Origin of the sequence: Citrobacter cronae (assembly GCF_016893685.1) — a bacterium.
Taxonomy (GTDB): domain Bacteria; phylum Pseudomonadota; class Gammaproteobacteria; order Enterobacterales; family Enterobacteriaceae; genus Citrobacter; species Citrobacter werkmanii.
Window position 1 is genome coordinate 458,288 of record NZ_CP069763.1, and the last position, 43,314, is coordinate 501,601.

General features: G+C 52.7%; 44 protein-coding genes. 18 read left to right on the forward strand and 26 right to left on the reverse strand.

Annotated elements, in window-relative coordinates; all coding sequences use genetic code 11:
• Window positions 1-18: 18 nt before the first annotated feature.
• From hybG to JSN25_RS01810, 10 genes are all read right to left on the reverse strand, one after another.
• Window positions 19-267, reverse strand: coding sequence for a hydrogenase maturation factor HybG (gene hybG / locus JSN25_RS01765; protein WP_003024459.1), 249 nt, complete (start codon window positions 265-267; stop codon window positions 19-21).
• Window positions 268-297: 30 nt separating this feature from the next.
• Window positions 298-639 (reverse strand): hydrogenase maturation nickel metallochaperone HypA, encoded by a 342-nt coding sequence (gene hypA / locus JSN25_RS01770; protein WP_003828349.1) that lies wholly within the window; start codon window positions 637-639, stop codon window positions 298-300.
• A complete protein-coding gene (gene hybE / locus JSN25_RS01775) occupies window positions 632-1,120 on the reverse strand; it encodes a hydrogenase-2 assembly chaperone (protein WP_038633834.1) in 489 nt (162 codons plus the stop codon). Before hybE ends, hypA begins: the two co-directional genes overlap by 8 nt.
• A complete protein-coding gene (locus tag JSN25_RS01780) occupies window positions 1,113-1,607 on the reverse strand; it encodes a HyaD/HybD family hydrogenase maturation endopeptidase (protein ID WP_032944999.1) in 495 nt (164 codons plus the stop codon). The genes hybE and JSN25_RS01780 overlap by 8 nt, the downstream gene beginning before the upstream one ends.
• Window positions 1,607-3,310, reverse strand: coding sequence for a hydrogenase 2 large subunit (hybC, locus tag JSN25_RS01785; protein ID WP_038633838.1), 1,704 nt, complete (start codon window positions 3,308-3,310; stop codon window positions 1,607-1,609). The genes JSN25_RS01780 and hybC overlap by 1 nt, the downstream gene beginning before the upstream one ends.
• On the reverse strand, window positions 3,307-4,485 hold the full coding sequence (gene hybB, locus JSN25_RS01790) for a Ni/Fe-hydrogenase cytochrome b subunit (protein WP_038633842.1): 1,179 nt from the start codon (window positions 4,483-4,485) through the stop codon (window positions 3,307-3,309). Before hybB ends, hybC begins: the two co-directional genes overlap by 4 nt.
• Window positions 4,475-5,461: a hydrogenase 2 operon protein HybA gene (gene hybA / locus JSN25_RS01795; protein ID WP_003828357.1), complete on the reverse strand. Its 987-nt coding sequence runs from the start codon at window positions 5,459-5,461 to the stop codon at window positions 4,475-4,477. Before hybA ends, hybB begins: the two co-directional genes overlap by 11 nt.
• A gap of 2 nt (window positions 5,462-5,463) precedes the next feature.
• The gene (gene hybO, locus JSN25_RS01800) at window positions 5,464-6,582 is read right to left on the reverse strand and encodes a hydrogenase 2 small subunit (protein ID WP_003024486.1); all 1,119 of its coding nucleotides are present in this window, start codon (window positions 6,580-6,582) and stop codon (window positions 5,464-5,466) included.
• A gap of 190 nt (window positions 6,583-6,772) precedes the next feature.
• Window positions 6,773-7,060: a DUF2623 family protein gene (locus tag JSN25_RS01805; protein WP_038633845.1), complete on the reverse strand. Its 288-nt coding sequence runs from the start codon at window positions 7,058-7,060 to the stop codon at window positions 6,773-6,775.
• 85 nt (window positions 7,061-7,145) lie between these two features.
• Window positions 7,146-8,786 (reverse strand): methyl-accepting chemotaxis protein, encoded by a 1,641-nt coding sequence (locus tag JSN25_RS01810; protein WP_137350685.1) that lies wholly within the window; start codon window positions 8,784-8,786, stop codon window positions 7,146-7,148.
• 482 nt (window positions 8,787-9,268) lie between these two features.
• Here JSN25_RS01810 and JSN25_RS01815 point away from each other — a divergent pair, with 482 nt between their 5' ends.
• Window positions 9,269-10,309, forward strand: coding sequence for an aldo/keto reductase (locus JSN25_RS01815; protein ID WP_042310975.1), 1,041 nt, complete (start codon window positions 9,269-9,271; stop codon window positions 10,307-10,309).
• Window positions 10,310-10,373: 64 nt separating this feature from the next.
• Here the strand turns inward: JSN25_RS01815 and JSN25_RS01820 are convergent, their stop codons facing one another.
• The gene (locus tag JSN25_RS01820) at window positions 10,374-10,877 is read right to left on the reverse strand and encodes an ESA_00282 family adhesion-associated protein (protein ID WP_038633854.1); all 504 of its coding nucleotides are present in this window, start codon (window positions 10,875-10,877) and stop codon (window positions 10,374-10,376) included.
• 104 nt (window positions 10,878-10,981) lie between these two features.
• Here JSN25_RS01820 and JSN25_RS01825 point away from each other — a divergent pair, with 104 nt between their 5' ends.
• A complete protein-coding gene (locus JSN25_RS01825; RefSeq protein ID WP_038633858.1) occupies window positions 10,982-11,386 on the forward strand; it encodes a hypothetical protein in 405 nt (134 codons plus the stop codon).
• 1 nt (window position 11,387) lies between these two features.
• On the forward strand, window positions 11,388-11,795 hold the full coding sequence (locus tag JSN25_RS01830) for a hypothetical protein (protein WP_038633861.1): 408 nt from the start codon (window positions 11,388-11,390) through the stop codon (window positions 11,793-11,795).
• Window positions 11,796-11,865: 70 nt separating this feature from the next.
• Here JSN25_RS01830 and exbD read toward each other — a convergent pair whose 3' ends face one another.
• Window positions 11,866-12,291 (reverse strand): TonB system transport protein ExbD, encoded by a 426-nt coding sequence (gene exbD, locus JSN25_RS01835; protein WP_038633864.1) that lies wholly within the window; start codon window positions 12,289-12,291, stop codon window positions 11,866-11,868.
• A gap of 6 nt (window positions 12,292-12,297) precedes the next feature.
• Window positions 12,298-13,032 (reverse strand): tol-pal system-associated acyl-CoA thioesterase, encoded by a 735-nt coding sequence (exbB, locus tag JSN25_RS01840; protein WP_061382446.1) that lies wholly within the window; start codon window positions 13,030-13,032, stop codon window positions 12,298-12,300.
• Between the two features lie 250 nt (window positions 13,033-13,282).
• Between exbB and metC the strand changes: the two genes are divergently transcribed.
• Window positions 13,283-14,470 (forward strand): cystathionine beta-lyase, encoded by a 1,188-nt coding sequence (gene metC, locus JSN25_RS01845; protein ID WP_038633870.1) that lies wholly within the window; start codon window positions 13,283-13,285, stop codon window positions 14,468-14,470.
• A gap of 131 nt (window positions 14,471-14,601) precedes the next feature.
• Window positions 14,602-15,261 (forward strand): DedA family general envelope maintenance protein YghB, encoded by a 660-nt coding sequence (gene yghB, locus JSN25_RS01850; protein WP_085048733.1) that lies wholly within the window; start codon window positions 14,602-14,604, stop codon window positions 15,259-15,261.
• A 90-nt stretch (window positions 15,262-15,351) separates the two neighbouring features.
• On the opposite strand, the gene JSN25_RS01855 is transcribed toward yghB, so the two are convergent.
• On the reverse strand, window positions 15,352-16,251 hold the full coding sequence (locus JSN25_RS01855; protein WP_199979405.1) for an AraC family transcriptional regulator: 900 nt from the start codon (window positions 16,249-16,251) through the stop codon (window positions 15,352-15,354).
• Between the two features lie 193 nt (window positions 16,252-16,444).
• Here JSN25_RS01855 and yqhD point away from each other — a divergent pair, with 193 nt between their 5' ends.
• The 4 genes from yqhD (at window position 16,445) to JSN25_RS01875 (ending at window position 20,681) form a co-directional block, all read left to right on the forward strand.
• Window positions 16,445-17,608 (forward strand): alcohol dehydrogenase, encoded by a 1,164-nt coding sequence (gene yqhD, locus JSN25_RS01860; RefSeq protein ID WP_038633876.1) that lies wholly within the window; start codon window positions 16,445-16,447, stop codon window positions 17,606-17,608.
• A gap of 103 nt (window positions 17,609-17,711) precedes the next feature.
• Complete coding sequence (dkgA, locus tag JSN25_RS01865) at window positions 17,712-18,539, forward strand: 2,5-didehydrogluconate reductase DkgA (protein WP_160955879.1); 828 nt, start codon at window positions 17,712-17,714, stop codon at window positions 18,537-18,539.
• A 188-nt stretch (window positions 18,540-18,727) separates the two neighbouring features.
• The gene (locus tag JSN25_RS01870; RefSeq protein WP_038633882.1) at window positions 18,728-20,182 is read left to right on the forward strand and encodes a DASS family sodium-coupled anion symporter; all 1,455 of its coding nucleotides are present in this window, start codon (window positions 18,728-18,730) and stop codon (window positions 20,180-20,182) included.
• Between the two features lie 43 nt (window positions 20,183-20,225).
• On the forward strand, window positions 20,226-20,681 hold the full coding sequence (locus tag JSN25_RS01875; RefSeq protein WP_042310999.1) for an HIT family protein: 456 nt from the start codon (window positions 20,226-20,228) through the stop codon (window positions 20,679-20,681).
• 55 nt (window positions 20,682-20,736) lie between these two features.
• Here JSN25_RS01875 and JSN25_RS01880 read toward each other — a convergent pair whose 3' ends face one another.
• The gene (locus JSN25_RS01880) at window positions 20,737-22,908 is read right to left on the reverse strand and encodes a YgiQ family radical SAM protein (protein WP_204525410.1); all 2,172 of its coding nucleotides are present in this window, start codon (window positions 22,906-22,908) and stop codon (window positions 20,737-20,739) included.
• Between the two features lie 198 nt (window positions 22,909-23,106).
• Here JSN25_RS01880 and JSN25_RS01885 point away from each other — a divergent pair, with 198 nt between their 5' ends.
• Window positions 23,107-24,582: a TrkH family potassium uptake protein gene (locus JSN25_RS01885; protein ID WP_087856818.1), complete on the forward strand. Its 1,476-nt coding sequence runs from the start codon at window positions 23,107-23,109 to the stop codon at window positions 24,580-24,582.
• A gap of 16 nt (window positions 24,583-24,598) precedes the next feature.
• Here the strand turns inward: JSN25_RS01885 and ftsP are convergent, their stop codons facing one another.
• From ftsP to JSN25_RS01905, 4 genes are all read right to left on the reverse strand, one after another.
• The gene (gene ftsP / locus JSN25_RS01890; protein WP_038633892.1) at window positions 24,599-26,011 is read right to left on the reverse strand and encodes a cell division protein FtsP; all 1,413 of its coding nucleotides are present in this window, start codon (window positions 26,009-26,011) and stop codon (window positions 24,599-24,601) included.
• Between the two features lie 71 nt (window positions 26,012-26,082).
• On the reverse strand, window positions 26,083-26,820 hold the full coding sequence (gene plsC, locus JSN25_RS01895) for a 1-acylglycerol-3-phosphate O-acyltransferase (RefSeq protein WP_038633894.1): 738 nt from the start codon (window positions 26,818-26,820) through the stop codon (window positions 26,083-26,085).
• Window positions 26,821-27,014: 194 nt separating this feature from the next.
• A complete protein-coding gene (parC, locus tag JSN25_RS01900; protein ID WP_087856819.1) occupies window positions 27,015-29,273 on the reverse strand; it encodes a DNA topoisomerase IV subunit A in 2,259 nt (752 codons plus the stop codon).
• A 118-nt stretch (window positions 29,274-29,391) separates the two neighbouring features.
• On the reverse strand, window positions 29,392-29,787 hold the full coding sequence (locus tag JSN25_RS01905) for a YgiW/YdeI family stress tolerance OB fold protein (protein WP_038633899.1): 396 nt from the start codon (window positions 29,785-29,787) through the stop codon (window positions 29,392-29,394).
• Window positions 29,788-29,938: 151 nt separating this feature from the next.
• On the opposite strand from JSN25_RS01905, the gene qseB reads away from it, so the two are divergent.
• The 4 genes from qseB to JSN25_RS01925 all read left to right on the forward strand — a co-directional run bounded on the left by qseB (window position 29,939) and on the right by JSN25_RS01925 (window position 32,980).
• Entirely contained in the window at window positions 29,939-30,598 is a 660-nt protein-coding gene (qseB, locus tag JSN25_RS01910) for a quorum sensing response regulator transcription factor QseB (protein WP_085048729.1), read from the forward strand.
• Entirely contained in the window at window positions 30,595-31,944 is a 1,350-nt protein-coding gene (gene qseC, locus JSN25_RS01915; protein ID WP_069324346.1) for a quorum sensing histidine kinase QseC, read from the forward strand. The genes qseB and qseC overlap by 4 nt, the downstream gene beginning before the upstream one ends.
• A gap of 109 nt (window positions 31,945-32,053) precedes the next feature.
• Window positions 32,054-32,635 carry an NAD(P)H-dependent oxidoreductase gene (locus JSN25_RS01920; RefSeq protein WP_204525411.1) on the forward strand — a complete coding sequence of 194 codons (582 nt, stop codon included), beginning with the start codon at window positions 32,054-32,056 and terminating at the stop codon, window positions 32,633-32,635.
• 30 nt (window positions 32,636-32,665) lie between these two features.
• Complete coding sequence (locus JSN25_RS01925; RefSeq protein ID WP_069324347.1) at window positions 32,666-32,980, forward strand: putative quinol monooxygenase; 315 nt, start codon at window positions 32,666-32,668, stop codon at window positions 32,978-32,980.
• Between the two features lie 99 nt (window positions 32,981-33,079).
• Here the strand turns inward: JSN25_RS01925 and parE are convergent, their stop codons facing one another.
• The 5 genes from parE to nudF are packed head-to-tail and all read right to left on the reverse strand — an operon-like array spanning window position 33,080 to window position 37,485.
• A complete protein-coding gene (gene parE / locus JSN25_RS01930; protein WP_005123094.1) occupies window positions 33,080-34,972 on the reverse strand; it encodes a DNA topoisomerase IV subunit B in 1,893 nt (630 codons plus the stop codon).
• Between the two features lie 28 nt (window positions 34,973-35,000).
• Window positions 35,001-35,582: an esterase YqiA gene (yqiA, locus tag JSN25_RS01935; protein WP_038633915.1), complete on the reverse strand. Its 582-nt coding sequence runs from the start codon at window positions 35,580-35,582 to the stop codon at window positions 35,001-35,003.
• Window positions 35,582-36,409, reverse strand: coding sequence for a 3',5'-cyclic-AMP phosphodiesterase (cpdA, locus tag JSN25_RS01940; RefSeq protein ID WP_069324348.1), 828 nt, complete (start codon window positions 36,407-36,409; stop codon window positions 35,582-35,584). The genes yqiA and cpdA overlap by 1 nt, the downstream gene beginning before the upstream one ends.
• 24 nt (window positions 36,410-36,433) lie before the next feature.
• Window positions 36,434-36,856: a DUF1249 family protein gene (locus tag JSN25_RS01945; protein WP_003024582.1), complete on the reverse strand. Its 423-nt coding sequence runs from the start codon at window positions 36,854-36,856 to the stop codon at window positions 36,434-36,436.
• A complete protein-coding gene (nudF, locus tag JSN25_RS01950; protein WP_038633920.1) occupies window positions 36,853-37,485 on the reverse strand; it encodes an ADP-ribose diphosphatase in 633 nt (210 codons plus the stop codon). The genes JSN25_RS01945 and nudF overlap by 4 nt, the downstream gene beginning before the upstream one ends.
• 199 nt (window positions 37,486-37,684) lie before the next feature.
• Here nudF and tolC point away from each other — a divergent pair, with 199 nt between their 5' ends.
• From tolC to JSN25_RS01965, 3 genes are all read left to right on the forward strand, one after another.
• On the forward strand, window positions 37,685-39,163 hold the full coding sequence (tolC, locus tag JSN25_RS01955) for an outer membrane channel protein TolC (protein WP_110496816.1): 1,479 nt from the start codon (window positions 37,685-37,687) through the stop codon (window positions 39,161-39,163).
• A 148-nt stretch (window positions 39,164-39,311) separates the two neighbouring features.
• Entirely contained in the window at window positions 39,312-39,989 is a 678-nt protein-coding gene (locus JSN25_RS01960) for a DUF1190 family protein (protein WP_006688037.1), read from the forward strand.
• A gap of 5 nt (window positions 39,990-39,994) precedes the next feature.
• Window positions 39,995-41,155, forward strand: a complete 1,161-nt coding sequence (locus tag JSN25_RS01965; protein WP_038642878.1) for a glutathionylspermidine synthase family protein — start codon at window positions 39,995-39,997, stop codon at window positions 41,153-41,155.
• 84 nt (window positions 41,156-41,239) lie between these two features.
• Here JSN25_RS01965 and ygiD read toward each other — a convergent pair whose 3' ends face one another.
• Window positions 41,240-42,028, reverse strand: coding sequence for a 4,5-DOPA-extradiol-dioxygenase (gene ygiD, locus JSN25_RS01970; RefSeq protein ID WP_199952320.1), 789 nt, complete (start codon window positions 42,026-42,028; stop codon window positions 41,240-41,242).
• A 147-nt stretch (window positions 42,029-42,175) separates the two neighbouring features.
• Here ygiD and zupT point away from each other — a divergent pair, with 147 nt between their 5' ends.
• Complete coding sequence (gene zupT / locus JSN25_RS01975; RefSeq protein ID WP_038633928.1) at window positions 42,176-42,949, forward strand: zinc transporter ZupT; 774 nt, start codon at window positions 42,176-42,178, stop codon at window positions 42,947-42,949.
• A gap of 66 nt (window positions 42,950-43,015) precedes the next feature.
• On the opposite strand, the gene JSN25_RS01980 is transcribed toward zupT, so the two are convergent.
• A complete protein-coding gene (locus JSN25_RS01980; protein ID WP_069324349.1) occupies window positions 43,016-43,192 on the reverse strand; it encodes a hypothetical protein in 177 nt (58 codons plus the stop codon).
• Window positions 43,193-43,314 lie beyond the last annotated feature (122 nt).

The following is a 43,314-nucleotide window of genomic DNA, read 5'->3' on the forward strand; positions in this document are numbered from 1 at the left end:
GCGCCATCCGGCATAAAATCACGCGCTGGTGACGTCGTACTCCATACGGCGAAGTGCGTCTAACGTGGCTTTAGCTTCATCTTCATCAATGATGCTCATGGCGAACCCTACGTGCACCAGCACCCATTGCCCGACCAGCTCAGCTGTATCACCTTCACAAATCAGGGCAATATTGACATCACGTTTGATGCCGCACACTTCAACCTGCGCAAGCTGGTGAATATCTTCACCAACGGCCAGAACCTGACCAGGGACTCCAATACACATATCTGACTCCGCCCCATAGCAACCTATGGGTTATTCGACTTCAATACTTTTCACTTTCAGTGAATCGCCAGCATCAACCCGCAGACGATCGCCCTGACATAGTGGACACTGCGCATCATGCTGGGTGATTTCCACAACCTGACTGCAATCCCAGCACCACGCCTGGGCTGGTTTGTAATCAATATGCAGCTCACAACCCTGCGCCAGCGTACCCTGACAGACGATGTCGAAACTGAAACGGACGGCACTCTCCTCAACGCAGGAGAGTGCGCCAATTTCCAGCCAAACGCCGGTTACGCGTTTGACACCGTGCTGCTCTGCCTGCTGTTGAACAATCTCAACCGCGCTCTGACAAAGGGACAGCTCATGCATTTTCGCAGTTCCGACGACCCAGCAGCAGCGCGCGGCGATTTAGCTGCGGCGCATTTGGATCGCTCACCGGCAGCGATAACAGCATGCGCGCGCAATCATCAGCCAGACGGACACCTTCTTGTGCCGACATGCTGTGCGAAAGCGGCGACATCAGCGAACAAGAGAGGTATTGCGATACGCCCTCCAGTTCACCCACGGTAAAGGTCATTTCGCCATACGGCAGACGCAACCCGATTTTTTCGCTGACTTTACGCACCGGCCAGATCTGGTCCGGTCCGGGGAAAATCAGTGCGCTGAGCATCCAGGGTGTGATAACACACCCCGTCCACTGACCTTCAAACAGCGTAAAATCAGAGACATACACCGGCATATTCGGATGCAGGAAGGAAAGATCGTGCATTGAACGCCGGGCAATCTCTTCAAACGCCGCCTGAATTTGCGTCTTCGGGGCCGTCTGAAAACCGACAAACTCCTCAGACATGAGCCGCCTCCCGAGGGATCGCTTCAACGCCTGATTCGCGAAGCGCGGCAAGAACCTGCTCAAGCGCAGGTTCAATCATGGCTTCAACCGTCGGCGTTAGCCCAATATGCGGTTCCAGCGATTCCGGAATAACACCGACTAACGTCAGCTTTTTCGGAAACTCGCCGGTGAAACGCAGGGCCGACAATACGTCGGCCAGGCCAAGCTGGTGCGGTGAGATTTTGTTCGTAAACAGCGCCGGAATCTCTTCATCCCGCAGGACCATCATCGTTCCCGGCGTGTTTTTCTTCGACACTATGGCGTCAGCAATGATCAGATGATCCCTGTTCGCCATATCGCCGAGAAGCTCCATCCCAGCCGTACCACCGTCCAGAACATCAACAAAGTCTGGCAGGATGTACCGTTGCTCTAACGCCTCAACGATACGCACCCCGATGGCTTCGTCGGTCAGCAAAATATTGCCGACCCCTAAGACTAATATCCGCATTACAGAACCTTAACTGAGACCACTTCGTTCCCGTCAACGTCCACCACATGCACCGCACATGACATACAAGGGTCGAAGGAGTGAATGGTACGAACCACTTCCAGCGGTTTGTTTGGATCGGCGATTGGCGTGCCTACCAGCGAGCGCTCATACGGTCCTACTTCATCGTTGAAGTTACGTGGGCCTGAGTTCCAGGTTGACGGAACAACCGCCTGGTAGTTGCTGATAATACCGTCTTTAATCACCATCCAGTGAGACAGCATACCGCGCGGCGCTTCGAGGAAACCAACGCCTTTAAATTCGCCCGTTGCCGGAATATCCGGTTTCACGAAGGTGGTGTGGTCGCCTTTACCAATGTTCACAATCAGCGCGTTGTACTGATCCTGCAGAACGTTCTGCAGTTCACAGCAGTGAACGGTACGGCCAATGATACGGCCCAGCGTTGAGTGCAGTTGCGACACTTCGATGGTTTTGCCGGTCAGCTTGGTGTAAATCGCGATGATTTCATTCAGCTTGGCATGGGTAGACTCGCGTTTGGCCGCCAGTTTACACAGCATGTTGGCCAGCGGACCCACTTCAACCGTTTTACCGTAGAAGGTCGGCGCTTTAACCCAGGAGTATTTGCCGTCATCAGACCAGCCGGTGTAATCCGGAACCGTTGTACCTTCCCACGGAGCCTGCGGCGCTTCGTCTTTGTACCACGCGTGTTTCGCACTCTCCTGAATCCCTTTGATCAGGTATTCATCGGAGTGAGAAGTGATCGGACGATAGGTCGACAGATCTTCATTGGTGATGTAACCACCCGGGAACAGGAAGCTGCCGTTTTTACCGTCAGTCGGGAATTCCGGCGCGCTCAGGTAGTTAACCGCACCCTGACCGCGTTCCAGCCACTCAGGGTAGAACGCAGCGATAACCGCGGTATCAACTTTGTAAACCTGCTCAACGAAGTCGCTCAGCTTATCGATGAAGGACTTGATGTACATCAGGCGCTCAAGGTTCAGCACGCCGAGGCCGTCGAGGTTAATTGGGTTAGCAACCCCACCTACCGCCAGGTTCTGGATATGCGGCGTTTTACCGCCCAACAGCGCGACAACGCGGTTGGCATCACGCTGGCATTCCAGCGCCTGCAGGTAGTGTGCAACCGCAATCAGGTTCACTTCCGGCGGCAACTGCATTGCCGGATGACCCCAGCAACCGTTGGCAAAAATGCCTAACTGACCGCTGGCGACAAGATCTTTGATCTTATTCTGAACCTTGGTGAACTCTTCCGTGCTGTTCAGGTGCCAGGAGGACACACCGTTCAGCATCGCGGACGCTTTCGCTGGATCGGCTTTCAGCGCCGAGGTGATATCCACCCAGTCCAGCGCCGAGAGCTGATAGAAGTGAACAATGTGGTCATGCGTGGTGTGCGCGGCGAGAATGATGTTACGGATGTACTGTGCGTTCACCGGAACATCAATATTCAGCGCGCTTTCTGCTGCACGAACGGAAGAGATAGCGTGAGTGGTAGTACAAACGCCACAGATACGCTGAACAATCATCCAGGCATCGCGCGGATCGCGGTTTTTCACGATCTCTTCCATGCCGCGCCACATGGTACCGGAAGCCCATGCTTTAGATACCACGCCATTTTCAATTTCGCAGTCGATGCGTAAATGACCCTCAATACGGGTTACCGGATCAATAGTAATTCTCTGGCTCATGCTTTGCTCGCCTCATGACGATTTTGATCGTTTTGTTTTAAAGGAGGAAGTATCGGCAGTAGACGAATGAGTACGATGTATGCACAAATCTCAATAGCCACAAAACCAATAGAAATCAACAGTTCTTCCCAGGTTGGGAAGTAGTGGTAGCCACCACCAGGATTGAACGCCACCAGCGAATAGGACAGACGCCATGTTGCACAACCCAGCAATGCGCTCAGCGCGGACAGATACAGCATGCGTGAGTCATTACGCAGCTTAGTGACGCGCAGCACCACCAGCGGGAAGACCATCAGTACGACTTCAATCCAGAACATTACGGAGTAAAGATCGCCTGCAAACGCATAGGACAGTTTGTCGCGATAGATCAACTCGCCAAAGCGCAGAACCACGAAAATCGCCAGCAATATGCTGATGGTATTCGTCAGCTTGATGAACAAGCTTTTCTCGTCCGGACCGTTACCTTTCAGACCGGCTTGTACCAGTGAACCTTCAAAGATGACGATCGAGAAACCCATAATAAAGGCGGTTAATACGGAGAAAAGCGGCAACATTTCATAAGCTTGCCATAGCGGATGCACCTTATAACCCGCAGAAATCATCAATGAACCCATTGAAGACTGGTGCATGGTTGGCAGCAGCGCGCCGAGAGCGATAATAAAGAACATCACTTTATTCAAACGCTTGAGAGAGACTTTCCACCCCAAACGTTCAAACAGAGCCGGAGCAAATTCCAGCGCCATGACGCCGATATAGATGGTCATACAGACCGCCGTTTCGAACAATACCGAGTTCACGTTGAAGTGACCTGGAATGTAGAAATACGGCAAGTTCCAGTAACGACCGACGTCAATGGTGATCGACAGACCACCCAGCGAGTAGCCAAACAGGCTTGCCAGCAGCGCCGGACGCACCAACGGATGGTATTGCCCTCTGTTGAAAACATACACCGCCCACGCCAGCGCCCAACCGCCACACGCGAAGCCAGTACCAATCAACAGGTCAAACGCGATCCATACACCCCATGGGAAACCGCCGTTCAGATCGGAGACTGAACCCAATCCGAAGACCAGACGTTTCACGATCAGGAGCATACACAGGACGATTAACGGCCCAAAAATAATGACCGGTTTGCTGATTATTTTTCCGCCCAGCGGTTTAGGATCATGACTCATGATCGTCTCCTCCGTCGTGATGGTCGTTTTTCGTGTTACGACGAACCAGCACGGTTAAGCCCGCCAGCGCAGCCAGGGGTAATATCATGCCCTTATACAGGGAATGTTGAACATGTTCAGAACGCGCACCGGTTGAAAGATCATCCAGTTTTGGCAGATCCAAATCCTCGTAAGGAACACCCGTCAGCACCATCACCTGCGTACCACCACCTTCCTTCTCACCGTACAGGTGTGGGTAATACTTCGGTACCGTATGCAGATAGGTATCGCCCGCTTTCACCGTCTGACGCGGATAGTGGTATTCGCTGCCTGGCTTCAGCGCGAGACGTTTTTTCGCCTCAGCCATCAGCTCTTCACGCGTACCAAAAATCACCGCCCCGGCAGGACACACTTCAACACAACCCGGTAAACCGCCTTTATCCAGACGCTCAACACCTTTCTGGTTACACAGTTCACATTTGTGAAGCGCGCCAAACGGGTTGTTGTAGTCGTACTTAGGCACGTTGTACGGACAGGCGACCATGCAATAGCGGCAACCTGTGCAGACATCTTTGTCATAGTGGACGATGCCGGTTTTCGGATCTTTCTTCAGTGCGGAGACCGGGCAAACGGAGACGCAGTTCGGATCGACACAGTGCATGCACTGTTTCTTAATGTATGCGTAGCCATTTTCTTCCTGGTCTTTGTTAACGCCTGTTCCGCTACGCCACACCTGGATGATGTTATTGGTATACGGCGACAGCTTGTCGTTGTTTGACCAGGTCTGCTCGCCTTCCGGGTTACGCGCCGGAAAGTTGATGTCCTGACACTTGGTGACACAGGCCTGGCAGCCCACGCATAGCGTCGAGTCATAGAGCATCCCAAGAGAACCCGGGATCGGCGGACGGTTTTCTGCAGCCGCATGGCTGATGGACGGCGCAGCGCCCAACAGCAATGCCCCGCTGGAGGCTGCTTTAATAAAGTTACGTCTGTTCACGGTTATTCTCCCCGTGAGTCAGCGTTATCTTTCTTCTGCTGACGACCCAGTTCACGAACCGCCATCACGCTGACGCCGGCGACCAGCCCTACCACGCCACCAAGCAGCCCAATCGCGCCGGCAGAGACATTGCCACCTTCTTTCATGTTGACGTCAGGTTTCTCGGAGCGCGGGGTTTGGTTTTCCACATGAGCAAGCTGGTGAATACCTTTATGGAAACCAACGCCTTCTTCGTTACAGCCGTAGCAAGGGTGGCCGATAGCCACCGGCCACACGCCGCCAACATCGCAGAATTGCAGCGTTGAGCAGTTGCCGTAGGTTTCGGGTCCTTTACAACCCAGATGGTAGAGACACCAGCCTTCACGGTGGCCTTCATCGCCAAACTCTTTCGCAAAGCGGCCAGCATCGAAGTGCGGGCGACGCTCGCAATGTTCGTGAATCAAACGGCCATAGGCGAATGTTGGACGGTTTTTGGTATCCAGCTTCGGCGGCTTACCGTAAGTGATGATATGTGCGACCGTTGCCAGGAAGTTATGCGGGTTCGGCGGACAGCCGGGAATGTTGATGATGGTTTTGCCTGGCAGAACTTCCTGCAAGCCGACTGCACCCGTTGGGTTAACGCCAGCGGCAGCAACACCACCCCACGCGGCGCAAGAGCCAATGGCAATGATAGCGGCTGCGCCTTCAGCGGCCCGGCGGATATGATCCACGATCGGCTCACCGGCAACCATGCAGTAAATACCATTATCTTTCAGTGGGATAGAACCATCTACAACCAAAACATATTGCCCTTTGTACTTCTCCAGAGCGTTATGTTTATTCTCTTCAACCTGATGGCCGAAGGCGGCAGAGAGTACCTCATGGTATTCCAGAGAGATTGTCTCCAGGACGAGGTTTTCCACTGTAGGGTGTGTCGCGCGAAGCAGCGATTCAGTACAACCCGTACACTCCTGAGCACCAATCCAGATAACCGGTGGGCGCTGAGGGCGGGAAACTGATTCGGCCATTTCTGCGGCGGCTTTGCTACTGAGCCCCATGGTGGCGGCCAGTGCTGCACAAAGCTTCATGAAATCGCGGCGATTGATGCCGCTCGAATTGATGAGAGAGTTATCTCCAGTCATTTTATAGTTATTCCGTTGCGAAGACCTGGCTTTTTATTTTGCACCATTCGCATGTTGCATATTGCGATCGGCGCGCCATTTACCACACTTTTTATATGGTTATGTGCGATATAATACTTCGACGGAGCAACAAAACGAAGGCGTAGGTCAATAGTGTAATTAATTAAAGCAAGATAATACCCCTTTCGGATCAAGCTTCGAGCCGATAGCCGGCCATGAAAAAGCGAATTGTTGTACTGGACTGGTTCTCTTTAAAGAAATCCATCACCATCTCCTTATCCAGTCCATAGCGACGCGTCAGGATGCCCGCTTCCCACGCGCTGAGCTGTCGATCGCCTGTTTTTTCAAACATTCGATGTGAAAACCCCAGTACAAAACCGCGTTTATAATCCGCGCAAAAATGCGCCACCGAGCGTGCGCTATCCGCATTTTCCGCGTTTAATCCGGCCATCAGGCCTTTACCAAAATGGTTGTCCATGCATAACCCCCAATCGCTATATAATAAATTATATAGCGATTTTTTAAGCAAAGACCAGAGGTATCAGGGACTTTTTTGTGCCAGCTTAAAACGACACCCAGTCATCCGTTTTAGCTGTTGCAGAGGTTTTACGTTCTGCTGAAGGGGAAGCGGTAGAAGTGGCAGCGTATTGCACATCGTTAGCTGATAGACGGAACTGTTGCACCGAACGTTGCAGATCTTCCGTTTGCCGTTCCAGCGCGACTGCCGCGGCGGAAACCTGTTCGACCAGCGCGGCGTTCTGTTGCGTAACGCTGTCCATCTGCGTGATCGCCACGCTTACCTGTGAGATGCCTTTGTTCTGTTCTTCCGAAGCAGAGGCGATTTGTTTCATGATGGTGGTGACTTCTGTCGCGCCGCGCAGAATCGCCTCCATCGTTAATCCAGTCTCTTTAACCAGACGAGCACCCTGATCGACACGACGCGACGATTCGCCGATCAGCGTCTCAATCTCTTTGGCCGCTCCGGCGCTACGGCTGGCAAGATTACGCACCTCACCGGCAACCACGGCAAAACCGCGCCCCTGCTCGCCCGCTCTGGCCGCTTCAACCGCCGCGTTAAGCGCCAGAATATTGGTCTGGAAAGCAATGCTGTTAATCACAGAGGTAATTTCCGCGATCTGTTTAGAACTGGCGGCAATGCCGTCCATGGTCTCAACCACTTCTGAAACCAACGAGCTGCCTTTACCTGCCGTTTCTGTCGCCGTATCAGCCAGTTGGCTGGCCTCACGCGCATTTTCGGCGTTCAGTTTTACCGTTGCGGTCAACTGCTCCATGCTGGCTGCGGTCTCTTCCAGCGCCGCAGCCTGCTCTTCAGTACGTGAGGAGAGGTCGTTATTACCGGTGGAAATTTCCGTCGCTCCTCGCCAGATATTGTCACTACCAGAACGAATGGTACTCACGGCTTCGCGCAGGCTGTCCTGCATCGCGCACAGTAACGGCACCAGTTGGCCCACGCAGTTACGACCAAAATCTTCAATAGAATGGCTGAGATCGCCCTGCGCAATTTGTTGAAATTGTTGGCGAATACGTCCCAGAGGTTTCACCATCATGGCGACGAGGTAGCGGTCGGTAAAGAACAGGAGCGCAATACCGAGGATTACGGCGGTGATAATTAGCGTCCGGATGATAGACGTTTTGCCATCGACCATAACGCGGGTGGTATCGAGCCTTTCACCCGCAGTGGTGTTAAAACGCTCAGCACTGGCGCCAAATTCACGGCTCAAGGCTGGCGTAACGGTGCTGGCATGCTCCGCAAAGGCCGTGAGCGTGCCCTGCTGAGCCAGTTGCATTTGTGGGATAACGCCGTTATCCAGCAGCGCCTGCCACTTGGTCAGCACCGCCGCGGCGACTTCAGGATCCATGGGGCCGGGAGACAATGTTTTCATCTCCTGGAGTTTTTTACTCATATTGTCCAGTGACTGTTGCGCTGGCGCAAAATCCGGCGTTCCGCCGCTCATTTTGACATCCATTGCGCGACTTAACCGCGTCACAAAACGAAAATACTGATCGTTACCCTGGCTGAGAACAGTCATCTGATGGACGAGATGACGGTCAATATCATTCCCTTCTGATATTTTTGATAAAGAATGAAGACTGAATAAACCCACGCCCGACCACAGCAGGCAAAAAAGTCCCAGTATTGCCAACATGACAATACGAATAGTGAAGTTTTTCAGCAAACCCATAATAATTTCCTTGCCGTTGATGAGGAATTCGCCATCAGGCGATACTTATCCTTGTTATCGGCAGGCGGTAGAGAAGATATAATGCGTTCTTTATTTTTTTACTTTCTTAAGTCCAGGCCATATCTCTCCAGATGATATCAACATGAATGCTAATGAAATTAGCTAGCATTATTATTCAGATAACTCACCTAAATTATTTAATAATGCTTTGTTTTTTATCGTAAATATTTATTAAACCCTGCAAGAGTGCGCTCCCAAGAGAAATCAGAGTCAGTATTATCATAATGAGAGGTCGGATCATTATGAAAGCCGTGATTAACGCAGGGAGATATATAGCCTTCACACGCGGGTCTCCTTCAATAACTCGCGTAACGAATTCTGCCCAGTTTTTCATCCCAGTGTGACCTGTGAACAGAATATTCACCGAGAACCCGCTAGAATAGAAACGCTGTTTCGAAATTCACCTGCACTAAGGAGATCTCATGGCCTGGTTTGCCAATCCTGAACGTTACGAGCAGATGCTCTATCGCTACTGTGGACGCAGCGGTTTACGCTTACCCGCGCTGTCGCTGGGTTTGTGGCATAGTTTTGGGCACGTTCAGGCGCTGGAGTCACAGCGCGCCCTGCTGCGTAAAGCCTTTGATTTAGGCATCACCCATTTTGATTTGGCCAATAACTATGGGCCGCCTCCAGGCAGCGCAGAAGAGAATTTTGGCCGTTTACTGCGCGAGGATTTTGCACAATACCGAGATGAGTTGATCATCTCCACCAAGGCAGGCTACGACATGTGGCCAGGGCCGTACGGTTCTGGCGGTTCGCGTAAATACCTGCTTGCCAGCCTCGACCAGAGCCTGCAACGCATGGGTCTCGACTATGTCGATATCTTCTACTCGCACCGTGTGGACGAAAATACGCCAATGGAAGAGACCGCCTCAGCGCTGGCCCATGCGGTGCAAAGCGGTAAAGCGCTGTATGTCGGCATCTCATCCTATTCCCCGGAACGAACGCAAAAGATGGCCGAACTGCTGCGGGAATGGAAAATTCCACTTCTTATCCACCAACCCTCTTACAACCTGCTTAATCGCTGGGTAGACAGCAGTGGCTTGCTGGATACGCTGGAAGCTAACGGCATGGGCTGCATTGCCTTTACGCCGCTGGCCCAGGGACTGCTGACAGGGAAATACCTCAACGGCATCCCGGAAGGTTCACGTATGCAGCGTGAAGGGAAAAAAGTCCGTGGGCTAACAGAAAATATGCTGACGGAAGAAAACCTTAGCAGCCTGCGTTTGCTCAATGAGATGGCGCAGCAGCGCGGACAGTCGATGGCGCAAATGGCTTTAAGCTGGCTGCTAAAAGACAACCGGGTCACTTCGGTATTAATTGGCGCCAGCCGACCGGAGCAACTGGAAGAAAACGTTCAGGCATTGGCTAATCTGACGTTCAGCGCCGAAGAACTGGCGCAGATCGATAAACACGTCGCTGATGGCGAGCTGAACCTGTGGCAAGCCTCATCTGACAAATAGCCGTTCGTCACTCCGTGCCGGGTAGCCATGTAGATCTACCCGGCCATGGTAACGCGCCATGACCTTATACTTCTTCTGCTTTGAGCTGTGGACGCTGGTATTCCGGCCACACCAGCGCGACGAGCGCAGGGTAAGCCTCCAGGCTGAACTCCCTGAAGCACTGACGTAAGTTGAGCACATCCAGATCGGCATGCGGGACCTTCTCCCCGCTGAGACAACGTTTTTTTATATTGTCGTAATATTTATACACCGCAGAGTTAAGGTCGCTACAGCGCCGCTGCGCATCAAATAAGCCAGGCGTCTCATTCAGCTCCGCCATCGTCATCCGTTTGATCGTCGAGTGGATAAAATCGATATATTCGTGATTAACCCGCCAATACCATACCGGGGTAATCGAATTCATCAATACAGAAAAATGATCTTCACCCTCTTCTTTACTCAAGATTTCCGGCTGGTGTCCAGCGTTACCATTTTCTGCATAGCGGTTTTTATTTGCGCTGCGCATCAACAAAAGCACCCCGCAGGTAAGCAATAGCAGGGTAATAACAGAATAAAATATACTGTTCATATACTGGCTCCATTTTTTTTGATTTTAAAATTACGCCATGCTATTGTCAACGCAGCCTGACATATTAAAAACAATACAGTATTGGCATCAAAGGATATTTCAACATGCTTCCCGAGCATCTTGTTCCCGCGCATTATCATTTATCTCAAACATCGACTAATACCTTCCCCACAGAAAACAGTGAAAATTTGACTCAGGGAAAGAGAACATTAAGCGATTATGAAGCAGATATTTTGATCAGCGCTACAGCGACCGGCCAGGCGCGCAATATGTTGTTTGAAGAGTGCGACCGTCATTTAAAAGAGCGTTTGTTTTGCGCGGCAAAGATTGAGTCATTCACGCGCTTGCTCAATTCATTGCAAGCAGAAGGCGACATTAATGCACAAGAATTAAGTAAAATTTTGACCGAAAAAACAGCCATCATTAATGAGCAAGGCAATAAAATTTGGCTTAATTTAATTACCCGCGAATCCAGCGATCCTATTTTTTATTCTCTGGAAGAGAAATAAAATGAAAGATGTTGAGGATAATAATGTTTATTTGGCTTTAGATGACCATAAAAGTGATGAGTTTGTCTTAAAGCAGAATTTAGCCATCCTGATTGCCAATAAAAACGCAACACTGGAAAGCGTTGCCCAGGAAATGGTTTCTATACCCGCCGCGCTGGTGCGGATGAAATGGCAAAATCGCCGTGAAATTTATGCGCTACAGGCGAAAGAAGAGATCTATGGCGCCGCGATTGAGGCCATCATAGCCCAACAACCCGAACTGCGGGATAAAATCATGGCCCGGCTGGAGAGCACCTACCAGCATATACTCGCGCGAGAAACGGCCACCTTACGCCTGACGCGCAAGCTGTCCGAAGGCAGCTACGAACCGACCAGGATAACCACGGTCGCGTTAGATGAAAACAGATAAGAACGGGTTTGTGGGGCGTGGAATCAGGATAAGCAGGCCGGGTAGGTGAAACCACTACCCGGCGAGAAAGTTACTTCGCTTTCACGGTCTCTTCACCGACCAGACCAATCTTCAGGAAACCCGCCTGATGCAGCGAGTCCATTACCTTCATCATGGTTTCATAATCGACGGTCTTATCCGCGCGGAAGAAAATTGTGGTGTCTTTCTTCCCTTCTGTCAGCGTATTGAGCTCGCTAATCATGGTTTCATCCGTCACCTGATTGTTGCCGATAAACATACTCTTATCGGCTTTGACTGACAGATAAACCGGTTTTTCGGGACGCGGCTGCGGCGTACTGGTGGAGGCAGGGAGATTCACCTTCACATCCACTGTTGCCAACGGCGCGGCCACCATAAAGATGATCAATAAAACCAACATAACGTCGATAAACGGCGTCACGTTGATTTCATGCATTTCACCGTTATCGTCCAGGTTTTCATTAAAGCTCATTGCCATGGAACATTACCCTACACGTAATTTCTGCGCAGCACGTACCGGATGCGCGGAGGCGCTGGCGTTCAGGTCCAGATCGCGGCTTTGCAGCAACAGCACCTGCGCCGCGACATCGCCCAGCATCGCTTTATAGCTGCCAATCTGACGTGCGAAAATATTGTAGATGACGACCGCAGGAATCGCCGCAACCAGACCAATCGCGGTCGCTAACAGCGCTTCTGCAATACCCGGCGCAACAACGGCCAGGTTGGTGGTTTGGGTTTGTGCGATCCCGATGAAGCTGTTCATGATGCCCCATACCGTACCGAATAAACCCACGAATGGCGAGATTGCCCCGATGGTGGCCAGGTATCCGTTACCGCGTCCCATATGACGACCTACTGCCGCCACACGACGCTCCAGACGGAAACCGGTGCGCTCTTTAATACCTTCGTTGTCGTCACTGCCTTCCGACAGTTCCAGCTCGTTCTGCGCTTCATAAATCAACTGTGCGCCAAGGCTTTTAGCATCGAATCCTGCGGCAATCTCGTTTGCCTGGTCTAAAGAGCGGGCATCCGCCAGCAGTTGCTGTTCACGCTTAAGACGGCGTTTCTGAGTAAAGAACTCAAGGCTCTTACTAAAGAAGATAGCCCAGGTGACCACTGACGCTAAAATCAGCCCAATCATCACGCACTTAACCACGATATCGGCGTGCTGATACATACCCCAGACGGAAAGGTCCGTCTGCATCAAATTATTACCCACTCTGTATCTCCAGGACGCAAATCACAAAATCTAAGCGTAATCATATCAAAACAACGTCGAATTGATAGTCGTTCTCATTACTATTTACATATTGCCGCACCTTTGGTTTCTTTTCCTTGCGCTTACGCAGTAAAAAAGTCACCAGAAGCATTTTGAGATTATTTTCTACTGTATGACCTTTCTGCAGGATGCGTCATCTTTGATTCATGGTAGTTTAGACATCCAGACGTATAAAAACAGGTAATACACCATGGCAGATAAACAACTTGAAACCAAACTCGTGCACGCAGGACGGAGTAAAAAGTACACGCTGGGCTCGGTAAATAGCGTGATCCAGCGCGCTTCTTCGCTGGTGTTTGACAGCGTTGAGGCAAAAAAGCAGGCCACGCGCAACCGTGCTAACGGTGCGCTTTTCTACGGACGTCGTGGAACCCTGACGCATTTTTCGCTGCAGGAAGCCATGTGCGAACTGGAAGGCGGCGCGGGCTGCGCGTTGTTCCCTTGCGGCGCGGCAGCCGTTGCCAACACCATCCTTGCCTTTGTTGAACAAGGCGATCATGTGTTGATGACCAATACCGCCTATGAACCCAGCCAGGACTTCTGCACCAAAATTCTCGGCAAACTAGGCGTCTCAACGGGCTGGTTTGATCCGCTGGTGGGTGCCGATATTGTGAAGCACATTCAGCCGAACACCAAAGTTGTCTTTCTGGAATCACCCGGCTCCGTCACCATGGAGGTACATGATGTGCCGGCAATTGTAGCCGCCGTCAGAAGCGTTGCGCCTGATGCAGTCATCATAATTGATAACACCTGGGCTGCCGGCGTGCTGTTCAAGGCGCTGGATTTCGGTATCGATATCTCGATTCAGGCGGGTACGAAATACCTGATTGGTCATTCCGACGGCATGGTCGGCACAGCGGTATCCAATGCCCGTTGCTGGGATCAACTGCGCGAAAATGCCTATCTGATGGGACAAATGCTCGACGCCGATACCGCCTATATGACCAGCCGTGGATTACGCACGCTGAGCGTACGCTTACGTCAGCATCATGAAAGCAGCTTAAAGGTCGCCGAGTGGCTGTCCAACCACCCACAGGTCGCCCGCGTTAATCACCCGGCGCTGCCCGGCAGTAAAGGCCATGAATTCTGGAAACGTGATTTTACCGGCAGCAGCGGGCTATTCTCCTTTGTATTGAATAAGAAGCTAAATAATGAAGAGTTAGCCGCGTATCTGGATCACTTCAGCCTGTTCAGCATGGCCTACTCCTGGGGCGGTTTTGAGTCGCTGATTCTCGCCAACCAGCCGGAGCACATTGCGGCAATCCGTCCGCAAGGCGAGGTGGACTTCAGCGGAACGCTTATCCGTTTGCATATCGGTTTAGAGAATGTTGACGATCTGATTGCCGATTTAGCCGCAGGATTTGCCCGAATCGAGTAACATTGCCATAGATGGACATATATGCAGACACTTCTGGTGGAAAAGTCTGCAATTGTTGCGTCCGGGATCAAGGCATCCCGGACAATTCAGGAGTACAATCCACACATAAACGCTGTTCCACAGGAAAGTCCATGGTAGTTATTCAAGATATTGTCTCCGCGCTCTGGCAACACGACTTTGCCGCGCTGGCGGATCCACACGTTGTGAGCGTGGTGTACTTCGTCATGTTCGCCACACTGTTTTTAGAAAATGGCCTGCTGCCCGCCTCCTTTTTACCCGGAGACAGCCTGTTATTACTGGCTGGGGCGCTGATCGCCCAGGACGTGATGAGTTTTTTACCTACCATAGCTATTCTGACCGCCGCCGCCAGCCTGGGCTGCTGGCTCAGTTACATTCAGGGACGCTGGCTGGGCAACACACGAACGGTAAAAGGCTGGCTGGCGCAATTACCTGAAAAATATCATCAGCGCGCCACCTGCATGTTTGACCAACACGGTCTGATGGCGCTGCTGGCCGGGCGCTTCCTGGCGTTCGTACGCACCTTGCTGCCGACCATGGCGGGAATTTCAGGGTTGCCCAACCGTCGATTCCAGTTTTTTAACTGGCTGAGCGGCCTGCTGTGGGTCACCGTCGTCACCAGCTTTGGCTACGCGCTGAGCATGATCCCGTTCGTTAAACGCCATGAAGATCAGGTGATGACCTTTTTAATGATCCTACCGATTGCCCTGTTAACCGCAGGTCTGTTGGGAACCCTGTTCGTGGTGATTAAAAAAAAATACTGTAACGCCTGAGTCGCATCCGTAGGCCGGATAATCTCCGGCATTTTGCCTTATGGCGCGCAGCTTTAAGGCCTACGGTGTACCTTTCAGACGGACAAGAAATCAACTCCCCTGCATCATCCGAATTCTGGCCGCATCTTCCCCCGGCGTCACGCCAAAGAAACGTTTGAACTCCCGACTAAACTGCGATGCGCTCTCATAGCCGACGCGCATGGCTGCCGCACTGGCCTTCATCCCGTCATGAATCATCAGCATCCGCGCTTTATGCAGACGATAGCTTTTAAGATATTGCAGCGGCGACGTGCTGGTCACCGCTTTAAAATTATGATGAAACGCCGACACGCTCATGTTCGCCTCTGCCGCCAGCTGTTCTACATTGAGATTTTCGGTGTATTTGGTTTCAATCCGCTTCAGCACCCGGCTTATCAAGCTGAAATGCGTCTGACGACTGACCAGCGCAAGTAACGCGCCGCCGCGCGGTCCGGTCAGCACATGGTAGAGGATCTCGCGAATGATCTGTTTGCCGAGAATACGCGCATCCAACGGGCGCTCCATCACATCCAACAGGCGCTCAGCGGCGCAGAGAATTTCGTCTGAAAGCGTCGCGGAGTTAATTCCACTGGCCGCCATGGCAGGCTGAAACAGCTCATCTTCTCCAATGTCCATCAACAGCTCCTGCAATTGCAGGATATCGACATTCAGATAAATTCCGGCCAACGGAACCTCCGGTGTCGCATACGTTTCACATTCAAAGGGTAAAGGTACGGTTAGCAGCAAGTATTCATTGGCGTCATAACGAAATACACGTTCATTGATATAACCAATTTTATGTCCAGAGAAGAGAAATATGATGCCTGGCTGATACATGACCGGTGTGCGCGCCGCTGGCTCCGTTCCGTGCAGCAGGCGGACATCTGGCAGCAATGCACTGAGTTTATTTTCATTATTTTTCAGCTGCTTAATTTTATCTGTCAGCAGAAGGCAGATCTCTTCACGGTTCATAAAGCACCATTTCATCATCGGTTTGCGACCCTGACATAATGCGCAGATTTATCCGTTTTCTCCAGTAATCTGTAGAAATGGGCAAGACATCGGCAGAAATGAGCATTGAGAGCAGCGCGGCTGGCGACCACAATGTTCATCATCCGGCAGACACTCTCCTGCCCTCTTTTTTACCCACACAAGGGAACGAGCAATGAACAATTTTAATCTCCATACCCCAACCCGAATTCTGTTCGGTAAAGGCGCTATTGCAGAGCTGCGCGACCAAATCCCTCAGGATGCCCGCGTACTGATTACCTACGGCGGCGGCAGTGTGAAAAAAACCGGTGTCCTGGCACAGGTTCAGGATGCACTGAAAGGCCTGGACGTGCTGGAGTTTGGCGGTATTGAGCCAAACCCGTCTTATGAAACGCTAATGAATGCGGTAAAGCTCGTGCGTGATGAAAAAGTAACGTTCCTGCTGGCAGTGGGCGGCGGTTCGGTACTGGACGGCACCAAATTCATCGCGGCAGCGGCACAGTACGCTGACGGCATCGACCCATGGCGTATTCTGGAAACTCACGGCAACGACGTAAAAAGCGCCATCCCGATGGGCTCCGTATTAACCCTGCCCGCCACCGGTTCTGAATCTAACTCCGGCGCGGTCATCTCGCGGAAAACCACCGGCGACAAACTGGCCTTTATGACCCCGTTTGTACAACCGGTATTTGCCGTTCTGGATCCGGTTTACACCTATACCCTGCCGCCACGTCAGGTTGCGAACGGCGTTGTAGATGCCTTCGTGCATACCGTTGAGCAGTATGTAACTTATCCGGTCGACGGGAAAATTCAGGATCGCTTTGCCGAAGGCATTCTGCTTACGCTGATCGAAGAAGGGCCGAAAGCCTTGCAGGAGCCGGAAAACTACAACGTGCGTGCGAACGTGATGTGGGCGGCAACCCAGGCGCTGAACGGCCTGATTGGCGCAGGCGTACCACAGGACTGGGCAACCCATATGCTGGGCCACGAACTGACCGCGATGCATGGTCTGGATCATGCGCAAACGCTGGCCATCGTTCTGCCTGCGCTGTGGAATGAAAAACGCGATACCAAGCGTGCCAAACTGCTGCAATACGCAGAACGTATCTGGAATATCACCGAAGGTTCCGAAGACCAGCGTATCGATGCCGCCATTGCCGCTACCCGTGCTTTCTTCGAACAAATGGGCGTACCAACACGCTTGTCTGACTACGGTCTGGACGGTAGCTCCATCCCGGCGCTGCTGGAAAAACTGCAAGCGCACGGCGGTACGAAACTGGGTGAACATCAGGACATTACGCTCGACGTCAGCCGTCGGATTTACGAAGCTGCCCGCTAAGGTTTTTTAACCTCCGCCTTTCGTTTTTGGGTATTTATACCAGACTTAAGTCACACCTAACTCACCGGAGCTTGCTCCGGTGACTGTAATCCAGGGGGGAATTATGACCGGTCCAACCATTATCAAGCTACAGGATGGTAACGTCATGCCGCAACTGGGCCTGGGGGTCTGGAAGGCAAGCAACGAAGAAGTCATTACCGCTATCCATAAAGCACTGGAAGTGGGTTATCGTTCGATTGATACCGCCGCCGCATACAAAAACGAAGAAGGTGTCGGCAAAGCGATACGTAATGCCGGCGTGCCGCGGGAAGAGTTATTCATCACCACCAAGCTGTGGAATGATGATCAGAAACGCGCCCGGGAAGCCTTACTCGAAAGCATGGAGAAACTCCAGCTCGATTACCTCGATCTTTACCTGATGCACTGGCCTGTTCCGGCGATCGATCACTACGTTGAAGCGTGGGAAAACATGATCGATCTGCAAAAAGAAGGGCTGATTAAGAGCATCGGCGTGTGCAACTTTCAGATCAATCATCTCCAGCGCCTGATCGATGAAACTGGCGTTCATCCCGTGATCAACCAGATAGAACTGCACCCACTTATGCAGCAGCGCCAGCTTCATGCCTGGAACGCCACGCATAAGATCCAGACCGAATCCTGGAGTCCATTGGCGCAGGGCGGGAAAGACGTCTTCGACCAAAAGATCATCCGTAACCTCGCAGAGAAATATGGTAAATCACCAGCGCAGATTGTCATCCGCTGGCATCTGGATAACGGTCTGGTGGTTATTCCGAAATCGGTGACGCCTGCCCGTATCGCTGAAAACTTTAACGTCTGGGACTTCCGCCTGGATAAAGAAGAATTAGGCGAAATCGCGAAACTCGATCAGGGCAGACGGCTGGGACCAGACCCGGACCAGTTCGGCGGTTAATCTCTTCTCTCCGGCCCGACACTCCCGTCGGGCCTTGCTGGCAATGAAATATCAGGAAACAATTAACATACATATATTGATGTATTTCTTGCAGTCGCTGGAGCAGCATTACGCAACATAACCTGTTAATTATTCAATAAATATATTCATCTAATGAATGTATTTACCACACCTATAGGTGCGTAATCGTGGCTGATAAAAAAAGTAATGGCGTCAAATGGCTCCCATTAATTCTTATAGTACTCATTTCTGCCGGTCTCTGGCAGCTTACTCCCCCCACTGGGTTAAGTGCGCCAGCCTGGCATTCGGCAATTATCTTCGTTGCCACCATCGCCTCTATTGTGGCGAAAGTCTTACCCATCGGCGCGGTCGGCATTATTGGTATTACGGTGTTCGCACTCGCCTATGCTGCCGGGGATAAAACCGCCAGCGGCGCCATCACCACAGCACTCAGCGAACTGAACAGCTCACTTATCTGGCTTATCGTCGTGGCCTTTATGATTGCCCGTGGGTTTATCAAAACCGGCCTCGGACGACGCATTGCATTGCAGATGATCCGCCTGCTCGGCAAGCGCACGCTGGGACTCGCCTACGGTCTGGCTTTTGCCGATCTGATCCTCTCTCCCGCTATGCCGAGTAATACGGCGCGCTGCGGCGGCGTCATCTATCCGATTGCCGACTCTCTGGCGCGTAGTTTCCATTCGAACCCGGAAGATGAGTCCCGCAGTAAAATCGGCACCTTTCTTATCACCTGTATTGGCAACGTCAACGACGTGACGGCAGCACTGTTTATGACCGGCTATACCGGCAACCTGCTGGCAGTAAAACTGGCGGCCAACGCCGGGGTTACGCTGACCTGGGGCGGCTGGTTTATGGCGGCGCTGCTACCTTGTCTGGTCTCTTTGCTGCTCGTTCCGCTACTGGTCTACTGGCTGGTGCGCCCGGAAATCAAACACACGCCGGATGCCCCTAACCTGGCGCGCAAAGAGCTGGCGGAAATGGGCCGCATGTCACGCGGTGAATGGCTGATGCTGGCAACCGTCGGCGTACTGCTGGTGCTGTGGATTTTTGGCGATACGCTGGGCGTTGACGCCACCACCGCCTCGTTTGTAGGGCTGTCGATTTTATTGCTGAGCGGCGTACTGAGCTGGGAGGACGTCAAAAGTGAGAAAGGGGCATGGGATACGCTGATTTGGTTTGCCGCGCTACTGATGATGGCGAATCAGTTGAAAAAACTGGGCTTCACCACCTGGTTTGGCAATCTGATTGGCGATAGCCTGAGCAGTACTATGCACGGGACCAGTTGGGTGATCGTCCTGCTACTGCTGAACGCCGCCTATTTCTATACCCACTACTTTTTTGCCAGCGGAAATGCGCAGATTGCCGCGCTGTATGCCGTTTTCCTCGGCGTCGGGCTGCATCTGAATATTCCCGCGGCCCCCACGGCGCTAATGCTGGCCTTCACCAGCAGTTTGTACTGCTCGCTCACCCAGTACACTCATGCTCGCGGTCCAATTCTGTTTGGCGCAGGGTACGTTCCAACGGGCGTCTGGTGGCGCACAGGATTTATCATCAGCCTGTTTAACCAGGCGGTCTTTATTACCGTGGGTCTGATGTGGTGGAAGGTGTTGGGTCTGTACTAAACTGACTGCGTTCTGAGGAATACCTTACCTGCGGAGAAAAGGAATGACCTGTATTTTCTGTCAAATTGTTGAAGGCAAAGCGCCCTGCCATAAGGTATGGGAAGACGAGCACCACCTGGCTTTTCTGTCGATTTTCCCGAACACCGACGGTTTTACCGTGGTGATCCCGAAAAAACATTACCCGAGCTATGCCTTCGATATGCCGCCGCAGGCGTTAGCGGACCTGATGCTGGCGACCCAAAAAGTGGCTAAGAAACTGGATAAGGCTTTCCCGGATGTTAGTCGTACGGGAATGTTCTTCGAAGGTTTCGGCGTAGACCATGTGCACAGTAAATTAAGTCCCATGCACGGTACTGGCGATTTAACCCACTGGAAACCGATTGAATCGCGGCAGAACAAATTTTTCGAGCAGTATGAAGGATATCTGTCGTCACACGATCATGAACGGGCTGATGACGAAAAACTGGCCGCATTAGCGGCCAGAATTCGTGAGGCATAAATACTGATCTCTTCTGCCCGATAGCGGTGCAAGCACCTTATCCGGGCAAGACAGATTAACGTCCCGCCACTTTCCCGCGTTTTTTGTTCGCGGCAGGCGTCTGACGCTGGTGCGCCACTGGCGTGTGTTTGGTCAGCGCCGGACGAGTATGACGGTTCTGGCGACTCGCTTCGCGCATCTCTTCCAGCGTAGGCGCCGGAACCAGACATTCGCGACGCCCACCGATCAGATGCTTTTTACCCATATCTTCCAGCGCCTGGCGGATTAACGGCCAGTTGGCCGGATCGTGGTAGCGCAACAGGGCTTTATGCAGACGACGCTGCTTATCACCTTTCGGCACCACCACGTCTTCGCTCTTATAACCAATTTTACCCAACGGGTTTTTCCCGGTGTAATACATGGTTGTGGAGTTCGCCAACGGCGATGGATAGAAGTTCTGCACCTGATCCAGACGGAAACGACGTTGTTTCAGCCACAGCGCCAGATTCACCATATCCTCATCACGCGTACCCGGGTGCGCGGAGATAAAATACGGGATCAGGTACTGCTCTTTACCGGCCTGTTTAGAGTAGGTATCGAACAATTCCTTGAAGCGATCGTAGCTGCCCATCCCCGGCTTCATCATCTTCGACAGCGGGCCTTCTTCAGTATGCTCTGGCGCAATCTTCAGATAGCCGCCCACGTGATGGGTAGCCAGTTCTTTGATGTAGCGTGGGTCTTCCACCGCGATGTCATAGCGCACACCGGATGCGATAAGGATCTTTTTAATGCCTTTGAGATCACGCGCCCGGCGATAGAGGTTAATTGTCGGCTCATGATTGGTATCCATGTGCGGACAAATATCCGGATAGACGCATGACAGACGACGGCAGGTTTGCTCCGCACGCGGTGACTTACAGCGCAGCATATACATGTTCGCCGTTGGGCCGCCGAGATCGGAAATCACGCCGGTAAAGCCCGGGACAGTGTCGCGAATGGCTTCGATTTCATTGATGATCGAATCTTCAGAGCGACTCTGGATGATACGGCCTTCGTGCTCTGTTATCGAACAGAACGAGCAGCCGCCAAAGCAGCCACGCATAATGTTGATCGAGAAACGGATCATCTCATAGGCCGGAATACGGCTGTCGCCATACGCCGGATGCGGTACACGCTTGTACGGTAACGCAAAGACGCTGTCCATCTCTTCGGTAGACAACGGAATAGCTGGCGGGTTGATCCAGATGTAGCGATCGCCATGCTTTTGCATCAGCGCACGCGCGCAGCCTGGGTTAGTTTCGTGGTGCAGGATACGCGACGCATGCGCATACAGCACTTTATCGCCCTTCACTTTTTCGAAGGACGGTAGCAGCACGTAGGTTTTTTCCCACGGTTTCGGACGCGGTGGCTGCACGGTGACCGCTTTCGCTTCCTGCTTTTTCGGTGCGACAGGTTTGTTATCAGCACACGGCAGATCTTCACCGTAAGGATGCGGGATCGGGTCAATCTTGCCTGGCGTGTCGAGACGCGTAGAATCCACCCCACTCCAGCCCGGCAACGCTTCTTTAACCATAATAGCGGTGTTACGCACATCGCGGATCTGATCGATAGTTTCCCCCATCGCCAGACGATGCGCCACTTCCACCAGCGGACGTTCGCCGTTGCCGAACATCAGCATATCGGCTTTCGAATCCACCAAAACGGAGCGGCGAACGGTATCAGACCAGTAATCGTAGTGCGCGGTGCGGCGCAGGCTGGCCTCAATGCCGCCAAGAATAACCGGCACATCTTTCCATGCTTCTTTACAGCGCTGGGTATAGACCAGCGTGGCGCGGTCCGGACGTTTACCCGCCACGTTGTCCGGCGTGTAGGCATCATCATGGCGCAGTCGGCGATCGGCGGTATAACGGTTGATCATCGAGTCCATGTTGCCAGCGGTCACACCAAAGAACAGGTTCGGTTTACCCAAACGCATAAAATCGTCTTTGTTGTTCCACTCCGGCTGGGCGATAATTCCGACGCGAAAGCCCTGAGCTTCCAGCATACGGCCACAAATCGCCATACCAAAGCTTGGGTGGTCGACGTAGGCATCGCCGGTCACCAGAATGATGTCGCAGCTATCCCAGCCAAGTTGGTCCATTTCGTCACGTGACATCGGCAAAAACGGTGCCGGGCCAAAACAGGCAGCCCAGTACTGCGGCCAGGAGAAAAGGTCTCTGTCCGGTTGGATCAGGGATATTGCGCTCATAGTGCTTCCAAAAATGGTAAAAAAATAATCAAAGGCCGGGGATTATACGCTGTATGTCGGCAAGAAATGAAGTGGAGTCTGAACCAGACCAGTAGAAAGTTGTATAAATTGTTAAATTTTACGACAGCCATTTTTATCAATCATAATTAACACCATGCCGGCCAGCTGAGATCACTCTTTTCGGCGGGGGATTTTTCATTGCGACTCAACGATTCACTGCATATTTCCCAGTTACGGGTTGTTGTTCACCTGTGCGGATTTCTGGTTCTTCTCTACAGCTTCTCCATGCTGCCGCCGATGACCATCGCTCTGTTAAATAAAGAGCGGAGCTTTTTCGCATTTTTCAGCACATTTATGACTTTCTTTACCCTCGGCGGCGGGGCGTGGCTGGCAACCAAACATGCGGGAATTCAACTGAGAACCCGAGATGGATTCGTCATTATCGTTTTGTTCTGGCTACTGTTTTCGTTAATTAGCGCAATGCCGATGTGGATGGACGATGGCTTAAATCTCTCCTTTGCCGATGCCCTGTTCGAAGGGGTTTCCGGGATTACCACCACAGGCGCAACGGTGATTGACGACGTCAGCGCCTTGCCGAAATCGTATCTTTACTATCGTGCTCAGCTCAATTTTATTGGCGGCCTGGGCGTTATTGTCCTCGCCGTGGCGGTATTACCGCTGCTGGGTATTGGCGGCATGAAACTGTATCAGTCTGAAATGCCTGGCCCCTTCAAAGAAGAACGCCTCACGCCAAGGCTTGCCGATACCGCACGTACGCTGTGGTTGACCTACGTCATTCTGGGTCTTATTTGTACTCTGGCCTACTGGGCTGCCGGGATGTCGTTTTTCGACGCCTTATGCCACGGGCTGTCGACGGTCTCTCTTGGCGGATTTTCCACTCGCAGCGAGAGCATCGGCTTTTATAACAGCCACGCTATAGAACTCGTCGCCGGACTGTTCTCACTGTTATCCGCGTTTAACTTCACCCTCTGGTACGTTGCTATTGTAAAACGTACCTTCAAGCCCTTTCGTCGTAATGCCGAGCTGCGTTTCTTTCTGCTAATTGCGCTGGTGGTCACGCTGATCGCCACCTGGCAGGTCTGGCGGGCAGGTATGTACGGGCTAACGGACAGCCTGGTGCATGCCTTTTTTCTGGCCAGCTCCATGCTGACGGATAATGGCCTGTCAACGGCGGATTACGCGCAGTGGCCCTCGCACACGATCTTCATGCTGCTTAGCGCCAGCTTCTTCGGCGGTTGTGTGGGATCGACGTGCGGGGGAATTAAAGTGCTGCGCTTTTTGATTATGTTCAAGCAGTGCCGCCAGGAATTACACCAGCTCGCGCATCCTCGCGCCCTGCTGAACATCAAAGTGGGTAACAGCGTGGTAAGCGACAGGGTGGTGCGTTCGGTATGGAGCTTTTTCTTTCTCTACGTTTTGTTCACCAGCTTTTTTATCTGGGCGCTCAATCTGATGGGCTACGATCTCTTCTCCTCTTTCGCCACCGTCGCCGCCTGCATCAACAATATGGGGCTGGGATTTGGCGTTACCGCCACGACATTTGGCACGTTAAATGAGGAGGCAAAGCTGCTGATGTGCGCGGCCATGATCATGGGGCGTCTGGAGATTTACCCCATACTGATCCTGTTTTCTCGCATGTTCTGGCGGGCGTAACGCAAACCCCGGCGCGTTACGGCGCCGGGTTCACCAGGATCTGACCGATCGAGCCACGATCCGCCATTTCCAGCGTCTGGCTGTTAAAGTAGAACGGGAAATGCGCCCAGGAAGGCTGACCGTAATAAACCAGTAGCTCGACCTGACCATCTACCCAAACGGTATCTTTCCAGCCTCTGTCTTCCGGGAACGGCATCGCGCCGTTCACATTACGGATCAGGAACGAGACGCCCTCAATATGGAAAGACTGCGGCATATCCGCCCGCACCGTCCAGCGCTCCCAGGTACCCTGCTGCGCGGTAATATCCATGCGGTTGACGTCCCACAACTGACCGTTGATCCCCGGATCGTCATCCAGGCTGATATCACGGCTGCGAATCGGCGAACCGCTGAGGATCTCGGTTGGCAGCAGGCGCATTGGCAGGCTGTCAGTCACCAGCGGCAGAAGGCCGGTTGGTCGCAGAGTCAGCACCAGCGTGGAGATAAGAATACTTGATGGTTCAAAGAATCCCCGGATCCTGTCGACAATGCTGGCCGCCTCGCCACAGGTAATAGAGACCTCATTACCGTTAGTCATATCCACCAGGATCTCACGACGTTCGCCTGGCGCCAGCGAGAGCTGTTTCAATGAAACAGGCGCGGGTAAAAAGCCCTGATCGCTGGAAATCACATGCAGCGCACGGCCATCACTCATTTGCAGTTGGTAACGACGCGAGTTTGACGCGTTCAGCAAACGCAAGCGTACCCAACCGCGGGAGACTTCGACATACGGACTTTGCGCCCCATTAACCAGAAGCGTATCCCCAACAAAACCGCCGCTGCCAGGTTCGCTGTATTCCGGCGTCCCAAAGTTGTCCAGACGCTTGTCCTGGATAATGATCGGAAAATCATCCACGCCGTAATGGTTGGGAATAGACAGGGATTTACTGACCTCATCTTCAACCAGCCACATCCCGGCAAGACCGTTATAGACCTGCTGGGCAGTACGATTTGGCGTATTGGCGTGATACCACAGCGTGGCGGCATTCTGGCGGATCGGCAGCACTGGCGCCCAATCCGCATTAGGGGACATCATGCGCGCCGGGCCCCCCATCAGCGGACCAGGTACCTGTAATCCGGCGACGGTCATCGAGACATTTTCTGTCAGACGATTGCTGTAAATAAGCTTGACGTCATCCCCTTTCCAGACGCGAATTGTCGGTCCCAGGTAGCGGCCGTTAATCCCCCAGACAGGCGCGCGCGTGCCTTGTGTAAAGGACCAATGCGCGCGTTGCAGCGTCATAAATAACGGCTGCCCCCGACGAGACTCCAGCAGTGGAGGCACAGGTAACGGTTGTTGCTGACCGGCAGCATTAGCCTTCAGCGGAACAGCACCTGCACACAGTGCGATCCCCGATGCCTGAATGAACTGACGCCGACTGAATGACATATAAACTCCATGAAAAACTGGCGATTAACACGCAGGAAATCTTTTCCTGTAAAAAACCCGAATTGTGCGGATTAAACCTTACCGGCGGCTTCCCGCTCAGCAACTTCTTTATCGAGTTCTGCGATTTTTTGTTCCATCAGCGAGCGGCAATGCGCTGCCAGTTCACGAACCTGATCTTTACCAAAGTGGCTAATATCCACCGGCGGCAGCATCTCTACAATCGCCAGACCATTATTGAGTCGGTTTAATTTGATCTTGTTCGAGGTTGTAGAAACGCAGACTGGAATGACCGGAACGCCTGCAGCAATCGCCGCATGAAACGCACCGGTTTTAAACGGCAGCAGACCACGGCCACGGCTGCGCGTCCCTTCCGGGAACATCCAGATAGAAATACGACGTTTTTTGAAATGGTTCACCACGGCTGCAATGGTGCTGTGCGCTTTAGCACGGTTGTTTCTGTCGATCAACAGGTTACCGGTTAACCAGTACAGTTGCCCGAAGAACGGGATCCACAGCAGGCTTTTTTTACCCACCGTTACCGTCGGCGGCTGAACGATATTCGAAGCGGTAACCATGTCATAGTTGTTCTGATGGTTACAAATATAGATAGCATTACCATAGTTCTGCGCGTCTGCCGGCATGCGGCACTCGACCTTCAGGCCATAAAGGGGAGCCAGGCGGCCAAACATATGACCGAACGTTGCGACGTGTTTTGGATTCCGTGGGCTGAACAGACAGTATATACAACCGAAAATACAGACCAGAATGCAGTAAATAACAGTAATGATTAAACGAAAAATATATAACATAACAACCTCTAAGGCCTAAGAGCCTGGCATTTTACGTCACCGGATACATAACTCTGCATCAGGTTAGGGCTTTGTTAAGGCGGCTCTCTGGAAAAGCGTATTGTTAATCGCAACGCACGAATAAACAACGGTTTTACGGGAAATTTTAACGTTGGCTCTCCCTGAGCGAAAGCAGGGAGAGCCGGGCAGTCGCGTTATTCTTCGCTGTCGCCCTGACTGGCGCGTCGAGGCGAGTCAATTTCAATGCGATCGATACGCTGTAGACCACGCATCAGCGTGCCACGACGACCGCGTTCGCCGGTCACTTTCTGCAACTCTTCAGGACGCAGTTTAATTTTGCGTTTACCGACGTGAATAGTCAGCGTGCTTTGCGGCGGCAGCACATAGAGCAGCGCCAGGCCATCTTCGCCTTTCGCCGCTTCTGCTGAAGGGATATTGATAATCTTGTTCCCTTTGCCTTTCGACAGTTGCGGCAAATCGCTCACCGGGAACATCAACATCCTACCGGCCATCGTTATCGCCAGCAGCATATCGGTTTCATCTTCAATCACCACCGGCGGCATAACGCGTGCATTTTCAGGCAGCGTAATCAATGCCTTACCCGCACGGTTACGTGCTACCAGATCGTTGAAGGTACAGACAAAACCGTAGCCCGCATCGGATGCCATCAGCAGTTTCTGATCGTCGCCTTCCATCAGCATATGCTCCACCGTCGCGCCCGGCGGCAGCGTGAGCTTACCGGTCAATGGTTCGCCCTGACCACGTGCCGACGGCAGCGTAATCGGGTCGATGGCGTAGCTGCGTCCGGTCGAGTCAACGAACACCACCGGCTGGTTGCTCTTGCCCTTCACTGCCGACTTAAAGCTGTCGCCCGCTTTATAGCTTAATCCTGGCGCATCAATGTCGTGGCCTTTGGCGCTACGCACCCAACCACTCTGAGACAATACAATGGTCACCGGCTCAGACGGCAGCATGTCGTGCTCGCTCATCGCCTTCGCTTCTTCGCGTTCCTGCAGCGGGGAGCGGCGATCGTCGCCATAGGCCTCGGCATCGGCCTGCAGCTCTTTCTTCAGCAGGTTATTCATTTTACGCTCGGAAGCGAGAATGGCCTGCAGTTGATCGCGCTCTTTCGCCAGTTCATCCTGCTCACCGCGGATTTTCATCTCTTCGAGTTTGGCCAGATGGCGCAATTTCAGCTCAAGGATAGCTTCAGCCTGCGTTTCAGAAATGCCAAACCGCGACATCAGCTCAGGCTTAGGTTCATCTTCATGACGAATAATCTCGATCACTTCGTCAATGTTGAGGAACGCCACCAGCAAACCTTCAAGGATATGCAGGCGCTTAAGCACTTTTTCCAGACGATAGTTCAGGCGACGACGCACGGTATCACGGCGGAACGCCAGCCATTCGGTGAGGATCTCCAGCAGGTTTTTCACCGCCGGGCGACCGTCGAGGCCGATCATGTTCAGGTTGATACGGTAGCTTTTTTCCAGATCGGTGGTGGCAAACAGGTGGTTCATTACCTGTTCCATATCCACGCGATTGGAGCGCGGGACAATCACCAGACGGGTCGGGTTTTCGTGATCCGATTCGTCACGCAGGTCGTCAACCATCGGCAGCTTTTTGTTGCGCATTTGAGCAGCGATCTGCTCCAGCACTTTTGCCCCGGAAACCTGATGCGGCAGCGCGGAAATCACCACCGCGCCGTCTTCTTTCGTCCATACCGCGCGCATACGCACGGAGCCGCGTCCGTTTTCGTAAATCTTACGAATTTCCGCACGCGAGGTAATAATCTCGGCTTCGGTCGGGTAATCCGGCCCCTGCACGATGTCCAGCAGTTGATCGAGCGTTGTTTTCGGCTGCTCAATCAGCGTAATCGCCGCTTTGGCGACTTCTCGCAGGTTATGCGGCGGAATGTCCGTCGCCATACCAACGGCAATACCGGTCGTACCGTTCAGCAGAATATTTGGCAGACGCGCAGGCAGCATCTTTGGCTCCTGCATGGTGCCGTCGAAGTTTGGCACCCAGTCCGACGTTCCCTGGCCGAGTTCACCCAGCAGGACTTCCGCATATTTAGACAAGCGGGATTCGGTATAACGCATCGCCGCGAAGGATTTGGGATCGTCGGGCGCCCCCCAGTTTCCCTGACCATCAACCAGCGGATAACGGTAAGAGAACGGCTGCGCCATCAGCACCATCGCTTCATAGCAGGCGCTGTCGCCGTGCGGGTGGTATTTACCCAGCACGTCACCGACGGTACGGGCGGATTTTTTAAATTTGGCGCTGGCATTCAGCCCCAGTTCGGACATTGCATACACAATGCGACGCTGAACGGGTTTCAAACCATCGCCAATAAATGGCAACGCCCTGTCCATGATGACGTACATGGAGTAGTTCAGATAGGCGTTTTCCGTGAATTCATGCAGCGCCAGGCGCTCTGCCATATCGCTCATTAATCGTGGTTCCTCAACTTTGTACCCCTCTATTGAAGGGCAATATTGCCGCAGATACTACCCTATCTGGCGTGTTGAGTCACAAAGAAAAGGGCCGCGAATGCGGCCCTGATGGGGATTATTTAGCAACTTTGCTAATCTGTTTCACGTCGATTTCAACGGAGTTCCAGTCTTTATCCACTTCGCCCTGGATCTCAACCACATCCTGCGGGGTTACGGTTACGCCGTTCCAGCGCTTATGGTCAATATCCACATTCACCGTGCCGGTCGCATCTTTAAACACATACAAATCGTCGGAAATACGTTCAACGATGTTCCCACGCAAGGTAACCCAAGCGTCATCGCGCAGCGATTTAGCACTTGCTACCGTCGTGATGCTGCCGTTCGGGCCGACAAACCCGCCGCTTTGGCTTTGCGTAGTCGTCGTTGGCCCAGAGAAGCCGCCCTGCTGCGCTGCCAGAACAGGTGCGGAACACAGTGCCATTACGGCAACCATTGCAGCTAATTTTTTCATCGTCATGTCTCCCTTTCATGTTGGTTTACGACTATTAAATAAGTTAATCCTTAACAAGTTCTTAAGGAAAAAAAAGATTCTTTTTTGCTGTACAGATGCGGCGGCGACAAGGTTTACTGACGGCAAAGAGAGTTTTCGCAGGGAAGAATATATGCGCATTTTACTGGTTGAAGATGATACGTTGATTGGCGATGGCCTTAAAACCGGTCTGAGTAAAATGGGTTTTAGCATCGACTGGTTTACCGAAGGACGTCAGGGGAAAGAAGCACTCTACAGTGCCCCGTATGATGCGGTAATCCTCGACCTGACGCTGCCAGGCATAGACGGACGGGATATCCTGCGCGAGTGGCGAGGCAACGGAAAGCAGGAACCGGTGCTGATCCTGACCGCCCGCGACGCGCTGGCGGAACGCGTTGAAGGCTTACGCCTGGGCGCGGACGACTATCTGTGTAAACCCTTCGCGTTGATTGAAGTTGCCGCCAGGCTGGAGGCGCTGGTGCGTCGTGCCAGCGGCCAGGCCAGCAACACATTACGCCATGGCGAGGTGACGCTTGATCCCGGCGCGCTGGTCGCCACGGCGGCTGGCGAACCGTTGTCTCTTAAGCCCAAAGAGTTCGCGCTGCTGGAGCTGCTTATGCGTAACAAGGGCCGCGTCCTGCCCCGCAAACTGATTGAAGAAAAACTGTATACCTGGGACGAAAACGTCTCCAGCAATGCGGTTGAAGTACACGTCCATCACTTACGCCGTAAGCTCGGCAGCGACTTTATCCGTACCGTGCATGGCATTGGCTACACCCTGGGTGACGCATGAAACTCGCACAACGTCTCAGCCTGCGCATCAGGCTAACGCTTATCTTCATGATTTTGGTTTTAGTGACCTGGCTGATTTCCAGCTTTGTCGCCTGGAAGCAAACCACCGACAACGTGAATGAGATGTTCGACACGCAGCAAATGCTGTTCGCCAAGCGTCTGGTCACGCTGGATCTTGATGAACTCAAAGCCTCTGAACGCATCGCGCATACCCCGAAAAAATTCAAACATGGTCATATTGACGACGATGTACTGACCTTTGCGGCCTACACGCCAGAAGGGAAAATGGTTCTTCACGATGGCGACAATGGCCAATACATTCCCTACAGCTATCGCCGGGAAGGTTTTGACGATGGCTATCTGAATGGCGACAACGATAAATGGCGTTTTGTCTGGCTGACTTCCGCAGATAAAAAGTATCGAATCGTTGTCGGCCAGGAATGGGAGTATCGTGAAGATATGGCTTTAGCGATTGTGACAGCACAATTGGTGCCGTGGTTGGTCGCTCTGCCGCTGATGCTGTTAATCCTGATTGTGTTGTTAAGTCTTGAACTTAAGCCACTGAAGAAACTGGCGCAGGCGCTACGTTTACGCGACCCGGAATCAGAAGAACCGCTCAGTTTGAAAGGCATTCCTGGCGAGGTCCGCCCGTTGGTTGAATCACTCAACCAACTTTTCACCCGTATTCATACCACCATGGTGCGTGAACGGCGCTTTACTTCAGATGCCGCTCACGAGTTGCGTAGTCCATTGACGGCGCTGAAAGTGCAAACCGAAGTGGCGCAACTGTCTGACGATGACCCGCAGGCACGGCAAAAAGCCTTAATGCAGATGCAGGCCGGGATCGATCGCGCCACGCGTCTGGTCGATCAGTTACTGACGCTTTCGCGCCTTGACTCCCTCGACAATCTTCAGGATGTGGCGGAAATCTCGCTGGAGGAGTTGCTGCAATCTTCGGTGATGGATATCTACCATTCGGCCCAGCAGGCGCATATTGACGTACGTTTGCAGATTAACGCGCACGGCATCACATGTACCGGGCAACCGCTGTTACTCAGCCTGATGGTGCGAAATCTGCTGGATAATGCGATTCGCTATAGTCCACGGGGAAGTATTGTGGAAGTGACGCTCAACGCCCGCAATTTTAGCGTCAAAGATAATGGTCCAGGTATTGCGCCGGAAGTTCTGATGCACATTGGAGAACGCTTTTATCGCCCACCGGGGCAAAGCGTGACCGGCAGCGGTCTGGGGCTGTCAATTGTCCGTCGCATCGCGACCTTACACAGAATGTCAGCCTCGTTTGGTAATGCGCCGCAAGGCGGCTTTGAAGCTAAAATCAGTTGGTAACTGCGTTATTATTGCGCAGTCAGCAAAAGACTTTGCACATTTTGCTAATTTCACCGTACCGATCATCAGCGTAGAATCGGCCTCAAACGTTATTCTTTGAGGACACAAAATGAGCAACATCCTGATTATCAACGGTGCGAAAAAATTTGGCCATTCTAATGGGCAATTGAATGACACCCTGACCGAGGTCGCGGACGGTATCCTGCGCGACCTCGGGCATGATGTTAGAGTCGTACGCGCTGACAGCGACTATGATGTGCAAGCAGAAGTGCAGAACTTCGTCTGGGCAGACGCCGTTATCTGGCAAATGCCGGGTTGGTGGATGGGCGCGCCGTGGACGGTGAAGAAATACATTGATGACGTGTTCACTGCCGGGCACGGTACGCTGTACGCCAGCGATGGGCGCACGCGTTCAGATGCGTCAAAAAAATACGGTTCCGGCGGACTGATTCAGGGCAAAAAATACATGCTGTCTCTGACCTGGAACGCGCCGATGGAAGCCTTCACGGAAAAAGATCAGTTCTTCCATGGCGTTGGGGTTGATGGCGTTTATCTCCCATTCCATAAAGCAAACCAGTTCCTGGGAATGAAAGCGCTGCCGACCTTTATCACCAATGACGTGATTAAAATGCCGGATGTCCCGCGTTATATCGCAGAATATCGCAAGCATCTGAACGAAATTTTTGGTTAACTGGTAACCTGGAATTAGAAGGAGTTAACCATGCTTACCGTTATTGCAGAAATCCGTACACGTCCAGGTCAACATCACCGCCAGGCGGTACTGGATCAGTTCGCTAAAATCGTTCCGATCGTTTTACAGGAAGAAGGTTGCCACGGCTACGCGCCGATGGTCGATCATGCTGCTGGCGTCAGTTTTCAGACTACAGCCCCGGATTCAATCGTCATGATTGAACAGTGGGAAAGCATCGCCCACCTTGAAGCGCATTTGCAGACTCCGCATATGAAAGCCTACAGCGAAGCCGTCAAAGGCGATGTGCTGGAGATGAATATTCGTATTCTGGAGCCGGGCATTTAAGTTATTGTTCTGGCCGCCGGGCCAGATAAGCGTACGCCATCGGGCATGATGACCTTGCCGGATGGCGGCACAAACCGCCTTATCCGGCCTACATACCCCTTACCCTTCGAGATCCGCCAGGTCGCCTTTCTCCTGCAACCAGTTACGACGATCTTCAGAACGCTTCTTGGCCAGCAGCATATCCATCACTGCGTTGGTGCGCTGATCGTCTTCATCATCAATGATGAGTTGCACCAGGCGACGAGTGTTCGGATCCAGCGTGGTTTCGCGCAGCTGCATCGGGTTCATTTCACCCAGACCTTTAAAGCGCTGCACGTTCGGCTTGCCTTTCTTGCGCTTTAACTGTTCCAGTACGCCCGCTTTTTCTTCTTCCGTCAGCGCGTAATAGACCTCTTTGCCGAGGTCGATACGGTATAACGGCGGCAGCGCCACGTACACGTGACCGTGTTTCACCAGCGTGCGGAAGTGTTTCACAAACAGTGCGCACAGCAGCGTGGCGATGTGCAGACCATCGGAGTCCGCATCCGCCAGGATACAGATCTTACCGTAACGTAACTGGCTCAGGTCGTCGCTGTCCGGATCGATACCGATCGCCACCGAAATATCGTGAACTTCCTGCGAGGCCAGCACTTCATCGGAAGAGACTTCCCAGGTATTGAGGATCTTACCTTTGAGCGGCATGATCGCCTGATACTCACGATCGCGCGCCTGTTTGGCCGATCCGCCCGCTGAGTCACCTTCGACGAGGAACAGTTCGGTGCGATTGAGATCCTGTGCGGTACAGTCCGCCAGTTTCCCCGGCAGCGCCGGACCGCTGGTCAGCTTTTTACGCACCACTTTTTTCGCCGCGCGCAGACGACGCTGGGCGCTGGAAATCGCCATCTCAGCCAGCAGTTCGGCTGACTGCACGTTCTGGTTCAGCCACAAGCTGAAGGCATCTTTCACCACCCCAGAGACAAATGCCGCGCACTGGCGCGAGGAGAGGCGCTCTTTGGTTTGCCCGGCAAACTGCGGATCCTGCATTTTCACCGACAGCACATAGGCACAGCGATCCCAGATATCTTCCGCCGACAGCTTCACGCCCCGCGGCAGAATATTGCGGTATTCGCAGAACTCGCGCATCGCATCCAGCAGGCCCTGACGCAGACCGTTAACATGCGTACCGCCCTGCATGGTCGGGATCAGGTTTACATAGCTTTCGGTCAGCAGCTCGCCGCCTTCCGGCAGCCAGAGCAGCGCCCAGTCAACGGTCTCCGTCTCACCGCTAAAATTACCGATAAACGGTTTTTCCGGCAGGGTAGGCAGGCCATTCACCGCTTCGCTCAGATAATCATTCAGACCATCCTGGTAGCACCAGCGCTGTTCGCTATTGTTGACCTCATCTTTAAAGGTGATCTCAACACCCGGACACAATACCGCTTTAGCTTTCAGGACGTGCGTTAAGCGCGAAACGGAAAAACGCGGGCTGTCGAAGAAGGTTTCATCCGGCCAGAAGTGCACGCTGGTTCCGGTATTGCGTTTACCGCAGGTCCCGACAACCTGTAAATCCTGCACCTTATCGCCGTTCTCAAACGCGATGTTGTACACCTGCCCGTCGCGACGCACGTTTACTTCCACACGCTTCGACAGAGCGTTGACCACGGAGATACCCACCCCATGCAAGCCACCAGAGAACTGATAGTTTTTATTGGAGAACTTACCACCCGCATGTAAACGGCAGAGGATCAACTCAACCGCCGGAACACCTTCTTCAGGGTGAATGTCTACTGGCATGCCGCGGCCATCATCAATGACCTCCAGAGATTGGTCGGCATGTAAGATCACGTCCACACGTTTTGCGTGGCCCGCCAGTGCTTCATCCACACTGTTATCAATCACTTCCTGCCCAAGGTGGTTCGGACGGGTCGTATCGGTGTACATCCCAGGGCGACGGCGTACCGGCTCAAGCCCAGTGAGTACCTCAATGGCATCAGCGTTATAAGTTTGCGTCATGGTTTAAATAAGCAGTTCGAATTGATCGTCAGAAACTGTGCAGTCCAAGAAAATCGACAATCTGGTTGAAATAATCTTCGAAGCCCGTGAATGCGTGGTTTCCGCCCTCAGTAACTGTCTGGCGGCAGGAGGCGTAATACGCCACCGCTTGGCGGTAGTCCAACACTTCATCGCCCGTTTGTTGGAGCAACCAGATCAAATCCGGCGCTTCCAGCGGGTCAATCTGCATGACTTTAAGATCGTAAATATGGCGTGACTCTAGCACATATTGCTGCCCGGTGTAGGGGTTCTCGTTTTGACCGAGATAGTCGACCAGCAGTTCATAAGGCCGTACCGCCGGGTTCACCACCACCGCTGGCAGCATAAAACATTGTGACAGCCAGGTGGCGTAATAGCCGCCCAACGAGGAACCGACAATCCCCAGCGACTCGCCGCCATGCTCAAGAACGATCGATTCCAGCATCTCTGCGGCCTGAGCAGGATACGGCGGCAGCTGCGGTACAATCATCTCAACGTGCGGATGGTGCTCCGCCAGCCAGCTTTTCAGCAAACATGCCTTCGCCGAACGAGGAGAACTGTTAAATCCATGAAGATAAAGAAGCGTAGACATCAGTAACCTTCTGAAGCGGTATCAGGGTGAAACCGATTACCCTGCAGACGACACACCTGAGTCTGCAACGTACCGTCAGCAAACAGCTCCAGCGTACGCCAGCCGGGGCTGATGGTATCTAACGTGAAATTAGAACAATGCGGCTTAAACTGCACGCAGGTCGATGGCGTCGCCAACAGGCGGCGACCGTTCCAGTCCAGATCCAGTTCCTGATGAATATGCCCACACAGCAGATACTTCACGCGCGGATAGTTCACCAGCACGTTGTCCAGTTCGGCGGCATTGCGCAGACTGTGCTGATCGAGCCAGCTGCAGCCCGCTGGCAGAGGATGATGATGCAGAAGCAGCAAGGTATTGCGTTCAGGCGCATCGGCAAGTTTACGCTCCAGCCATTCGAGCTGAAATTCGCTTAACTCGCCGTGGGGAACGCCAAACACCTGGCTGTCCAGCAACAAGATTTGCCACTGTTCGCCAATGAAGACGCGCTTAGCCGGGGAAATGCCCGCGTCCTGCAGCGAGCTGTACATTGCAGGCTGAAAATCATGATTACCCGGGAGCCAAACGCAGGGCGCACGAAAACTTGCGATGCCCTCAGCAAAATGCTGATAAGCCGCAGCGGATTGATCCTGCGCCAAATCGCCAGTCGCGACGATCAGATCGAACTCTGGCGACTCAGCATGTATTGCATCCAGTACGGATTGATAGCTGTCCCAGGTATTCACACCCAGCAGCGTTTCATGCTTTTCGGCAAACAGGTGAGTGTCTGTAATTTGTAAGATCCTGACTCTGGCCTCACCAGCCAAAGGAAGGGTTAACAGGCTTTCCAAATGGTGTCCTTAGGTTTCACGACGCTAATAAACCGGAATCGCCATCGCTCCATGTGCTAAACAGTACCGTAACCAGTCGGCCAGAAACTGGTTAATTTGATGCTTTTCGTCGCGTTGATGCAACTTTTTATTTGGATAATCATACCGTGCTTTGAAGCGAAAGATCTGCTGACTTGAACACACTTCAGCGACCCTCGCATCATGATACAGACGCACGGTTAAGGACGGCAGGCTCCAGTAAGTCACAGCCGGTGCCGTTTGTTCGATCGCGACAAGCGTAGTGTATCGGGTCGATTCAACGATCGTTAACCGATATTGTGCGTTTGCCACCTGATAGCTCACTGTTTCGCCGGCTGCGTCATTACGTGGCAACAGGCGGCGCAATTGCGAATAATTGGTTTCGCACAGGCGCATCATTTCAGGGAAGTCAGGTGTGTAACGCTTCATTTTTTCCACTCAGTTTTTAACTCTTGATAGTGCAGCTGTAACCATTGCAAAGCGATGACAGAAGCCGCGTTGTCGATTATCCCCTCTTCTACCCATTGGTAAGCCTGTTCCCGGCTCACCACATGAACACGAATATCTTCGTTTTCATCAGCCAGACCATGAATTCCGCTCGCGGTCGTGGCGTCCACTTCACCCACCATAATCGATGAGCGTTCGCTGGTGCCTCCTGGGCTTGCCAGATAACTCAGCACCGGTTTTACGCGTTTAACGTTAAGCCCGGCTTCTTCCATCGCTTCACGGCGCGCGACATCTTCCACGCTCTCACCTTCTTCGATCATCCCGGCCACCATTTCCAGTAGCCATGGGCTTGCGCTGGTATCAAACGCCGCGATGCGGATCTGCTCGACCAGCACAACTTCGTCCCGCTCAGGGTCAAAGGGTAGCAAGACTGCCGCGTGTCCGCGCTCAAAAATTTCGCGCTTTACCTCACCGCTCATACCGCCGTTAAACAAGCGATGGCGGAACCGATAAAGATCCAGTGAAAAAAATCCGCGGTATAGCGTTTCTCGTGCAATAATTTCTACATCATTTTTAGTGAAAGTCATTGGCAAGTTGTCTGGTTTACGCATTGTGCTGTCCTGAAACCAATAGTGTTTAAAATGTGAATTTCAAGGTCGTTTGACTGATGTTTCAACGCCCTTGTGTTAAATTGATGCAAATTAACGCCGTATGGCACGTAACGCCAACTTTTTGCAGTGGCGGATTCTGCTAGAATCAGCAAATATTTTTACAATTTGATCAGCGCTAAATACTGCTTCACAACAAGGAATGCAAATGAAGAAATTGCTCCCCATCCTTATCGGCCTGAGCCTGTCGGGGTTCAGTACTCTGAGCCAGGCAGAGAACCTGATGCAGGTTTATCAGCAAGCACGCCTGAGCAACCCGGAATTGCGTAAATCCGCCGCCGATCGCGATGCTGCATTCGAAAAAATTAACGAAGCGCGTAGCCCATTACTGCCGCAACTGGGATTAGGTGCCGATTACACCTACAGCAATGGCTACCGTGATGCAAATGGCGTCAACTCCAACGCCACCAGCGCATCTCTGCAGTTAACTCAGTCCATTTTTGATATGTCAAAATGGCGTGCCCTGACGCTGCAAGAAAAATCAGCGGGCATCCAGGACGTGACCTATCAGACCGATCAGCAAACGCTGATCCTGAATACCGCCACCGCCTATTTTAACGTACTGAACGCAATTGACGTGCTGTCTTACACCCAGGCACAGAAAGATGCGGTTTACCGTCAGTTAGATCAGACCACTCAGCGTTTTAACGTTGGCCTGGTCGCTATCACTGACGTGCAGAACGCCCGTTCACAATACGATACCGTGCTGGCAAACGAAGTTACCGCACGCAACAATCTGGATAACGCGGTGGAACAACTGCGCCAGGTGACTGGTAACTACTACCCGGAACTGGCTTCGCTGAACGTTGACGGCTTCAAAACCAACAAACCGCAGGCGGTGAACGCACTGCTGAAAGAAGCGGAAAACCGCAACCTGACCTTATTGCAGGCGCGTTTGAGCCAGGATCTGGCGCGTGAACAGATTCGCCTGGCACAGGACGGTCATTTACCGACTCTGGACCTGACCGCATCTACTGGCGTATCTGATACCTCATACAGCGGTTCCAAAACCAACACCTCCCAGTATGACGACAGCAACATGGGTCAGAACAAAATCGGCCTGAGCTTCTCGCTGCCTATCTACCAGGGCGGAATGGTTAACTCGCAGGTGAAACAGGCGCAGTACAACTTTGTTGGCGCAAGCGAACAACTGGAAAGCGCACACCGCAGCGTGGTGCAGACCGTTCGTTCTTCGTTTAACAACATTAATGCGTCCATCAGTAGCATCAACGCGTACAAACAAGCGGTTGTTTCTGCGCAAAGTTCTTTGGATGCGATGGAAGCCGGTTATTCCGTTGGTACACGTACCATCGTGGATGTATTGGATGCCACCACCACGCTGTACAACGCCAAGCAACAGCTGGCTAATGCGCGTTACACCTATCTAATCAATCAGTTAAACGTCAAATCCGCGCTCGGTACGCTGAACGAGCAGGATCTGGTGGCCCTGAACAATACGCTGGGTAAACCGGTATCCACTACCCCGGATACGATCGCCCCGCAAAACGCGCAGCAAGACGCCGCAGCGGATGGTTATACGTCCAACAGCACGACGCCAGCGGCGCAGCCGACAGCAGCACGTACAACCAGCAGCAACGGCACCAACCCGTTCCGTAATTAATGCTGATGACGGGGCTTCGGCCCCGTCTGAACGTAAGACAACGTAAAGATCCGCCCCTTCCTGCGCATTCTCGCCTCTTCCCGCTTCAATTTCGACCAGTCATCCTCTATTCTGAGCAGTATTTACCACTGGGTCCTGGAAGACATATATGAAACGGACAAAATCAATACATCACGCTTCGTTCCGCAAAAGCTGGAGCGCGCGCCATCTGACTCCTGTCGCCCTGGCAGTTACCGCTGTGTTTATGCTCGCGGGCTGTGAAAAGAGCGACGAAACGGTTTCGCTTTATCAAAACGCGGACGACTGCTCAGCAGCGAATCCGGGTAAAAGCGCCGAATGTACCACCGCGTTCAACAATGCGCTGAAAGAAGCGGAACGCACCGCGCCAAAATATGCCACTCGCGAAGACTGTATCGCTGAATTCGGCGAAGGCCAGTGCCAACAAGCACCTGCGCAAGCGGGTATGGCGCCGACCGGCGAAGGCCAGGCTCAGGCGCAGAATCAAAGCAGCGGCAGCTTCTGGATGCCGCTGATGGCAGGCTACATGATGGGCCGACTGATGGGCGGCGGAATGGGCGCTCAGCAGCCGCTGTTCAGCTCGAAAAACCCGGCCAGTCCGGCATACGGCAAGTACACTGACGCCAGCGGTAAAAACTACGGCGCAGCGACACCGGGCCGCACCATGACCGTGCCGAAAACCGCCATGGCGCCGAAACCGGCCACCACCACTACCGTCACCCGCGGCGGATTTGGCGAATCTGTGGCTAAACAGAGCACCATGCAACGTAGCGCCAGCGGTACCACTACACGTTCAATGGGCGGCTGATGGTCATGGAAAGAGTCAGTATTGTTGAGCGCCCGGACTGGCGCGATAAGGCCACCGAATACGGTTTCAACTTTCACACCATGTACGGCGAGCCGTACTGGTGTGAAGACGCGTACTATAAGCTCACGCTTGCCCAGGTTGAAAAGCTGGAAGAGGTCACCGCAGAGCTGCATCAAATGTGCCTCAAAGTGGTGGAAAAGGTCATCGCCAGCGATGAGCTGATGACAAAATTCCGCATTCCGAAGCATACCTGGGGCTTTGTCCGCCAGTCCTGGCAGACACAGCAACCGTCGCTTTATTCTCGTCTGGATCTGGCGTGGGACGGCACAGGTGAACCCAAGCTGCTGGAAAACAACGCTGATACGCCAACGTCATTGTACGAAGCCGCGTTTTTCCAGTGGATCTGGCTGGAAGATCAGCTCAATGCCGGAAACCTGCCGGAAGGCAGCGATCAGTTCAACAGTCTGCAGGAAAAGCTGATCGAGCGTTTCACCGAGCTGCGTGAACAGTATGGTTTTCAACTGCTGCATCTGACCTGCTGTCGTGATACGGTCGAAGATCGCGGTACGATCCAGTACCTGCAAGATTGCGCTGCCGAGGCTGAGATCGCCACTGAATTCCTCTATGTCGAAGATATTGGCCTGGGTGAAAAAGGTCAGTTCACGGATATGCAGGATCAGGTTATTGCAAACCTGTTCAAGCTCTATCCGTGGGAATTCATGCTGCGTGAAATGTTCTCCACTAAGCTTGAAGACGCGGGCGTTCGCTGGCTGGAACCTGCCTGGAAGAGCATCATCTCCAACAAGGCGCTATTACCGCTGTTGTGGGAAATGTTCCCGAACCATCCGAACCTGTTGCCTGCTTATTTCGCCGAAGACGACTATCCGCAGATGGATAAATTCGTCGTTAAGCCAATCTTCTCGCGTGAAGGCGCTAACGTCTCCATCATCGAGAACGGGAAAACGATCGAAGCCGTGGAAGGGCCGTATGGCGAAGAAGGCATGATCGTCCAGCAGTTCCATCAGCTACCGAAATTTGGCGACAGCTATATGCTGATTGGCAGTTGGCTGATCAACGATCAACCCGCAGGCATCGGCATTCGTGAAGACAGAGCGTTGATCACTCAGGATCTCTCGCGCTTCTATCCGCATATTTTTGTCGAATAATCGTTGTGCCGGATGGCGACTCCGCTTTGCCCGGCCTACGGCATGAACCGTAGGCCCGATAAGCGCAACGCCATCGGGCATTAATTACCCTACCTGCACCGACAGCATACTCAAACTGCCCATCTCAATACCGTCAACCGGGATCGTCACCGGTTCCATACCGTCCCATGCGCCCAAAACGTACAGCAGCGGCAGATAGTGATCCGGCGTCGGGTTCGATAACGATCCACCTTCATGATCGAGGTAGTTGACCAGCGGGTGCTGTTCAACCGGTCCCTGCCATGTCAGGTTGGCCTTCACATAATCGTTGAATGAGGTCGCCCACGGGTATGGCGTGTTCTCACCGTGCCAACGCGCAGTACGCAGGTTGTGTACCACATTACCGCTGGCCACCAGCATAATGCCTTCATCACGCAACGCCGCCAGTTTGCGCCCCATCTCAAAATGCCAGGCCGCGGGTTTGGTACTGTCGACGCTCAGCTGCACCATCGGAATGTCCGCATTCGGATACATCTTGATCAGCACGCCCCATGAGCCGTGGTCAAAGCCCCACGCTTCCTGGTCTAAGGTCACTGGCACCGGAGCAAGCATGTCAACCAGATACTGAGCCAGTTCCGGTGAACCCGGGGCCGGGTAATGCGTGTCATACAGCGCCTGTGGAAAACCGCCAAAATCGTGGATTGTTTTTGGCGCTTCCATCGCCGTTACACCTGTTCCACGAGTGAACCAATGCGCCGACACCACCACAATGGCTTTCGGACGCGGCAACGTTTCCCCCAGTTGCTGCCAGGCACGGGTATAAACGTTATCTTCCAGAACATTCATCGGGCTACCGTGGCCCAAAAACAATGCTGGCATACGAGCTGAAGACATGATGATATCCTTACTGAGGGAGTCATTTTGATACCATCACAATACGCTTTTTCGGTTGATGAAGAACTCAGATAACCATGATGAAGATCATCAGTTATTTTGACGATCTGGCCCGAACAGCAGATTGATAAGGAGTTAGATTTGTCGATGTCAGTACCTTTACTTCTGACTTTACTGGCAGGCGCCGCCACGTTTATTGGCGCATTTCTCGGCGTGCTGGGGCAAAAACCCTCTAACCGCGTTCTTGCCTTTTCTTTAGGTTTCGCTGCCGGAATTATGTTACTGATATCCCTAATGGAGATGCTGCCCGCTGCGCTGGCCGCTGACGGCATGTCGCCGGTGTTGGGCTACGGGATGTTTATTGTGGGCTTGCTGGGCTACTTTGGCCTCGATCGTATACTGCCGCATGCTCACCCCCAGGATCTGGTGCAAAAAACCACGCAGCCTTTACCCGGTTCCATCCGGCGTACCGCGATTTTATTGACACTCGGCATTAGCCTGCACAACTTCCCGGAAGGAATTGCGACATTTGTTACCGCCAGCAGCAACCTCGAACTGGGCTTTGGTATTGCCCTTGCCGTCGCATTACACAATATTCCTGAAGGATTAGCCGTGGCGGGTCCGGTTTATGCGGCTACGGGATCTAAACGCACCGCGATATTCTGGGCCGGGATTTCGGGCATGGCAGAAATATTGGGCGGCGTACTGGCGTGGTTAATTCTCGGTAGTCTGATTTCGCCGGTAGTGATGGCGGCGATAATGGCGGCCGTCGCAGGTATTATGGTCGCGCTGTCCGTCGATGAATTGATGCCATTGGCAAAAGAGATCGATCCCAATAATAATCCCAGCTATGGGGTATTGTGCGGAATGTCGGTGATGGGGTTAAGTCTCGTCATTCTCCAGTCCATGGGAATCGGATAATCCAGAGGGCGGATGCCACCCTGCAAGTTTAACAGCATCCGCTCATCCATAGCAGAACGCGAAGGACTATTCCTGTCCCTTAACCGTGCCGTTATCTTCGCCAGATCGACGAAAGAGTTTGTTACGCGCCTCAAGCAGCGCATCTCTGTCCTGGCGGAACGCACGACAATAACGCTTCATATGACAATAATAACCCACCGCAACGAGTGCAATTAATACAATCCAATACCAGGCAATAAACATTCTTTTACCCTTAATATTTAACATCATTAAACATTTAACGTTAAAATTTTACACTACCTTATTCCAACCTACCCCTATAGTGGCATATTCCAGAAACAAATATATGATTTCGATCATATAAC

Excerpts from the sequence above, each read along its gene's own strand:
- hybG (WP_003024459.1), bottom strand. The coding sequence starts at position 267 with ATGTGTATTGGAGTCCCTGGTCAGGTTCTGGCCGTTGGTGAAGATATT.
- hypA (WP_003828349.1), bottom strand. The coding sequence starts at position 639 with ATGCATGAGCTGTCCCTTTGTCAGAGCGCGGTTGAGATTGTTCAACAG.
- hybE (WP_038633834.1), bottom strand. The coding sequence starts at position 1,120 with ATGTCTGAGGAGTTTGTCGGTTTTCAGACGGCCCCGAAGACGCAAATT.
- JSN25_RS01780 (WP_032944999.1), bottom strand. The coding sequence starts at position 1,607 with ATGCGGATATTAGTCTTAGGGGTCGGCAATATTTTGCTGACCGACGAA.
- hybC (WP_038633838.1), bottom strand. The coding sequence starts at position 3,310 with ATGAGCCAGAGAATTACTATTGATCCGGTAACCCGTATTGAGGGTCAT.
- hybB (WP_038633842.1), bottom strand. The coding sequence starts at position 4,485 with ATGAGTCATGATCCTAAACCGCTGGGCGGAAAAATAATCAGCAAACCG.
- hybO (WP_003024486.1), bottom strand. The coding sequence starts at position 6,582 with ATGACTGGAGATAACTCTCTCATCAATTCGAGCGGCATCAATCGCCGC.
- JSN25_RS01805 (WP_038633845.1), bottom strand. The coding sequence starts at position 7,060 with ATGGACAACCATTTTGGTAAAGGCCTGATGGCCGGATTAAACGCGGAA.
- JSN25_RS01810 (WP_137350685.1), bottom strand. The coding sequence starts at position 8,786 with ATGGGTTTGCTGAAAAACTTCACTATTCGTATTGTCATGTTGGCAATA.
- JSN25_RS01815 (WP_042310975.1), top strand. The coding sequence starts at position 9,269 with ATGGCCTGGTTTGCCAATCCTGAACGTTACGAGCAGATGCTCTATCGC.
- JSN25_RS01820 (WP_038633854.1), bottom strand. The coding sequence starts at position 10,877 with ATGAACAGTATATTTTATTCTGTTATTACCCTGCTATTGCTTACCTGC.
- JSN25_RS01825 (WP_038633858.1), top strand. The coding sequence starts at position 10,982 with ATGCTTCCCGAGCATCTTGTTCCCGCGCATTATCATTTATCTCAAACA.
- JSN25_RS01830 (WP_038633861.1), top strand. The coding sequence starts at position 11,388 with ATGAAAGATGTTGAGGATAATAATGTTTATTTGGCTTTAGATGACCAT.
- exbD (WP_038633864.1), bottom strand. The coding sequence starts at position 12,291 with ATGGCAATGAGCTTTAATGAAAACCTGGACGATAACGGTGAAATGCAT.
- metC (WP_038633870.1), top strand. The coding sequence starts at position 13,283 with ATGGCAGATAAACAACTTGAAACCAAACTCGTGCACGCAGGACGGAGT.
- yghB (WP_085048733.1), top strand. The coding sequence starts at position 14,602 with ATGGTAGTTATTCAAGATATTGTCTCCGCGCTCTGGCAACACGACTTT.
- JSN25_RS01855 (WP_199979405.1), bottom strand. The coding sequence starts at position 16,251 with ATGAACCGTGAAGAGATCTGCCTTCTGCTGACAGATAAAATTAAGCAG.
- yqhD (WP_038633876.1), top strand. The coding sequence starts at position 16,445 with ATGAACAATTTTAATCTCCATACCCCAACCCGAATTCTGTTCGGTAAA.
- dkgA (WP_160955879.1), top strand. The coding sequence starts at position 17,712 with ATGACCGGTCCAACCATTATCAAGCTACAGGATGGTAACGTCATGCCG.
- JSN25_RS01875 (WP_042310999.1), top strand. The coding sequence starts at position 20,226 with ATGACCTGTATTTTCTGTCAAATTGTTGAAGGCAAAGCGCCCTGCCAT.
- JSN25_RS01880 (WP_204525410.1), bottom strand. The coding sequence starts at position 22,908 with ATGAGCGCAATATCCCTGATCCAACCGGACAGAGACCTTTTCTCCTGG.
- ftsP (WP_038633892.1), bottom strand. The coding sequence starts at position 26,011 with ATGTCATTCAGTCGGCGTCAGTTCATTCAGGCATCGGGGATCGCACTG.
- plsC (WP_038633894.1), bottom strand. The coding sequence starts at position 26,820 with ATGTTATATATTTTTCGTTTAATCATTACTGTTATTTACTGCATTCTG.
- parC (WP_087856819.1), bottom strand. The coding sequence starts at position 29,273 with ATGAGCGATATGGCAGAGCGCCTGGCGCTGCATGAATTCACGGAAAAC.
- JSN25_RS01905 (WP_038633899.1), bottom strand. The coding sequence starts at position 29,787 with ATGAAAAAATTAGCTGCAATGGTTGCCGTAATGGCACTGTGTTCCGCA.
- qseB (WP_085048729.1), top strand. The coding sequence starts at position 29,939 with ATGCGCATTTTACTGGTTGAAGATGATACGTTGATTGGCGATGGCCTT.
- qseC (WP_069324346.1), top strand. The coding sequence starts at position 30,595 with ATGAAACTCGCACAACGTCTCAGCCTGCGCATCAGGCTAACGCTTATC.
- JSN25_RS01920 (WP_204525411.1), top strand. The coding sequence starts at position 32,054 with ATGAGCAACATCCTGATTATCAACGGTGCGAAAAAATTTGGCCATTCT.
- JSN25_RS01925 (WP_069324347.1), top strand. The coding sequence starts at position 32,666 with ATGCTTACCGTTATTGCAGAAATCCGTACACGTCCAGGTCAACATCAC.
- parE (WP_005123094.1), bottom strand. The coding sequence starts at position 34,972 with ATGACGCAAACTTATAACGCTGATGCCATTGAGGTACTCACTGGGCTT.
- yqiA (WP_038633915.1), bottom strand. The coding sequence starts at position 35,582 with ATGTCTACGCTTCTTTATCTTCATGGATTTAACAGTTCTCCTCGTTCG.
- JSN25_RS01945 (WP_003024582.1), bottom strand. The coding sequence starts at position 36,856 with ATGAAGCGTTACACACCTGACTTCCCTGAAATGATGCGCCTGTGCGAA.
- nudF (WP_038633920.1), bottom strand. The coding sequence starts at position 37,485 with ATGCGTAAACCAGACAACTTGCCAATGACTTTCACTAAAAATGATGTA.
- tolC (WP_110496816.1), top strand. The coding sequence starts at position 37,685 with ATGCAAATGAAGAAATTGCTCCCCATCCTTATCGGCCTGAGCCTGTCG.
- JSN25_RS01960 (WP_006688037.1), top strand. The coding sequence starts at position 39,312 with ATGAAACGGACAAAATCAATACATCACGCTTCGTTCCGCAAAAGCTGG.
- JSN25_RS01965 (WP_038642878.1), top strand. The coding sequence starts at position 39,995 with ATGGAAAGAGTCAGTATTGTTGAGCGCCCGGACTGGCGCGATAAGGCC.
- ygiD (WP_199952320.1), bottom strand. The coding sequence starts at position 42,028 with ATGTCTTCAGCTCGTATGCCAGCATTGTTTTTGGGCCACGGTAGCCCG.
- zupT (WP_038633928.1), top strand. The coding sequence starts at position 42,176 with ATGTCAGTACCTTTACTTCTGACTTTACTGGCAGGCGCCGCCACGTTT.
- JSN25_RS01980 (WP_069324349.1), bottom strand. The coding sequence starts at position 43,192 with ATGTTTATTGCCTGGTATTGGATTGTATTAATTGCACTCGTTGCGGTG.